The 57671-nt window shown below is 51.9% G+C and carries 43 protein-coding genes (2 of these 43 running past the window's edge); 30 read left to right on the top strand and 13 right to left on the bottom strand.

The window, feature by feature from the left end; genetic code table 11:
- From ftsK to OGX67_RS19685, 7 genes are all read left to right on the top strand, one after another.
- Positions 1–2535: the 3' portion of a DNA translocase FtsK gene (ftsK, locus tag OGX67_RS19715; RefSeq protein WP_257651861.1), read on the top strand. The gene continues 1479 nt to the left of window position 1, outside the view; the window shows 2535 of its 4014 coding nt (coding positions 1480–4014); its start codon lies off the left edge, out of view; it ends in the stop codon at positions 2533–2535.
- 111 nt (positions 2536–2646) lie between these two features.
- Positions 2647–3258, top strand: a complete 612-nt coding sequence (gene lolA / locus OGX67_RS19710) for an outer membrane lipoprotein periplasmic chaperone LolA (protein WP_003831898.1) — start codon at positions 2647–2649, stop codon at positions 3256–3258.
- Between the two features lie 10 nt (positions 3259–3268).
- Positions 3269–4612, top strand: coding sequence for a replication-associated recombination protein RarA (gene rarA, locus OGX67_RS19705; RefSeq protein ID WP_003836910.1), 1344 nt, complete (start codon positions 3269–3271; stop codon positions 4610–4612).
- Positions 4613–4704: 92 nt separating this feature from the next.
- Entirely contained in the window at positions 4705–5997 is a 1293-nt protein-coding gene (serS, locus tag OGX67_RS19700; protein WP_003836908.1) for a serine--tRNA ligase, read from the top strand.
- 236 nt (positions 5998–6233) lie between these two features.
- Positions 6234–8678, top strand: coding sequence for a dimethylsulfoxide reductase subunit A (gene dmsA, locus OGX67_RS19695; RefSeq protein ID WP_003836906.1), 2445 nt, complete (start codon positions 6234–6236; stop codon positions 8676–8678).
- Between the two features lie 10 nt (positions 8679–8688).
- Entirely contained in the window at positions 8689–9306 is a 618-nt protein-coding gene (locus OGX67_RS19690) for a DMSO/selenate family reductase complex B subunit (RefSeq protein WP_003035741.1), read from the top strand.
- A 1-nt stretch (position 9307) separates the two neighbouring features.
- On the top strand, positions 9308–10171 hold the full coding sequence (locus OGX67_RS19685) for a dimethyl sulfoxide reductase anchor subunit family protein (protein ID WP_003035744.1): 864 nt from the start codon (positions 9308–9310) through the stop codon (positions 10169–10171).
- Positions 10172–10280: 109 nt separating this feature from the next.
- Here OGX67_RS19685 and ycaC read toward each other — a convergent pair whose 3' ends face one another.
- Entirely contained in the window at positions 10281–10907 is a 627-nt protein-coding gene (ycaC, locus tag OGX67_RS19680; protein WP_003035746.1) for an isochorismate family cysteine hydrolase YcaC, read from the bottom strand.
- Positions 10908–11292: 385 nt separating this feature from the next.
- Here ycaC and OGX67_RS19675 point away from each other — a divergent pair, with 385 nt between their 5' ends.
- Positions 11293–12441, top strand: a complete 1149-nt coding sequence (locus OGX67_RS19675) for an MFS transporter (protein WP_003836902.1) — start codon at positions 11293–11295, stop codon at positions 12439–12441.
- A gap of 213 nt (positions 12442–12654) precedes the next feature.
- On the top strand, positions 12655–14076 hold the full coding sequence (locus OGX67_RS19670) for an amino acid permease (protein WP_071697300.1): 1422 nt from the start codon (positions 12655–12657) through the stop codon (positions 14074–14076).
- Positions 14077–14119: 43 nt separating this feature from the next.
- Here OGX67_RS19670 and pflA read toward each other — a convergent pair whose 3' ends face one another.
- The 4 genes from pflA to ycaO form a co-directional block, all read right to left on the bottom strand.
- Positions 14120–14860 (bottom strand): pyruvate formate lyase 1-activating protein, encoded by a 741-nt coding sequence (pflA, locus tag OGX67_RS19665; RefSeq protein WP_003035751.1) that lies wholly within the window; start codon positions 14858–14860, stop codon positions 14120–14122.
- 185 nt (positions 14861–15045) lie between these two features.
- Positions 15046–17328: a formate C-acetyltransferase gene (gene pflB / locus OGX67_RS19660; RefSeq protein ID WP_003035753.1), complete on the bottom strand. Its 2283-nt coding sequence runs from the start codon at positions 17326–17328 to the stop codon at positions 15046–15048.
- Positions 17329–17387: 59 nt separating this feature from the next.
- Positions 17388–18245: a formate transporter FocA gene (gene focA / locus OGX67_RS19655; protein WP_003035756.1), complete on the bottom strand. Its 858-nt coding sequence runs from the start codon at positions 18243–18245 to the stop codon at positions 17388–17390.
- Positions 18246–18649: 404 nt separating this feature from the next.
- Positions 18650–20410 (bottom strand): 30S ribosomal protein S12 methylthiotransferase accessory factor YcaO, encoded by a 1761-nt coding sequence (gene ycaO / locus OGX67_RS19650; RefSeq protein ID WP_003035758.1) that lies wholly within the window; start codon positions 20408–20410, stop codon positions 18650–18652.
- Positions 20411–20546: 136 nt separating this feature from the next.
- On the opposite strand from ycaO, the gene OGX67_RS19645 reads away from it, so the two are divergent.
- The 13 genes from OGX67_RS19645 to OGX67_RS19585 all read left to right on the top strand — a co-directional run bounded on the left by OGX67_RS19645 (position 20547) and on the right by OGX67_RS19585 (position 35518).
- Entirely contained in the window at positions 20547–21239 is a 693-nt protein-coding gene (locus OGX67_RS19645; protein ID WP_003847009.1) for a DUF421 domain-containing protein, read from the top strand.
- A gap of 212 nt (positions 21240–21451) precedes the next feature.
- Positions 21452–22540: a 3-phosphoserine/phosphohydroxythreonine transaminase gene (serC, locus tag OGX67_RS19640; protein WP_003847007.1), complete on the top strand. Its 1089-nt coding sequence runs from the start codon at positions 21452–21454 to the stop codon at positions 22538–22540.
- Between the two features lie 69 nt (positions 22541–22609).
- On the top strand, positions 22610–23893 hold the full coding sequence (aroA, locus tag OGX67_RS19635; protein ID WP_003035768.1) for a 3-phosphoshikimate 1-carboxyvinyltransferase: 1284 nt from the start codon (positions 22610–22612) through the stop codon (positions 23891–23893).
- A gap of 171 nt (positions 23894–24064) precedes the next feature.
- Positions 24065–24748, top strand: coding sequence for a (d)CMP kinase (gene cmk / locus OGX67_RS19630; RefSeq protein WP_003035772.1), 684 nt, complete (start codon positions 24065–24067; stop codon positions 24746–24748).
- Positions 24749–24861: 113 nt separating this feature from the next.
- On the top strand, positions 24862–26535 hold the full coding sequence (gene rpsA, locus OGX67_RS19625) for a 30S ribosomal protein S1 (protein ID WP_003035776.1): 1674 nt from the start codon (positions 24862–24864) through the stop codon (positions 26533–26535).
- Between the two features lie 159 nt (positions 26536–26694).
- On the top strand, positions 26695–26979 hold the full coding sequence (gene ihfB / locus OGX67_RS19620) for an integration host factor subunit beta (RefSeq protein WP_003035780.1): 285 nt from the start codon (positions 26695–26697) through the stop codon (positions 26977–26979).
- A 206-nt stretch (positions 26980–27185) separates the two neighbouring features.
- Entirely contained in the window at positions 27186–29450 is a 2265-nt protein-coding gene (locus OGX67_RS19615; RefSeq protein WP_286527028.1) for a ComEC family protein, read from the top strand.
- 36 nt (positions 29451–29486) lie between these two features.
- Positions 29487–31235, top strand: a complete 1749-nt coding sequence (gene msbA, locus OGX67_RS19610; RefSeq protein ID WP_003035784.1) for a lipid A ABC transporter ATP-binding protein/permease MsbA — start codon at positions 29487–29489, stop codon at positions 31233–31235.
- On the top strand, positions 31232–32209 hold the full coding sequence (gene lpxK, locus OGX67_RS19605; protein WP_003035787.1) for a tetraacyldisaccharide 4'-kinase: 978 nt from the start codon (positions 31232–31234) through the stop codon (positions 32207–32209). Before msbA ends, lpxK begins: the two co-directional genes overlap by 4 nt.
- Positions 32210–32250: 41 nt before the next feature.
- Complete coding sequence (locus tag OGX67_RS19600) at positions 32251–33483, top strand: winged helix-turn-helix domain-containing protein (RefSeq protein WP_032936338.1); 1233 nt, start codon at positions 32251–32253, stop codon at positions 33481–33483.
- A 51-nt stretch (positions 33484–33534) separates the two neighbouring features.
- Complete coding sequence (ycaR, locus tag OGX67_RS19595) at positions 33535–33717, top strand: protein YcaR (RefSeq protein ID WP_003035793.1); 183 nt, start codon at positions 33535–33537, stop codon at positions 33715–33717.
- Positions 33714–34460 (top strand): 3-deoxy-manno-octulosonate cytidylyltransferase, encoded by a 747-nt coding sequence (gene kdsB / locus OGX67_RS19590; protein ID WP_003035796.1) that lies wholly within the window; start codon positions 33714–33716, stop codon positions 34458–34460. The genes ycaR and kdsB overlap by 4 nt, the downstream gene beginning before the upstream one ends.
- Before the next feature lie 164 nt (positions 34461–34624).
- Positions 34625–35518: a YcbJ family phosphotransferase gene (locus tag OGX67_RS19585; protein ID WP_003035798.1), complete on the top strand. Its 894-nt coding sequence runs from the start codon at positions 34625–34627 to the stop codon at positions 35516–35518.
- On the opposite strand, the gene elyC is transcribed toward OGX67_RS19585, so the two are convergent.
- Positions 35495–36271: an envelope biogenesis factor ElyC gene (gene elyC / locus OGX67_RS19580; RefSeq protein WP_257651865.1), complete on the bottom strand. Its 777-nt coding sequence runs from the start codon at positions 36269–36271 to the stop codon at positions 35495–35497. The genes OGX67_RS19585 and elyC overlap by 24 nt on opposite strands.
- A 135-nt stretch (positions 36272–36406) precedes the next feature.
- Here elyC and cmoM point away from each other — a divergent pair, with 135 nt between their 5' ends.
- The 7 genes from cmoM to OGX67_RS19545 all read left to right on the top strand — a co-directional run bounded on the left by cmoM (position 36407) and on the right by OGX67_RS19545 (position 47083).
- Positions 36407–37210 (top strand): tRNA uridine 5-oxyacetic acid(34) methyltransferase CmoM, encoded by an 804-nt coding sequence (cmoM, locus tag OGX67_RS19575; protein ID WP_003035803.1) that lies wholly within the window; start codon positions 36407–36409, stop codon positions 37208–37210.
- Positions 37203–38525 carry a chromosome partition protein MukF gene (gene mukF, locus OGX67_RS19570; RefSeq protein ID WP_003836877.1) on the top strand — a complete coding sequence of 441 codons (1323 nt, stop codon included), beginning with the start codon at positions 37203–37205 and terminating at the stop codon, positions 38523–38525. Before cmoM ends, mukF begins: the two co-directional genes overlap by 8 nt.
- Entirely contained in the window at positions 38506–39210 is a 705-nt protein-coding gene (gene mukE, locus OGX67_RS19565) for a chromosome partition protein MukE (protein ID WP_003035809.1), read from the top strand. Before mukF ends, mukE begins: the two co-directional genes overlap by 20 nt.
- The gene (mukB, locus tag OGX67_RS19560) at positions 39210–43670 is read left to right on the top strand and encodes a chromosome partition protein MukB (RefSeq protein ID WP_003035811.1); all 4461 of its coding nucleotides are present in this window, start codon (positions 39210–39212) and stop codon (positions 43668–43670) included. The genes mukE and mukB overlap by 1 nt, the downstream gene beginning before the upstream one ends.
- Before the next feature lie 259 nt (positions 43671–43929).
- Entirely contained in the window at positions 43930–45681 is a 1752-nt protein-coding gene (gene ldtD, locus OGX67_RS19555) for a L,D-transpeptidase (protein WP_257651867.1), read from the top strand.
- A gap of 177 nt (positions 45682–45858) precedes the next feature.
- Positions 45859–46407: a peptidoglycan L,D-endopeptidase MepK gene (gene mepK, locus OGX67_RS19550; RefSeq protein ID WP_003035820.1), complete on the top strand. Its 549-nt coding sequence runs from the start codon at positions 45859–45861 to the stop codon at positions 46405–46407.
- A gap of 28 nt (positions 46408–46435) precedes the next feature.
- On the top strand, positions 46436–47083 hold the full coding sequence (locus OGX67_RS19545; RefSeq protein WP_003035823.1) for an MBL fold metallo-hydrolase: 648 nt from the start codon (positions 46436–46438) through the stop codon (positions 47081–47083).
- Between the two features lie 53 nt (positions 47084–47136).
- Here the strand turns inward: OGX67_RS19545 and aspC are convergent, their stop codons facing one another.
- The 4 genes from aspC to pncB form a co-directional block, all read right to left on the bottom strand.
- Positions 47137–48327, bottom strand: coding sequence for an aspartate transaminase (gene aspC / locus OGX67_RS19540; RefSeq protein WP_003035825.1), 1191 nt, complete (start codon positions 48325–48327; stop codon positions 47137–47139).
- A 183-nt stretch (positions 48328–48510) separates the two neighbouring features.
- Positions 48511–49599, bottom strand: a complete 1089-nt coding sequence (gene ompF / locus OGX67_RS19535; RefSeq protein ID WP_003035828.1) for a porin OmpF — start codon at positions 49597–49599, stop codon at positions 48511–48513.
- 600 nt (positions 49600–50199) lie between these two features.
- Positions 50200–51600 carry an asparagine--tRNA ligase gene (gene asnS, locus OGX67_RS19530; RefSeq protein WP_003035832.1) on the bottom strand — a complete coding sequence of 467 codons (1401 nt, stop codon included), beginning with the start codon at positions 51598–51600 and terminating at the stop codon, positions 50200–50202.
- Positions 51601–51767: 167 nt separating this feature from the next.
- Complete coding sequence (pncB, locus tag OGX67_RS19525; RefSeq protein WP_003836860.1) at positions 51768–52970, bottom strand: nicotinate phosphoribosyltransferase; 1203 nt, start codon at positions 52968–52970, stop codon at positions 51768–51770.
- A 266-nt stretch (positions 52971–53236) separates the two neighbouring features.
- Between pncB and pepN the strand changes: the two genes are divergently transcribed.
- The gene (gene pepN / locus OGX67_RS19520; RefSeq protein WP_003035838.1) at positions 53237–55849 is read left to right on the top strand and encodes an aminopeptidase N; all 2613 of its coding nucleotides are present in this window, start codon (positions 53237–53239) and stop codon (positions 55847–55849) included.
- A 71-nt stretch (positions 55850–55920) separates the two neighbouring features.
- Here the strand turns inward: pepN and ssuB are convergent, their stop codons facing one another.
- The 3 genes in view from ssuB to ssuD are tightly spaced (at most 10 nt apart) and all read right to left on the bottom strand, a layout consistent with a single transcriptional unit that may run on beyond the window.
- Positions 55921–56688, bottom strand: a complete 768-nt coding sequence (gene ssuB / locus OGX67_RS19515; RefSeq protein ID WP_286527024.1) for an aliphatic sulfonates ABC transporter ATP-binding protein — start codon at positions 56686–56688, stop codon at positions 55921–55923.
- Positions 56685–57476, bottom strand: a complete 792-nt coding sequence (gene ssuC, locus OGX67_RS19510) for an aliphatic sulfonate ABC transporter permease SsuC (RefSeq protein WP_003035843.1) — start codon at positions 57474–57476, stop codon at positions 56685–56687. Before ssuC ends, ssuB begins: the two co-directional genes overlap by 4 nt.
- A 10-nt stretch (positions 57477–57486) precedes the next feature.
- Positions 57487–57671, bottom strand: the end of a protein-coding gene (ssuD, locus tag OGX67_RS19505) for an FMNH2-dependent alkanesulfonate monooxygenase (protein ID WP_257651868.1). Its footprint extends 961 nt past the window's final position; 185 of the gene's 1146 nt are visible here — the last part of the coding sequence; the start codon falls outside the window, past its right edge — the gene reads right to left on this strand; the stop codon is at positions 57487–57489.

Raw genomic sequence — 57671 nt, 5'->3', positions numbered from 1 at the left:
CCTGAGCCCGTGGTTGAAGAAGTTAAACCGACTCGTCCGCCGCTCTATTACTTTGAAGAAGTCGAAGAGAAACGTGCGCGTGAGCGTGAGCAACTGGCCGCATGGTATCAGCCGATTCCAGAACCTGCTCAGGAGCCTGAGCGTATTAAACCGTCTACGCCATCTATGCCGACGACTGCATCCATACCGCCCGTTGAGTCTGTTGCTGCTGTTGCACCGCTGGCTGCCGGTGTAAAAAGCGCCGCTTTAGGGGCGGGTGCAGCAGCTGCACCTGTCTTTAGCCTTGCGGGCAGCGGTGCGCCGCGTCCGCAGGTGAAAGAGGGGATTGGCCCGCAGTTACCGCGCCCAAATCGTGTGCGCGTGCCTACTCGCCGGGAATTGGCGTCGTATGGCATCAAACTGCCGTCACAGCGTATGGCTGAAGAGAAAGCGCGCGAAGAGCAGCTTGATACAGATGCGTACAATGACGATGAAATGGATGCAATGCAGCAGGACGAGCTGGCACGCCAGTTCGCTCAGTCGCAGCAGCATCGTTATGGCGAAGAGTATCAGGACGATACCCACCAGACTGATGACGAAGATTCAGCCGCAGAAGCGGAACTGGCTCGCCAGTTTGCTTCTTCTCAGCAGCAGCGTTATTCCGGTGAACAGCCTGCCGGAGCGAATCCGTTCTCGCTCGATGACTTTGAATTTTCGCCAATGAAAACGCTGGTAGATGAGGGGCCGCATGAGCCGCTGTTTACGCCTGGCGTGATGCCGGAGCCTGCGCAGCAGTACCAGGAACCTGTTGCACCGCAGCAGCATTATCAGCAACCGGCGCAACCTGTTGCACCGCAGCAGCATTATCAGCAGCCGGCGCAGCCTGTCGCACCGCAGCAGCATTATCAGCAGCCAGCGCAGCCTGTCGCACCGCAGCAGCATTATCAGCAGCCAGCGCAGCCTGTCGCACCGCAGCAACATTATCAGCAGCCAGCGCAGCCTGTTCCGCCGCAGGATAGTCTGATCCATCCGCTGCTGATGCGTAATGGCGACAGCCGTCCGGTGCACCGTCCAAGCACGCCGCTGCCATCGTTAGATCTACTCACACCGCCGCCGAGCGAGGTTGAGCCGATAGATACGTTCGCGCTGGAGCAAATGGCACGTCTGGTGGAAGCGCGTCTGGCGGATTTCCGCATTAAAGCCGATGTAGTGAACTACTCTCCAGGCCCAGTGATTACCCGCTTTGAGCTTAATCTGGCTCCTGGGGTTAAAGCGGCGCGTATTTCCAACCTGTCGCGCGATCTGGCGCGTTCATTGTCGACCGCAGCGGTACGTGTGGTCGAGGTTATTCCAGGCAAACCGTATGTCGGACTGGAGTTACCGAATAAAAAACGTCAAACCGTTTATCTGCGTGAAGTGCTGGATAACGCTAAATTCCGTGATAATTCATCTCCGCTGACTGTGGTGCTGGGTAAAGATATTGCGGGCGAACCGGTGGTGGCCGATCTGGCAAAAATGCCGCACCTGCTGGTAGCAGGGACAACCGGATCCGGTAAGTCTGTTGGGGTGAATGCCATGATCCTCAGCATGCTGTACAAGGCGCAGCCGGAAGACGTTCGCTTTATCATGATTGACCCGAAAATGCTGGAACTGTCGGTTTATGAAGGCATTCCGCATCTGCTGACCGAAGTCGTGACCGACATGAAAGATGCTGCTAACGCCTTGCGCTGGAGCGTCAATGAAATGGAACGTCGCTACAAGCTGATGTCGGCGCTTGGCGTGCGTAACCTTGCCGGTTATAACGAGAAAATCGCCGAAGCCGCCCGCATGGGGCGTCCGATTCCGGACCCTTACTGGAAGCCGGGTGACAGTATGGATGTTCAGCATCCGGTGCTGGAAAAACTGCCGTATATTGTTGTGCTGGTGGATGAATTCGCCGACCTGATGATGACGGTTGGCAAAAAGGTGGAAGAACTGATTGCTCGTCTGGCGCAAAAAGCGCGTGCGGCAGGGATCCACCTGGTGCTGGCAACCCAGCGACCGTCGGTTGACGTTATCACCGGACTGATTAAAGCGAACATTCCAACGCGTATCGCCTTTACCGTGTCCAGTAAAATTGACTCGCGTACCATCCTTGACCAGGGCGGAGCGGAATCGCTGTTAGGTATGGGTGACATGCTCTATTCCGCACCGAACTCGACGATCCCTGTGCGTGTTCACGGCGCCTTTGTCCGCGACGAAGAAGTTCACGCAGTGGTTCAGGACTGGAAAGCGCGCGGTCGTCCACAATACGTCGACGGCATTACTTCTGACAGCGAAAGCGAAGGAGGCGGTGGCGGCTTTGATGGTGGCGAAGAGTTGGATCCGCTGTTCGATCAGGCGGTAAACTTTGTGACCCAGAAACGCAAAGCCTCAATCTCCGGCGTCCAGCGTCAGTTCCGCATCGGCTACAACCGAGCGGCGCGCATCATCGAGCAGATGGAAGCGCAGGGTATTGTCAGCGAACAAGGGCATAATGGTAATCGTGAAGTGCTGGCTCCGCCGCCCTTCGAATGATTGCAAAGTTAAGTAATTCAGTATTTTCTACTTTCCTCATGCTGATTTTTGGCCTGAAATGGATAGCAGAGGGATCTCCCCGTTGGGAGTGACGTATTTTGAGGAATAACGATGAAAAGAATCGCAATCACCTGTGCATTACTGTCGAGCTTTGTGGTGAGCAGTGTCTGGGCTGACGCTGCCAGCGACCTGAAAAGCCGTCTGGATAAAGTCAGTAGCTTCCATGCCAGCTTTACTCAGAAGGTCACGGACGGCAGCGGCGCAGCGGTGCAGGAAGGTCAGGGTGATTTATGGGTTAAACGTCCTAATCTGTTTAACTGGCATATGACCCAGCCTGATGAGAGCATCCTGGTTTCCGATGGGAAAACGCTGTGGTTCTTTAATCCGTTTGTTGAACAGGCGACCGCGACCTGGCTGAAAGACGCCACGGGCAATACGCCGTTCATGCTGATCGCGCGTAACCAGGCCAGTGACTGGCAGCAGTACAACATTAAGCAAAACGGCGATGATTTCGTGCTGACGCCAAAAACCAGCAGCGGTAACCTGAAGCAGTTTACGATCAATGTTGGGCGTGACGGAACGATCCATCAGTTTAGCGCCGTTGAGCAAGACGATCAGCGCAGCAGCTATCAGCTGAAATCTCAGCAGAATGGTGCGATTGAACCTTCCAAATTCACCTTTACCCCGCCGCAAGGTGTAACGGTTGACGATCAACGTAAGTAGAGGCGTGTGAGTGAGCAATCTGTCGCTCGACTTTTCTGATAATACCTTTCAGCCACTGGCCGCGCGTATGCGGCCAGAAAATTTAGCGCAGTATATCGGCCAGCAGCATTTGCTGGCTGCGGGTAAACCCTTGCCGCGCGCTATCGAGGCGGGACACCTGCACTCCATGATTTTATGGGGACCTCCGGGGACGGGAAAAACTACGCTTGCCGAAGTCATTGCCCGTTACGCCAACGCCGATGTCGAACGCATTTCGGCGGTTACGTCTGGTGTAAAAGAGATTCGTGAAGCGATTGAGCGTGCACGTCAGAACCGTAACGCTGGTCGGCGTACGATCCTGTTTGTCGACGAAGTTCACCGTTTTAATAAAAGCCAGCAGGATGCGTTTTTACCGCATATTGAAGACGGTACCATCACGTTTATTGGCGCCACCACCGAAAACCCCTCGTTTGAACTGAACTCGGCGCTGCTGTCACGCGCACGCGTTTACTTACTGAAATCGTTAACCACCGACGATATTGAACAGGTGCTGGACCAGGCGATGTCAGATAAAGCGCGGGGTTACGGCGGCCAGGATATCGTACTGCCGCCAGAGACGCGTCGGGCTATTGCCGAACTGGTTAATGGTGACGCGCGCCGGGCGCTGAATACGCTGGAAATGATGGCCGATATGGCCGAAGTTGATGATTCTGGCAAGCGCGTATTGAAACCAGAATTGCTCACTGAAATTGCCGGTGAGCGCAGCGCACGCTTCGATAATAAAGGCGATCGCTTTTATGATCTCATCTCCGCATTACATAAATCGGTTCGCGGCAGTGCACCGGATGCCGCGCTTTATTGGTATGCGCGCATCATTAGTGCAGGCGGTGACCCGCTGTATGTTGCTCGTCGCTGCCTGGCAATTGCCTCTGAAGATGTGGGCAATGCTGATCCTCGTGCCATGCAGGTGGCAATTTCCGCATGGGACTGCTTTACCCGCGTGGGACCAGCGGAAGGCGAACGTGCGATTGCTCAGGCGATTGTTTATCTGGCCTGCGCGCCGAAAAGTAATGCAGTTTACACCGCCTTCAAAGCCGCGCTGGCTGATGCACGTGAACGTCCGGATTACGACGTGCCGGTTCACCTGCGCAATGCGCCGACGAAGCTGATGAAGGAGATGGGCTACGGTCAGGAATATCGTTACGCCCATGATGAGCCAAATGCCTATGCCGCCGGAGAAGAGTACTTCCCGCAGGAAATGGCACAAACGCGCTATTATCACCCCACAAACAGAGGTCTTGAAGGCAAGATTGGCGAAAAGCTCGCCTGGCTCGCCGGACAGGATCAAAATAGCCCTATAAAACGCTACCGTTAGTGTTATCGTTGCGGTAATGTTGTCTCTGTATCCCTGTGACCGCAGGCTGTGGTCACTTTCTCCTATTTTAATTCGATAAGCACAGGATAAGCATGCTCGATCCCAATCTGCTGCGTAATGAGCCAGACGCAGTCGCAGAAAAACTGGCAAGCCGGGGCTTTAAGCTGGATGTAGATAAGCTGCGCGCTCTTGAAGAGCGTCGTAAAGTTCTGCAGGTACAAACTGAAAACCTGCAGGCAGAGCGTAACTCTCGATCGAAATCCATCGGCCAGGCAAAAGCGCGCGGGGAAGATATCGAGTCTTTACGTCTGGAAGTGAACAAACTGGGCGAAGAGCTGGATGCCGCGAAAGCTGAACTTGATACCTTACAGGCCGAGATCCGCGATATTGCGCTGACCATTCCTAACCTTCCAGCGGACGAAGTTCCGGTGGGTAAAGATGAAAATGACAACGTCGAAGTCAGCCGCTGGGGTACACCACGTGAGTTTGATTTCGAAGTGCGCGATCACGTTACTCTGGGTGAAATGCACACGGGTCTTGATTTCGCCGCAGCGGTTAAGCTGACTGGCTCTCGTTTCGTTGTTATGAAAGGCCAGATCGCGCGCATGCACCGTGCGCTGTCTCAGTTCATGCTGGATCTGCATACCGAACAGCATGGTTACAGCGAAAACTACGTTCCGTATCTGGTTAACCATGACACGCTGTACGGAACAGGCCAACTGCCGAAATTTGCTGGCGATCTGTTCCACACCCGTCCGCTGGATGAAGAAGCTGACAGCAGCAACTATGCGCTGATCCCAACTGCAGAAGTGCCGCTGACCAACCTGGTGCGTGACGAAATCATTGACGAAGATGCGCTGCCGATCAAAATGACTGCGCATACGCCGTGCTTCCGTTCTGAAGCAGGTTCTTACGGTCGTGATACCCGTGGTCTGATCCGTATGCACCAGTTCGATAAAGTTGAGATGGTGCAGATCGTTCGCCCGGAAGATTCGATGGATGCGCTGGAAGAGATGACCGGTCATGCTGAGAAGGTCCTGCAACTGTTGGGTCTGCCGTATCGCAAGATCATCCTGTGCACAGGCGACATGGGCTTCGGCGCATGCAAAACCTACGATCTGGAAGTGTGGATCCCGGCGCAGAACACCTATCGCGAAATCTCCTCTTGCTCCAACGTGTGGGATTTCCAGGCTCGTCGTATGCAGGCGCGTTGCCGCAGTAAATCCGATAAAAAGACCCGTTTAGTACATACGCTGAATGGTTCTGGTCTGGCGGTAGGACGTACGCTGGTTGCGGTAATGGAAAACTATCAGCAGGCTGATGGTCGCATTCAGGTTCCGGAAGTGTTGCGTCCGTACATGAATGGCCTGGAATTCATCGGCTAAGCTACCTTTCCCTGCTAAAAAAGCGCCTCCGGGCGCTTTTTTTATGCCCGTTTGACGTCGGACAATAACGACTACCTCCATAGGAGTAATACTGCCTTCAAATGAAAGTCAGTATTTATCTCTGTCTTTTCGCAAATTCAGTATCTACCAGTCTGTATATCGATAGTAACGTTATATAAAAATCTATACAACGAATATTTGCCTTTTGTTTATTGTGAGCAGCAGAGTGAGCCACTATGAAAACTAAGATCCCCGATGCCATGCTGGCAGCTGAGGTTAGTCGCCGAGGTTTGGTGAAAACGACGGCGATAGGCGGACTGGCAGTGGCCAGTAGCGCGTTTACCCTGCCATTTACCCGTATTGCAAATGCTGCAGAAGCCCTTAATCCAACACAGGCCAGTGAGAAAGTCATCTGGAGCGCGTGTACGGTGAACTGTGGTAGCCGTTGCCCGCTGCGTATGCATGTGGTAGATGGTGAAATAAAGTATGTCGAAACCGACAACACCGGTGATGACAACTATGACGGCCTGCACCAGGTACGCGCCTGTCTGCGAGGTCGCTCCATGCGTCGTCGCGTCTATAATCCCGATCGTCTGAAATACCCGATGAAACGCGTCGGCAAACGTGGCGAAGGTAAATTTGAACGTATCAGCTGGGATGAAGCCTACGACATCATTGCCAGCAATATGCAGCGTCTTATCAAAGACTACGGCAACGAGTCTATCTACCTGAACTACGGCACAGGTACGCTGGGCGGCACCCTGACACGCTCCTGGCCACCGGGCAAAACGCTGGTAGCACGATTGATGAACTGCTGTGGTGGCTACCTGAATCACTACGGTGACTACTCTTCAGCGCAAATCGCTGCGGGGTTGAACTACACCTACGGCGGCTGGGCAGACGGTAACAGCCCGTCAGACATTGAAAACAGCAAGCTGGTGGTTCTGTTCGGGAATAACCCAGGTGAAACCCGTATGAGCGGGGGTGGGGTAACCTATTACCTTGAACAGGCGCGACAGAAATCCAATGCCCGCATGATCATTATCGATCCTCGCTACACGGATACTGGCGCGGGTCGTGAAGATGAGTGGATCCCCATCCGTCCGGGTACGGATGCCGCGCTGGTAAATGGGCTGGCGTATGTTCTGATCACCGAAAACATGGTTGATCAACCGTTCCTTGACAAATATTGCGTAGGTTACGACGAGAAAACCTTACCGGCCGATGCACCGAAAAACGGTCACTATAAGGCGTATATTCTTGGGCAGGGCAAAGACGGTATTGCCAAGACCCCGGAATGGGCTGCGCAAATTACCGGGATTCCTGCTGAACGAATCGTCAAACTGGCACGTGAAATCGGTAGCGCTAAACCGGCATACATCAGCCAGGGGTGGGGACCGCAGCGTCATGCTAATGGTGAAATAGCGACCCGCGCCATTTCTATGCTGGCTATTCTGACCGGTAACGTTGGGATTAACGGCGGCAACAGCGGGGCGCGTGAGGGCTCATACAGTTTGCCGTTTGAACGTATGCCTACGCTGGAAAACCCTGTAGAAACCAGTATCTCGATGTTTATGTGGACGGACGCCATTGAGCGAGGTCCGGAGATGACGGCGCTGCGTGACGGTGTTCGTGGTAAAGATAAGCTCGATGTTCCGATTAAGATGATCTGGAACTATGCGGGTAACTGCCTGATTAACCAGCACTCCGACATCAACCGCACACACGAAATCCTACAGGATGATAAGAAGTGCGAGATGATCGTTGTCATCGACTGCCATATGACCTCCTCGGCGAAATACGCGGATATTTTGCTGCCGGACTGTACCGCTTCGGAGCAGATGGACTTCGCACTGGATGCCTCCTGCGGGAATATGTCGTATGTGATTTTCACCGATCAGGCGATCAAACCACGTTTCGAATGCAAGACTATCTATCAGATGACCAGCGAGCTTGCGAAACGCCTGGGCGTTGAGCAGCAGTTTACAGAAGGTCGCACTCAGGAAGAGTGGATGCGTCATCTGTACGAGCAGTCGCGCAAAGCGATTCCTGAACTGCCAACGTTTGAAGAATTCCGCAAGCAGGGGATCTTTAAACAGCGTGACCCACAGGGGCATCACGTGGCGTACAAGGCGTTCCGTGAGGATCCTGACGCCAATCCGCTGACTACTCCGTCAGGTAAGATCGAAATTTATTCGCAGCAACTTGCCGAGATCGCGGCGACCTGGGAACTGCCGGAAGGTGATGTGATTGATCCACTGCCGATTTATACCCCAGGATTTGAAAGCATAAACGATCCGCTGGTGGAGAAATTCCCTCTGCAACTGACCGGTTTCCATTACAAGTCTCGTGTGCACTCGACCTATGGCAACGTGGATGTTCTGAAAGCATCCTGCCGTCAGGAAATGTGGATCAACCCGATGGATGCGCAGAGACGCGGCATTAACAACGGCGACAAGGTGCGCATCTTTAACGATCGTGGTGAAGTGCACATCGAGGCTAAAGTAACGCCGCGTATGATGCCTGGCGTGGTGGCACTAGGCGAAGGGGCGTGGTATGACCCGGACGCAAAACGCGTGGACCAGGGCGGTTGTATTAACGTCCTGACGACCCAGCGTCCGTCTCCTCTCGCGAAGGGGAACCCATCACACACGAACCTTGTTCAGGTTGAAAAGGTGTAAGGAGTAACCGATGACAACCCAGTATGGATTTTTTATTGATTCCAGCCGTTGCACCGGTTGCAAAACCTGCGAACTGGCCTGCAAAGATTTTAAAAATTTAACCCCGGAGGTCAGCTTCCGCCGCATTTATGAGTATGCAGGCGGTGACTGGCAGGAGGACAACGGCGTCTGGCATCAGAATGTCTTTGCCTATTACCTCTCCATTGCCTGTAACCACTGTGAAGATCCGGCCTGTACCAAGGTTTGTCCGAGCGGCGCGATGCACAAACGTGAAGATGGCTTTGTCGTTGTCGATGAGGATGTGTGCATTGGCTGTCGGTATTGCCACATGGCCTGTCCTTACGGCGCGCCGCAGTACAATGCTGAAAAAGGGCATATGACTAAATGCGATGGCTGCCATGAGCGCGTCGCTGAAGGTAAAAAACCTATCTGCGTCGAATCCTGCCCACTGCGTGCGCTGGATTTTGGTCCGATTGAAGAGCTGCGCAAAAAGCATGGCACCCTGGCTGCGGTTGCGCCACTGCCGGGTGCGCACTTTACCAAACCGAGTATTGTCATCAAACCTAACGCCAATAGCCGCCCGACCGGGGATACCACAGGTTATCTGGCCAATCCGAAGGAGGTGTAAGATGGGAAGTGGATGGCATGAATGGCCGCTGATGATCTTCACGGTCTTCGGACAGTGTGTGGTTGGTGGCTTTATCGTTCTTGCGCTGGCGTTGATGAAAGGTGACTTGCGTCCAGAATCGCAGCAGCGCGTGATTGCCTGCATGTTTGGACTGTGGGTATTAATGGGCATTGGCTTCATTGCTTCTATGCTCCACCTGGGCTCGCCGATGCGCGCCTTTAACTCGCTCAATCGCGTTGGGTCTTCGGCGTTGAGTAACGAAATTGCCAGCGGTTCAATCTTCTTTGCCGTTGGTGGTATCGGCTGGCTGCTGGCCACGTTGAAAAAAATGTCGCCCGCATTACGCAATCTGTGGTTAGTTGTCACCATGGTGCTGGGTGTGGTTTTTGTCTGGATGATGGTACGCGTTTATAACACCATTGATACTGTGCCGACCTGGTACAGCGTCTGGACTCCGCTGGGCTTCTTCCTGACGATGTTTATGGGCGGTCCGCTGCTGGGGTATCTGTTACTGAGAATTGCTGGCGTGGATGGTTGGGCTATGCGCCTGCTGCCGGCAATTTCAGTGCTTGCTCTGGTCGTAAGCGCCATCATGTCTGTCATGCAAGGGGCTGAACTGGCGACGATCCACAGTTCGATTCAACAGGCTTCTGCGCTGGTTCCGGATTACGGCTCGCTGATGGCGTGGCGGATTGTGGCGCTGGCATTAGCGTTGTGCTGCTGGATTGTACCGCAAGTGAAGGGTTACCAGCCTGCCGTTCCGCTGCTTTCCGTGGCGTTTATTTTGCTGTTAGTCGGCGAGCTGATTGGTCGTGGCGTGTTCTACGGGCTGCATATGACAGTCGGTATGGCGGTGGCGAGTTAATCCAAACTATGCCGGATGGTAGCTTGCGTCTTATCAGGCCTACAGATCCGTAGGCCTTAAAGCTGCGCGTCATCAGGCAATATGTCAGGCCAGGGTTTTCGCCCTGGTTTTACTTCTGCTTAGTTAACGTGTCGTAGCTGGTCATCAGATTGCGGTAGTCCGGAATGTGATTCGAGAACAGCGTTGCCAGACCTTCGATATCGTTGCGCCAGTCGCGGTGCAGCTCGCACGCTACTCCGAACCATGTCATCAACTGAGCGCCTGCTTGAGACATCCGATCCCAAGCTGAATGACGGGTAATTTCATTAAATGTGCCTGAAGCATCGGTTACCACAAAGACGTCAAAGCCTTCTTCAATAGCTGAGAGCGCAGGGAAGGCGACGCAAACTTCCGTCACGACACCAGCGATAATCAGCTGCTTTTTGCCGGTCGCTTTCACTGCCTTCACGAAATCTTCGTTATCCCATGCGTTAATGTTTCCTGGGCGAGCAATATAGGGCGCATCGGGAAATTGCGCTTTCAGTTCCGGTACCAGCGGCCCGTTTGGTCCTGTCTCAAAACTGGTTGTCAGAATGGTTGGGAGGTTGAAGTATTTTGCTAAGTCACCCAGGGCTAGCACGTTGTTTTTAAATTTATCGGGATCGATATCCCGAACCAGAGAGAGCAGGCCAGCCTGATGGTCGACCAGCAGTACTGCCGCATTATCTTTATCAAGTCTTACGTAAGGTTTAGTCATGATATTTCTCCTGTTCAGCATCAGTGGGGGAAATTTGATGAATTTAAGTCTACGAAAAGAACGATATCTGGAGTAGATGCCTAAATAAGAACTCACGGTTCTATTTTGAAGACAATGCAGCTCAGCATCCCGCATTGAGTTTAGTAAGAAATAAAAGTAAGGGTAATCCATGAAATTTTTCGACTGAACGTAACGCGAGATTTTTGTTTTAGATCAATAAAAACAAGCAGATGTGATTTTGTATTTTTTATCTATTCACATTAAGAATCAGTAACGCAAATCGATCGACCAGAAAGCGCCTCAGCCCTTTGATTACGCCGATTGACAATGTTTTTAGCAGTGGCATGATGCGCATGAAATTTGAACTTCCTCACGGTTTTTATTCATGTCCACCTATACCCGTCCCGTCATGCTATTGCTGTGCGGGCTACTTCTGTTGACCCTGGCGATCGCCGTGTTAAACACGCTCGTCCCGCTTTGGCTCGCCCATGAAAATCTGCCCACCTGGCAGGTAGGCGTGGTGAGCTCGTCTTACTTTACCGGTAATCTGGTAGGGACGTTGTTGACAGGGTATTTAATAAAACATCTGGGTTTTAACCGCAGCTATTACATCGCCTCGCTTATTTTTGCTGCGGGCTGTGTCGGGCTGGGGATTATGGTGGGATTCTGGAGCTGGATGACCTGGCGTTTTATCGCCGGTGTTGGCTGCGCCATGATTTGGGTGGTGGTGGAAAGCGCGCTGATGTGCAGCGGGACTTCGCGTAATCGCGGACGTTTGCTTGCCGCCTATATGATGATCTATTACGTGGGGACGTTTTTAGGCCAACTGCTGGTGAGTAAAGTATCCACGGAATTGATGAACGTCCTGCCGTGGGTGACGGGTACTATCCTGGCGGGTGTTTTGCCACTGCTGTTTACGCGCATTGCCAATCAGCAGGGTGATGAGCAGCAGTCTACGCCTATTGTCTCCATGCTGAAACTCCGCCAGGCGCGTCTGGGCGTGAATGGCTGTATTATTTCCGGGATTGTGCTGGGGTCTTTGTATGGCCTGATGCCGCTGTATCTCAATCATCAGGGGGTGAGTAACGCCAGCATTGGTTTCTGGATGGCGGTCCTGGTAAGTGCAGGTATTCTGGGGCAATGGCCGATTGGCCGTCTGGCGGACAAGCTGGGACGTCTGTTGGTTTTACGCGTCCAGGTCTTCGTGGTGATCGTCGGGAGTATCGCCATGCTGAATCAGGCGGCGATGGCGCCCGCGTTGTTTATGTTGGGTGCGGCAGGCTTTACCCTCTACCCGGTCGCGATGGCCTGGGCCTGTGAAAAGGTGGAACATCATCAGCTGGTCGCCATGAATCAGGCATTGTTATTGAGCTATACCGTGGGCAGTCTGCTGGGTCCTTCATTTACTGCAATGCTGATGCAGAATTATTCAGATAGCTTGCTGTTTATCATGATCGCCAGCGTATCGTTTATTTATTTACTGATGTTGTTGCGTAAAACGGGCCATACACCCAATTCTATTGCGCACATTTGACCTGATTTAACAGAATATGAACAGGTTCCCATACATACTGTTTATGTATGCTTTATGGGAACCTGCATTATTTAATCACACACTTCTTTCCTAAAAATAAAGTGTGCAGAAGGTTATAGTTTTACATCCTGCCGTTTCCGCTCGCTCATTTTACCGCGCATAATCCCACGCCTCATTTATTGATAATCATAAAGCTTCCACGAAGGATTGCGTATGGCTGGTGTGCAGGAAAAACAATTGCGATGGTACAACATTGCATTGATGTCTTTTATTACCGTTTGGGGTTTTGGCAACGTCGTTAACAACTATGCTAATCAGGGATTAGTTGTTGTCTCCTCTTGGATATTTATTTTCGCGCTCTATTTTGTTCCTTATGCGTTGATCGTCGGTCAGCTTGGCTCGACTTTTAAAGAGGGCAAAGGCGGCGTCAGTACCTGGATTAAACATACCATGGGGCCAGGGCTGGCTTATCTTGCTGCATGGACCTATTGGGTTGTGCATATTCCTTATCTGGCGCAAAAACCGCAGGCTATTCTGATTGCGGTGGGATGGGCGCTGAAGGGCGATGGTTCGTTGATTAAAGAGTACACCGTCGTGGCGTTGCAGGGGCTGACGCTGGCGCTGTTTGTCTTTTTCATGTGGGTTGCGTCCCGTGGCATGAAGTCGCTGAAAATTGTTGGGTCAGTTGCAGGCATCGCGATGTTTGTGATGTCCATTTTGTATGTCGTGATGGCGGTAACTGCGCCTGCAATTACGGATGTGCAGATAGCGACAACTAATATCACCTGGGAATCGTTTATCCCGCACATTGATTTTACCTACATTACCACGATCTCCATGCTGGTCTTTGCCGTGGGCGGCGCGGAGAAAATTTCGCCATACGTTAATCAGACACGTAATCCGGGCAAAGAATTTCCGAAAGGGATGCTCGTTCTGGCTGTTATGGTGGCGGTATGTGCGATTCTCGGGTCGCTGGCTATGGGAATGATGTTTGACTCCCGGCATATTCCAGATGACCTGATGACGAATGGTCAATATTACGCCTTCCAGAAACTGGGCGAGTATTATGGTATGGGTAATTCGCTGATGGTTATTTACGCGATTGCCAATACGCTGGGACAGATTGCGGCATTGGTATTTTCTATTGATGCACCGCTTAAAGTTCTGCTGGGTGATGCTGATCGTAAATATATTCCCGAGAGCCTGTGTAAAACCAACGCTTCCGGTACGCCGGTAAATGGTTATATTCTGACGCTGGTGCTGGTGGCGATTCTGATTATGTTGCCAACACTGGGAATTGGCGACATGAATAATCTGTATAAATGGCTATTGAATCTTAACTCTGTCGTGATGCCATTGCGTTATTTATGGGTGTTTGTGGCGTTCATTGCCGTTATTCGTCTGGCGCAAAAATATAAATCGGAATATGTCTTTATTCGCAACCGATCGCTTGCGATGACCGTGGGGATCTGGTGCTTTGCCTTTACCGCATTTGCCTGTCTGACCGGGATTTTCCCGAAAATGGAAGCCTTCACCCCAGAGTGGACATTCCAGCTCACGCTGAATATTGTGACGCCATTTGTGCTGGTTGGACTGGGATTGATTTTCCCGTTACTGGCGAGAAGAGGGCGTTAAGGCAGAGTCAGGTGGGTAACGTATCTGTTACCCACCATAAAAATCAATACATCACTTTATGTCCATATTGCTCGAGAATACCCTTCACGCGCTCCATGGTCTCTTTCTTCGGCGGTTTGACGCCATCCAGTTTGTACTCTTCGCCCATTGCCACCCATTTGTGTTTGCCCAGCTCGTGGTAAGGCAGCAGCTCGATTTTTTCAACGTTGCCCATATCGCGGGTAAATTCGCCAAGGCGGTGTGCGGAGTCGTCATCGTCAGACCAGCCAGGTACGACAACATAGCGGATCCACACTTTGATGTCTTTGTTGGACAGGTAACGCGCGAACTCGAGTGTACGATGGTTAGATACACCCACCAGATTCTGATGGATTTCATCGTTCATTTGTTTGAGATCGAGCATGACCAGGTCGGTGACTTCCAGCAGCTCATCGATCACCGGATCGTAGCGGCGAACAAAACCATTAGTATCCAGACAAGTATGAATACCTTCTTTTTTACAGGCCCGGAACCAGTCACGTACGAATTCAGCTTGCAAGATAGCTTCGCCGCCAGACGCTGTCACGCCGCCGCCGGAGGCGTTCATAAAGTGGCGGTAGGTCACCACCTCTTTCATTAATTCGTCAACGGTAACTTCTTTACCGCCGTGCGTATCCCACGTGTCGCGGTTATGGCAATACAGGCAGCGCATCAGGCAGCCCTGAAAGAAGGTAATAAAACGGATGCCCGGGCCATCAACAGTGCCACAGGATTCAAAGGAGTGAATGCGACCAATAACTGACATTGCGGTGTTTCTCCAGGTGTGGCCCATCCGGGGCCAGTGTTAGTGCACAGTTATTAACTGTGTCGAGTCTGTTTTGGCTGCTATCCATAAGTATAGATGGCTGACAAAGCAGGCTATTAAAAAGGCCCCACTTACGTGGAGCCTTTATTGTACGCTTTTTAAAGTACGATTTCAGTCAAAACCAATTACATAGTCTGAGTGAAGGTACGAGTAATAACGTCCTGCTGCTGTTCTTTAGTCAGGGAGTTAAAACGTACTGCGTAGCCAGAAACGCGGATGGTCAGCTGCGGATATTTTTCCGGATGTTCCATCGCATCCAACAGCATTTCACGGTTCATGACGTTCACGTTCAGGTGCTGACCACCTTCGATGGACGCTTCGTGGTGGAAGTAACCATCCATCAGACCTGCCAGGTTGGTCTTACGAACTTCGTCGTCTTTACCCAGAGCGTTCGGAACGATAGAGAAGGTGTAAGAGATACCATCTTTAGCGTAAGCAAACGGCAGTTTAGCAACGGAGGTCAGAGAGGCAACAGCACCTTTCTGGTCACGGCCGTGCATCGGGTTAGCACCCGGTCCGAACGGCGCGCCAGCACGACGACCATCTGGGGTGTTACCAGTTTTCTTACCATAAACCACGTTAGAGGTGATGGTCAGAACAGACTGAGTCGGGATAGCGTTACGATAAGTAGTCAGTTTCTGAATTTTCTTCATGAAACGTTCTACCAGGTCAACCGCCATGTCATCAACGCGAGAGTCGTTGTTACCAAACTGCGGGTATTCGCCTTCGATTTCGAAGTCGATAGCCAGACCGTCTTCGTCACGAATCGGTTTAACTTTCGCATATTTGATTGCAGACAGGGAGTCAGCAGCAACGGACAGACCAGCGATACCACACGCCATGGTGCGGATAACGTCACGGTCGTGCAGCGCCATCAGAGAGGCTTCGTAGCTGTACTTGTCGTGCATGTAGTGGATAACGTTCAGTGCAGTGACGTACTGTTTAGCCAGCCAATCCATGAAGTGATCCATGCGGTCCATAACTTCGTCGAAGTTCAGAACGTCGCCTTTGATCGGTTCAGATTTAGGACCAACCTGCATTTTCAGTTTTTCATCAACGCCACCGTTGATTGCGTACAGCATGGTTTTCGCCAGGTTTGCACGCGCACCGAAGAACTGCATTTGTTTACCAACAACCATCGGGCTTACGCAGCAAGCGATAGCGTAGTCGTCGTTGTTGAAGTCCGGACGCATCAGGTCATCGTTCTCGTACTGCAGAGAAGAGGTGTCGATGGACACTTTAGCGGCGAATTTCTTGAAGTTCAGAGGCAGTTTTTCAGACCACAGAACAGTGATGTTCGGCTCCGGAGAAGGACCCATAGTGTACAGGGTGTTCAGGAAGCGGAAGCTGTTTTTGGTAACCAGAGTACGGCCATCAACGCCCATACCACCGATTGATTCAGTTGCCCAAATCGGGTCACCGGAGAACAGTTCATCATATTCAGGAGTACGCAGGAAGCGAACCATACGCAGTTTCATGACCAGGTGGTCGATCATTTCCTGTGCGTCTTGCTCGGTGATTTTGCCTGCTTTCAGGTCACGTTCGATGTAAGCATCCAGGAAGGTGGATACGCGACCGAAGGACATTGCTGCACCGTTCTGAGATTTAACTGCGGCCAGGTAGCCGAAGTAAGTCCACTGGATAGCTTCCTGAGCGTTGGTAGCCGGACCAGAGATATCGCAGCCATATTTAGCAGCCATTTCTTTGATCTGACCCAGAGCGCGGTGCTGTTCAGCGATTTCTTCACGCAGACGGATAGTTGCTTCCAGGTTTACGCCGTTTTCCAGATCGGACTGCAGAGAGACGAACTGAGCGTATTTGTCTTTCATCAGGTAGTCGATACCGTACAGCGCAACGCGACGGTAGTCACCGATGATACGGCCACGGCCATAGGCATCTGGCAGACCAGTCAGAACACCGGATTTACGGCAGTTCAGAATGTCTTTGGTGTAAACATCGAATACGCCCTGGTTGTGGGTTTTGCGGTATTCGGTGAAGATTTTTTTCAGCATCGGGTCCAGTTCACGATTGTACGCTTTGCAGGAACCTTCAACCATTTTGATGCCGCCAAACGGAATGATCGCACGTTTCAGCGGAGCTTCAGTCTGCAGACCAACAATCTTCTCGAGCGCTTTGTTGATGTAGCCAGCGTCGTGAGAAGTGATGGTAGAAGCAACGGAGGTGTCAAAGTCAACAGGCGCGTGAGTGCGGTTTTCCTGTTTAACGCCTTCCATCACGCTGTCCCACAGTGCAGTGGTCGCATCAGTTGCGCCAGCCAGGAAGGACTCGTCACCCTCATATGGAGTGTAGTTTTTCTGAATGAAGTCACGTACGTTTACTTCATTCTGCCAGTCACCTTTGGTAAAACCTTCCCAGGCTGTGGCTAACTTTTCATTAAGCTCGGACATGTAACACCTACCTTCTTAAGTGGATTTTTTATTTACTGCGTGTAATGGGCATCATCAGATTAATGATGATCGTTACCACGCAGATAAATGACCCAGTATGTCAACCCGACCAACAAACCGCCGCCGATAATGTTACCGATCGTAACCGGAATCAGGTTATCGGTGATGAAATTCATCACGGTCAGGTGAGAAAAATTCTCCGGAGAAGACCCAACAGCGGTCCAGAATTCCGGGGTGGCGAAATCGCGTATTACAATACCCATAGGGATCATAAACATGTTTGCGATACTGTGCTCAAAACCGCTGGCAACAAACATTGCGACCGGTAATACCATGATAAACGCTTTGTCCATCAGGCTGCGGCCCGAGTAGCTCATCCATACCGCCAGGCATACCATCAGGTTAGCCAGGATGCCAAGGCTTACTGCCTCAACAAAAGTATGGTGCACTTTGTGGTCGGCTGTTTGTAGGACGTTGAGCCCCCACGCGCCGTTGGCGGTCATGTATTCGCCGGAAAGCCACATCAATAGCACGAAGAGCAAGCAACCCACCAAGTTACCGACATAAACGTTAAGCCAGTTTTTCGCTAACTGACCCCAGGTAATACGACCACTGGCTTTAGCAACGACGATCAGTACGGTTGAAGTGAAGAGGTCTGCACCGCAGACAACACAAAGAATCAGCCCCAGGGAAAAGCAGATACCACCTACTAATTTCGCCATGCCGAAAGGCATAGTACCAGTGCCGGTTGTGGCGGTAATATAGAAAACAAAGGCAATTGAAATGAATACACCGGCAGTAATTGCCAGATAGAACGTCTTAAGCGGATGTTTCGTTGCTTTATAGACGCCTGCTTCTTCGGCAACTTTGGCCATTGCAGCAGGTAGAATAAGATCAAAAGGGTTGTCAGCTTTCACACTAACTCTCTCTTTATTAAGTCGGCGACGAGATACTAACAAAGCATTATAGATGAGAATTTGATATAGATCATATCTCGCCTGGCTTATAGGCCCGTAAGACGCATGGTTTTTATGCGATTACGGTGTAACATGTTGATTATCCATATAAAAATAAATTTTAAAAATTATAAAGTGAGTTGAATTTTTTCTTTCAGCCTCCTATGGGACGGTTAATTAAAATGGAGTAATTGAGATAAAAAACCACATTAATAAGCTAATTTTTTTAATATCAACCACTAATATTTAACCTTGTTTTTACATTTATTTTTTGGTTTGACCAAAATAAAAAACGGGGCGCTTTAAGCGCCCCGTAATATAGCTCAGACAATACATTTAGCCTACTCGAGGCAAGTTGTTTGTCACTATTTTGACCAGTGTGCCGCTTTCGCGCGTTGCAATTTCTCATAGGCTTTCAGCAGAGACTGATGTGCCGGGAATGCCTGCAGATCGCTGTCTACTGGCTGAAGTCCATAAAACGGAGCTTCACCACTCAGTGCCGCACTTGCCGCTTCAACCGCCTCAGCGCCGTACATGCGGACAAATGCGTTCAGATATTGCAGCGGCTGACGGTCCTCTTCCTGAGACAGCAGCAACAATGTTTGCAGGCAGCGATAGTAGTTTGCACGTTCCGCGCTAAAGACGGAGGCGTTAAATTCCATCGTCCATTCTGTCCACACCAGCGCCTGCTCCAGATCGCCACCGGCCAGCGCCAGCATCACTTTAAGCTCGCCAATACGCAGGGTGTACCAACCGTTATCCGCACCGGTCGCCAGACCGAGTAGCTCGCGCACGCGGGTGAAGTCGTCAAAACCTTCTTCATCCAGTTGTTCGATCAGATTGAGGTAGTCTTCTTTATCCCATTCGCTGCCCGGCAGAGAGAGAATGGTGTCACGCAGATGGGCGCCCATAGCGTTGTTGGCTAACCACAGATCTTCTGCCGGATAGATGTCAGACATTCCCGGCACAATAATGCGGCACGCGTAAACGCTCAGGTGCTCATAGTCAGCGATATACACTTCTTTATCTTCAGCATTGAAGATGGCCATCAGAGTGGCGAACTCTTCTTCCGTGGTGCCAGAGAAATTCCAGTCAACGAACGGATAGTCGGCATCCTGCTTGAACAGATCCCATGAGATCAAACCGCTGGAATCGATGAAGTGAGTTTCAAGGTTGGTATGTTCTGCCACTTCTTCATCGTCGAAGGTCGGTGGGGTGAAGACATCAAGATCCTTCAGACCACGACCCTGCAGCAGTTCAGTGACGGTACGCTCCAGCGCCACGCCGAAATCCGGGTGTGCGCCGAAGGAAGCGAAGCAGGTACCGTTGGTCGGGTTGAACAGGACAACACAAATCACCGGATACTTACCGCCCAGCGAGCCATCATAGGCAAAAATTGGGAAACCTTCAGCTTCCAGTGTGGCGATGGACTCCACCACTGCCGGATAGCGCGCCATCACCTCGGCCGGGATTTCCGGCAGGCTGATGCTTTCGGCGATAATACGGTTCTTCACATGACGCTCAAAGACTTCAGACAGGCCCTGAACGCGCGCTTCGTTAGGCGTGTTACCCGCGGACATGCCGTTAGAAACATACAGGTTGCCGATAATATTCATCGGAATATAGACAATCTGGTTATCCGACTGACGGGTAAACGGCAGGCCGCAGACGCCACGTTCTTCATTACCAGACTGCAGATCGATAAGCATGCTGCCAGTCAGTTCGTTATCTGGATCGTAAAATGCTCGCAGACGTGCATCCAGTAAACCTTCTGGTACATCGTCTTCTTCTGTCAGCGGGAACCATTTTTCGTTCGGATAATGCACGAACGGGCCATTGGCGATAGTTTCGCCCAACCAGAAATCCGCAAAGAAATAGTTAGTCGACAGACGCTCAAAGTATTCGCCCAGCGCGGAAGCCAACGCCGCTTTTTTCGTCGCGCCTTTACCGTTGGTGAAGCACAGCGCGCATTCTTTGTCGCGAATATGTACAGACCAGACGTTAGGGACGGGATTCAACCACGAGGCTTCTTCAATTTGAAAACCGAGGTCGAGCAATTTTTGCTGGAAGCGAGCGATGGAGTCTTCCAGAGCGGCATCTTTGCCGGGGATAAATGTTTGCGTCATGAAAATCACTTTTGTCGTACGGAAAGCGCGCAATGATACGGGTTTTCAATGAACGGCGCTATCGCCGCCGGAGCTCAGGCGTAAATAAAAGCATTGGCTATGCTTTCTTACAACCAACCACGTTTAGAGCATATTAATGAAAGCTTTCGATTTGCACCGTATGGCGCTTGATAAGGTGCCCATGGATTTTCTGGGGGAAGTTGCGTTACGCAGTCTCTACACCTTCATATTGGTTTTTCTGTTTTTAAAAATCACCGGACGTCGCGGCGTACGCCAGATGTCGCTTTTTGAAGTGCTGATCATCCTTACGCTGGGTTCTGCAGCGGGAGACGTGGCATTCTATGACGATGTCCCGATGCTGCCGGTGCTGGTGGTTTTTATTACTCTTGCTGTGCTGTATCGGTTGGTAATGTGGCTGATGGCGCATAGTGAAAAAATGGAGGACTTGCTGGAGGGCAAACCCGTCGTGATCATTGAAGATGGCGAGCTGGCATGGTCAAAGCTCAATAGTGCCAATATGACGGAATTTGAATTCTTTATGGAACTGCGTTTGAACGGCGTGGAGCAATTGGGACAGGTGAAACTGGCTATTCTGGAGACGAATGGACAAATCAGTGTCTACTTCTTTGCCGATGAAGACGTAAAGCCGGGGCTCAGTATTTTACCTAAGCACTGTACGCAACGATTTAAAGTAATGCCTGAAGCAGGGGACTATGCCTGTATACGTTGTAGCGAAGTGGTGCAAATGAACGCAGGAGATCATCAATTATGTCCACGCTGTGCAAATCCAGAATGGTCGAAGGCCAGTCGGGCAAAACGGGTTACCTGACAGCAAAAATCTCGGTTTTTACCCGTCAATCCGATAGATTCTGTTGTGTGACCAATGACACATTTTTACCCTGGTCAGTTTTACCCATTGCGGCGCGTGTCACTGAATGATAAAACCGATATCCACAGGAATAACTTATACCAATGTCTGTCACCGGATTATCGTCAATGACAGGATGTTGATTGGACAACAACACAACGTGGTGAGGGGAAATGGCTCAGGTCTTTAATTTTAGTTCAGGTCCGGCAATGCTACCGGCAGAAGTACTTAAACTGGCTCAACAGGATCTTCGCGACTGGAACGGTCTTGGCACGTCGGTGATGGAAATTAGCCACCGTGGCAAAGAATTCATCCAGGTCGCCGAGGAAGCGGAGCAAGATTTTCGTGATCTTCTTAGCATCCCCTCCAATTATAAAGTGTTGTTCTGCCATGGCGGTGGTCGTGGGCAGTTCGCGGGTATCCCGTTAAATATTCTGGGTGATAAAACCACCGCGGATTACGTCGATGCCGGTTATTGGGCCGCCAGTGCAATTAAAGAAGCGAAAAAATACTGCACGCCAAACGTTATTGATGCCAAAGTCACCGTGGACGGCCTGCGTGCTGTTAAGCCGATGAGTGAATGGCAGCTTTCTGATAACGCGGCGTACCTGCACTATTGTCCGAACGAAACTATCGATGGCATTGCGATCGATGAAACACCGAATTTTGCCAGCAACGTTGTGGTCACGGCTGATCTGTCCTCTACCATTCTTTCCGCACCGCTTGACGTTAGCCGTTACGGCGTAATTTATGCCGGGGCACAGAAAAACATCGGCCCGGCCGGCCTGACGATTGTCATCGTCCGTGAAGATTTGCTGGGTAAAGCTCATGTATCATGCCCGTCAATCCTCGACTATACCGTGCTGAATGACAACGACTCCATGTTCAATACACCGCCAACCTTTGCCTGGTATCTGTCTGGCCTGGTCTTTAAATGGCTGAAAAAGCAGGGCGGTGTTAATGCAATGGATAAAATTAACCAGCAAAAAGCGGAACTGCTGTACGGCGTAATTGATAACAGCGATTTCTACCGTAACGATGTGGCGAAATCCAACCGTTCGCGCATGAACGTACCGTTCCAGCTGGCTGACAGCGCACTGGATAAACTGTTCCTGGAAGAGTCTTTTGCTGCGGGCCTGCACGCGCTGAAAGGGCATCGTGTGGTCGGCGGTATGCGTGCGTCCATCTACAATGCAATGCCGCTTGAAGGTGTAAAAGCACTGACCGATTTCATGGTCGATTTTGAACGCCGTCGCGGCTAATCTGCTGTACTTTTCATCCCCACAGCCTGTCTGTGGGGTTTTTATGTCTGTTTTTGAGAGTCGAGTTTCATGGAATCCCTGACGTTACAACCCATTGCGCGGGTGGATGGCACAATCAATCTGCCTGGATCCAAAAGTGTTTCTAACCGCGCTTTGCTGCTGGCCGCATTAGCCAATGGCACCACTGTCCTGACCAACCTGCTGGACAGCGATGATGTTCGCCATATGCTCAATGCTCTGAATGTGTTAGGGATTAGCTATACCCTTTCTGCTGATCGTACCCGCTGCGAGATTATTGGCAATGGTGGTGCATTACATGCGCAAGGCTCAGTGGAACTGTTCCTTGGTAATGCCGGAACCGCAATGCGCCCGCTGGCCGCAGCGCTATGTCTGGGCAGCAATGACATCGTGCTGACGGGCGAACCGCGCATGAAAGAGCGCCCGATAGGCCATCTGGTTGATGCGCTGCGCCAGGGCGGAGCCAAAATTGACTATCTGGAGCAGGAAAACTATCCACCTTTACGTCTGCGCGGTGGCTTTACCGGAGGCCAGGTTGAGGTAGACGGTAGCGTTTCCAGCCAGTTCCTCACTGCGCTGCTGATGACTGCGCCGCTTGCGCCGCAGGATACGACGATTGCAATTAAAGGTGACCTGGTATCCAAACCTTACATTGATATCACACTGAACCTGATGAAAACGTTTGGTGTTGAAATTGAAAATCAAAACTACCAGCGCTTTGTCGTGAAGGGGCAGCAGCAGTACCAGTCACCGGGTGCATACCTGGTTGAAGGTGATGCTTCTTCCGCTTCCTATTTCCTCGCGGCGGGTGCCATTAAAGGCGGTACGGTAAAAGTTACCGGGATTGGTCGTAACAGCATGCAGGGTGATATTCGTTTTGCCGATGTACTGGAAAAAATGGGTGCTACCATTACATGGGGCAACGATTTTATTGCCTGTACTCGCGGCGAGTTGAACGCAGTGGATATGGATATGAACCATATTCCTGATGCGGCGATGACCATTGCAACGGCGGCGCTGTTTGCGAAAGGCACCACGACATTACGTAATATCTACAACTGGCGCGTCAAAGAGACCGATCGTCTGTTCGCGATGGCGACGGAGTTACGCAAAGTGGGCGCGGAAGTGGAAGAGGGGCATGACTTTATCCGCATCACCCCGCCTGCAACATTGCAATTTGCGGACATCGCGACCTACAACGATCACCGCATGGCGATGTGTTTCTCGCTGGTGGCGCTATCTGACACGCCTGTGACCATTCTTGATCCAAAATGTACCGCCAAAACTTTCCCTGATTATTTCGAACAGCTGGCGCGTATTAGTACATCTGCCTGATTTCATTGCCGCACTTTCGGGTGCGGCACATTCTGACATCTCCGATTGCCTATTTATTCTACACTCAGCTTCAATGATTCTGCATTTTTCACACAAAGATAACGATCGTTGGCGTTGGCGCGTATAATGCGCGGCGTTCACGTTAATGTACGCCCGTTTAAGGAGAAAAAGATGACGGCAATTGCCCCGGTTATTACCATTGATGGCCCAAGCGGTGCAGGAAAAGGCACCTTGTGCAAGGCAATGGCGGAAGCATTGCAGTGGCATCTGTTAGATTCAGGCGCGATCTACCGCGTACTGGCGCTCGCAGCGTTACATCACCATGTTGATGTAACATCTGAAGATGCTCTGGTACCGCTTGCCTCACACCTTGATGTGCGTTTTATCTCAACAGACGGCAACCTTGAAGTCATTCTTGAAGGTGAGGATGTCAGCGGTGAAATACGCACTCAGGAAGTGGCGAATGCCGCCTCTCAGGTCGCGGCGTTTCCTCGCGTGCGTGAAGCGCTTTTACGTCGTCAACGCGCATTTCGCGAAACCCCAGGTCTGATTGCTGATGGACGTGATATGGGGACCGTGGTGTTCCCGGATGCGCCGGTGAAAATTTTTCTGGACGCCTCCTCGCAAGAACGTGCGCATAGACGTATGCTACAGTTGCAGGAGAAGGGCTTTAGTGTTAACTTTGAACGCCTTTTGGCCGAGATCGAAGAACGCGATTATCGCGATCGTAACCGTGCTGTAGCGCCGCTGGTTCCTGCTGCTGATGCTTTAGTTTTGGATTCAACCCGATTAAGCATTGAGCAAGTGATTGAAAAAGCGTTACAATACGCGCGCCAAAAACTGGCTCTCGCTTAAGTGCGACCGAATTTGCAGTACCCCCGTTGCAATGGATTGACAGCGGGTATGTTAAACAACCCCATCCGGCATGGAGCCAGGTGGACGTTAAATATGAAACCTGAAGATTAAACATGACTGAATCTTTTGCTCAACTGTTTGAAGAATCCTTAAAAGAAATCGAAACCCGTCCGGGTTCCATCGTTCGTGGTGTTGTTGTTGCTATCGACAAAGACGTAGTACTGGTTGACGCTGGTCTGAAATCTGAGTCCGCCATTCCGGCAGAGCAGTTCAAAAACGCCCAGGGCGAGCTGGAAATCCAGGTTGGTGACGAAGTTGACGTTGCTCTGGATGCAGTAGAAGACGGCTTCGGTGAAACCCTGCTGTCCCGTGAAAAAGCTAAACGTCACGAAGCTTGGATCACGCTGGAAAAAGCTTACGAAGAAGCTGCAACCGTTACTGGTGTTATCAATGGCAAAGTCAAGGGTGGCTTCACTGTTGAGCTGAATGGTATTCGCGCGTTCCTGCCGGGTTCCCTGGTAGACGTTCGTCCGGTCCGCGACACGCTGCACCTGGAAGGCAAAGAGCTTGAATTCAAAGTAATCAAGCTGGATCAGAAGCGTAACAACGTTGTTGTTTCCCGTCGTGCCGTTATCGAATCCGAAAACAGCGCAGAACGCGATCAGCTGCTGGAAAACCTGCAGGAAGGCATGGAAGTTAAAGGTATCGTTAAGAACCTCACTGACTACGGTGCATTCGTTGATCTGGGTGGCGTTGACGGCCTGCTGCACATCACCGACATGGCATGGAAACGCGTTAAGCATCCGAGCGAAATCGTAAACGTTGGCGACGAAATCACTGTTAAAGTGCTGAAGTTCGACCGCGAGCGTACTCGTGTATCTCTGGGCCTGAAACAGCTGGGCGAAGATCCATGGGTAGCTATCGCTAAGCGTTATCCAGAAGGTACCAAACTGACTGGTCGCGTGACCAACCTGACCGACTACGGCTGCTTCGTTGAAATCGAAGAAGGCGTTGAAGGCCTGGTTCACGTTTCCGAAATGGATTGGACCAACAAAAACATCCACCCGTCCAAAGTTGTTAACGTTGGCGACGTAGTGGAAGTTATGGTTCTGGATATCGACGAAGAACGTCGTCGTATCTCCCTGGGTCTGAAGCAGTGCAAAAACAACCCATGGCAGCAGTTCGCGGAAACCCACAACAAGGGCGACCGTGTTGAAGGTAAAATCAAGTCTATCACTGACTTCGGTATCTTCATCGGCCTGGACGGCGGCATCGACGGCCTGGTTCACCTGTCTGACATCTCCTGGAACGTTGCAGGCGAAGAAGCAGTTCGTGAATACAAAAAAGGCGACGAAATCGCAGCAGTTGTTCTGCAGGTTGACGCAGAGCGTGAGCGTATCTCTCTGGGCGTTAAACAGCTCGCAGAAGATCCGTTCAACAACTGGGTTGCACTGAACAAGAAAGGCGCAATCGTAAACGGTAAAGTCACTGCAGTTGACGCTAAAGGCGCAACCGTAGAACTGGCTGACGGCGTTGAAGGTTACCTGCGCGCTTCTGAAGCTTCACGTGACCGCGTTGAAGATGCAACTCTGGTTCTGAGCGTAGGCGACGACGTTGAAGCTAAATTCACCGGCGTTGATCGTAAGAACCGTGCAATCAGCCTGTCTGTTCGTGCTAAAGACGAAGCTGATGAGAAAGATGCAATCGCAACTGTTAACAAACAGGAAGATGCTAACTTCTCTAACAACGCAATGGCTGAAGCTTTCAAAGCAGCTAAAGGCGAGTAATATCGAGTGCTCTAAATCCTTTGTGCTGTTAACGGCACAAAGGATGACGAGTAGCTTGACAGATTACAGGATTCGTCCTGTAATCAATGACAAAGGGCGGCTACGGCCGCCCTTAATCAATGCAGCAGCTAATTATGCCTTTAAGGAACCGGAGGAATCATGACCAAGTCAGAATTGATTGAAAGACTTGCAACCCAGCAACCTCATATTCCCGCGAAAGCGGTTGAAGATGCAGTTAAAGAGATGCTGGAACATATGGCCTCGACTCTTGCGCAGGGCGAGCGTATTGAAATCCGCGGTTTCGGCAGCTTCTCTTTGCATTACCGCGCACCACGCACCGGACGTAATCCGAAGACCGGCGATAAAGTGGATCTGGAAGGGAAATACGTTCCGCACTTTAAACCAGGTAAAGAACTGCGCGATCGCGCCAATATTTACGGTTAAGTTTTTAGCGAGACTTAACGCCGAGAAAAGCACCCGCATGGGTGCTTTTTTCATTTCTGTGCGCCTATCCTGGAATCCTCATCCCAGTTAATTTGTACGTTACAACCCCCACTAAATGTCTGCGGAACTCAGGTCGTATAACGATAAATTGATGCCAGACAACCGTCGAAGAGTACTGCACACTCCCTGTAACAGGGAGATTATTGATGAAAATAACAACGGTGAGTACGTGTGCATTATTCGGCATTCTCCCACTCATGCTATTACCTACGCTGCCAGGCATGTTGTGTATCGGCATTGTATTTTGTCTGGCATGTCTGCTCTGTTTTCTCCCCCACAAATACATACGTTCCGCCGGACTAACCCTGCTGTTTTTTCTTTGGGGAATCCTGGCTGCGAAAGAGGCTCTGTGGGCCGGTAATACGCTGCCTGCGAAAACCCAGCAAGCCATTGTGCGGATAACCGGAACTGACAATATGACAACGCACTACGGCCAAATCACTCACCTTCAGGGGAAACGAATCTTTCCTGCACAAGGAATCGTCTTGTACGGACAGTATTTACCCGGTGATGTTTGTGCGGGTCAGACATGGGCGATGACGTTGAAAGTCCGCGCCGTACACGGTCAATTAAACGAAGGCGGATTTGATAGCCAGCGTTTCGCATTGGCGCAGCATCAACCGTTGACGGGGCGATTCTTACAGGCTTCGGTTATCACACCACAATGCAGTTTGCGTTCGCGATTTCTCGACTCGTTGAAAACGGTACTCGCCGACTATCCCTGGCAGCAGGTTATACTGGGTCTGGGAATGGGTGAGCGCTTGTCCGTGTCACCAGAGGTGAAAACGATTATGCGTGATACCGGCACGGCTCATTTGATGGCTATCTCCGGGCTGCATATTGCGTTTGCTGCACTTCTGGCTGCCGGAATAATTCGCGCGGGACAATTTTTTATGCCCGCCAGATGGATTTGCTGGCAGGTTCCATTAGTGGGTGGGATTGTCTGCGCAACATTATATGCCTGGCTGACGGGGCTGCAACCCCCGGCATTACGAACGGTTGTTGCGCTGCTAGTCTGGGGGGCGCTAAGACTTAGCAGCAGGCAGTGGAGCGGATGGTCGGTATGGATCTGCTGTCTGGCAGCCATTCTGGTGGTGGATCCTGTTGCCGTTCTTTCGCAAAGTCTATGGTTGTCTGCATCCGCCGTTGCGGCACTGCTGTTCTGGTACCAATGGGTACCGCTCCCGGACTGGCCGCTGTCGCGTGCTGGTCGTCAATTTCTGGCGCTGGCTCATCTGCAATTGGGTATTACGCTTCTGCTTCTTCCCGTACAAATCGCAATGTTTCACGGTTTTAGTCTGACCTCGTTTCCGGCTAATTTGTTTGCCGTCCCTTTGGTCACGTTTGTTTCCGTACCCTTGATATTAGCAGGCATGATCGTGCATTTAGCCGGACTGGTGATGATTGAATCGAATCTGTGGTATTTAGCGGATCGCTCTCTGGCGCTACTATTTTGGGGGCTCAGGAGCCTGCCTGAAGGGTGGATCAATATTGATGCACGCTGGCAATGGCTCGCATTTTTACCCGGAATGATGATTATCGCATGGCGACTAAATATCTTGCGTACGCTACCGGTGGTCTGTTTCTCTGCGCTACTTTTGCTGAGTGGGCCGCTTTGGCGTGCACCGCGTACAGATGCGTGGCAAGTGCATATGCTGGATGTCGGGCAGGGGCTGGCGATGGTGATTGTGCGTAATGGAAAAGCGCTGCTTTACGATACCGGTCTGGCATGGCCTGAAGGCGATAGCGCGCAACAGCTGATTATTCCCTGGTTGCGTTGGCATAATCTGGAGCCGGAAGGGGTCATTTTAAGCCATGAACATATGGATCACTGGGGAGGGTTGCACTCCTTACAACAAGCCTGGCCATCACTATGGATAAGAAGTCCGCTAGGCTGGAAAGGACACCTCCCGTGTTTTCGCGGAGAACGTTGGCAATGGCAAGGGTTAACCTTCAGTGCGCACTGGCCTGTGCGTGGAAATACAGGGCAGGGGAATAACCACTCCTGCGTGGTTAAAGTTGATGATGGGTATCAGAGTGTTCTGCTGACCGGCGATATTGAGTCTCCCGCTGAACAAAAAATGCTAAGTCACTACTGGCAGCATCTGCAGTCTACGGTGGTACAGGTTCCGCATCATGGCAGCAATACTTCATCATCACTGGCACTCATTCAGCGAGTTGACGGGCAGGCCGCACTAGCCTCTGCATCTCGTTACAACGCCTGGCGTCTGCCATCCTGGAAAGTGAAGCAACGTTATCGGAAACAAAATTATCAATGGCTGGATACACCACATCAGGGGCAGATTACGCTGGATTTTTACCAAAAAAACTGGCGAATACACAGCTTGCGGGATCAGATTTTACCTCGTTGGTATCATCAGTGGTTTGGCGTGTCGGAGGATAACGGGTAGAATATGCGGCTATTCTAACAAATGCTGGTTTTTTGAATGCATAACGATAAAGATCTCTCTACGTGGCAGACGTTTCGCCGACTATGGCCAACCATAGCGCCTTTTAAATCGGGTCTGATCGTGGCGGGTATAGCGTTAGTCCTTAACGCGGCCAGCGATACCTTCATGTTATCGCTCCTTAAACCATTACTGGATGATGGTTTTGGTAAAACGGATCGTTCGGTGCTGCTGTGGATGCCGCTGGTGGTCATTGGGCTGATGATAGTTCGTGGCTTAACCAGTTATGTCTCCAGCTACTGTATCTCATGGGTGTCAGGCAAAGTGGTCATGACCATGCGTCGCCGCCTGTTTGGTCATATGATGGGCATGCCAGTCTCCTTTTTTGATAAACAGTCTACAGGTACGCTGTTGTCACGTATTACCTATGATTCAGAGCAGGTCGCGTCATCGTCTTCCGGCGCGCTGATCACCGTGGTACGTGAAGGGGCCTCAATCATTGGCCTGTTTATCATGATGTTCTATTACAGCTGGCAGCTGTCACTGATCCTGATTGTACTGGCGCCAATTGTGTCAGTGGCGATCCGTGTGGTTTCCAAGCGCTTTCGTAGCATCAGTAAAAACATGCAAAACACCATGGGGCAGGTTACGACCAGTGCGGAGCAGATGCTGAAAGGCCACAAAGAAGTTCTGATTTTTGGTGGTCAGGAAGTCGAAACCAAGCGCTTTGATAAGGTCAGCAACAAGATGCGTTTGCAGGGTATGAAGATGGTCTCCGCTTCTTCTATCTCCGACCCTATCATCCAGTTGATTGCGTCTCTGGCTTTGGCCTTCGTGTTATATGCGGCCAGCTTCCCAAGCGTAATGGAAAACCTGACGGCAGGGACAATTACGGTTGTCTTCTCCTCAATGATCGCATTAATGCGTCCGTTGAAATCGCTGACCAACGTCAACGCGCAGTTCCAGCGCGGTATGGCGGCATGCCAGACCTTATTTACGATTCTGGATAGCGAACAGGAGAAAGATGAAGGTAAACGTGTTATCGAGCGTGCTACCGGCGATCTCGAGTTCCGCAACGTGACTTTCACCTATCCGGGACGTGAAGTACCGGCTCTGCGCAACATCAACCTGAATATTCCCGCGGGTAAAACCGTTGCTCTGGTTGGCCGTTCGGGCTCAGGAAAATCCACCATCGCCAGCCTGATTACGCGCTTCTACGATATTGATGAAGGGCAGATTCTGATGGACGGACACGATCTGCGCGAATATACCCTGGCATCCCTGCGCGATCAGGTTGCGTTGGTTTCGCAGAATGTGCACCTGTTTAACGATACGGTTGCCAACAACATCGCCTACGCGCGTACCGATATGTACAGTCGTGAGCAGATCGAAAAAGCGGCACAGATGGCCTACGCCATGGATTTCATCAACAAGATGGATAATGGTCTGGATACGGTGATTGGTGAAAACGGCGTCCTGCTTTCCGGCGGACAACGTCAGCGTATCGCTATCGCCCGTGCCTTGTTGCGTGACAGTCCAATTCTGATCCTTGATGAAGCAACATCAGCTCTTGATACCGAATCTGAACGTGCGATTCAGTCTGCGCTGGATGAGCTACAGAAAAACCGTACTTCTCTGGTCATTGCTCACCGTCTTTCAACCATTGAACAAGCCGACGAAATCATCGTGGTGGAGGATGGTCTGATTGTCGAACGCGGAACCCATAGCGACCTGATTGAGCAGCGTGGGGTCTATGCGCAATTACACAAAATGCAATTCGGTCAATGATCGCACGTATCTGGTCTGGTGAATCGCCGCTGTGGCGATTGTTACTTCCACTCTCCTGGCTTTATGGCCTGGTGAGTGGTGGGATCCGTCTATGCTACAAGCTTGGGCTGAAACGCGCTTGGCGCGCGCCAGTACCGGTTGTGGTGGTCGGAAACCTTACAGCCGGCGGCAATGGCAAAACACCGGTGGTGATTTGGCTGGTTGAACAACTGCAGCAACGCGGGATTCGCGTGGGCGTGGTGTCGCGTGGTTACGGCGGGAAAGCGGCTGCTTACCCGTTGTTATTGACCGCAGAGACCACTACCGCAGAAGCGGGTGATGAACCTGTGCTGATCGCCCAACGTACCGGCGTGCCGGTAGCGGTATCCCCGGTAAGATCTGATGCGGTAAAAGCCATTTTGGCCCAACATGACGTGCAGATTATTGTGACCGACGATGGGCTACAGCACTATCGTCTGGCGCGAGATGTTGAAATCGTGGTTATTGACGGCGAACGTCGGTTTGGCAACGGCTGGTGGCTTCCCGCTGGTCCAATGCGGGAACGCGCAGGTCGTCTAAAATCGGTGGATGCGACTATTGTTAACGGTGGCGTTGCGCAACCAGGGGAAATCCCTATGCGACTTGAACCGGGGCTGGCCGTTAATTTACGTACAGGTGAACGCCGTGATGTATCGCAATTGCCCAATATTGTCGCCATGGCGGGCATTGGCCACCCACCGCGTTTTTTTGCCACGCTGAAAGCATGCGGTGCCAGCGTGCAAAAAAGCATTGCGCTGGCAGACCATCAGTCTCTGACCTACAGTGACGTCAGTGCGTTTGTAAACGCCGGGCAAACGCTGATGATGACGGAAAAAGATGCGGTTAAGTGCCGGGCATTTGCCGATGAAAACTGGTGGTATTTACCTGTTGACGCTCATTTGTCAGGCGATCGGCCTGACGTGTTGCTGGATAGCTTAATCTCGCTGACTCGCTAACTGATTCACGCTGCGGCAGCGAATCATTTATGAGGCCATAGATGTCGTTGCCGCACCTTTCTCTGACGGATGCCCGTCATCTTCACCTTGCCGCTCAAGGTCTGCTGAAAAAAACACGCCGTCGGGCAACCCCGGCAGATATTCTCGCGACTATTTCGCGCATGTCGTTACTGCAAATCGATACCATCAATATTGTGGCGCGAAGTCCTTACCTGGTGCTGTTTAGTCGTTTAGGAGATTATTCACCCCAATGGCTGGACGACTCGTTACAGCAGGGCGAACTGATGGAATACTGGGCGCACGAGGCCTGCTTTTTGCCGCGCAGCGATTTTATGCTGATACGTCACCGCATGCTGGCCCCGGAGAATATGGGCTGGAAGTATAAAGCGGCGTGGATGAAAGAACATGCTCATGAAATTGAGCAACTGCTCCAGCACATCCAGCATAACGGACCGGTACGATCTGCTGATTTTGAGCATCCACGCAAGGGGACCAGCGGCTGGTGGGAATGGAAACCGCAGAAGCGTCATCTTGAAGGGCTGTTCACTGCCGGGAAAGTGATGGTGGTGGAACGGCGTAATTTCCAGCGCGTGTATGATTTAACCCATCGCGTCATGCCACACTGGGACGATGAACGCGACCCACTTTCGCAGGAAGATGCTGAAAGCGTTATGCTGGATAACAGCGCCCGCAGTCTGGGGATTTTCCGCGAACAATGGCTGGCAGACTACTACCGCCTGAAGCGCCCGGCGCTAAAAAACTGGTGCAACGAACGGGCGGAACAGCAACAGATTATTCCTGTCGACGTTGAAGGGCTGGGAACGCTATGGCTGCATAGCCACCTTCAGCCGCTACTCGAACAGGCGCTGGCGGGCAAATTAACGGCGACCCACAGCGCAGTGTTATCGCCTTTTGATCCGGTGGTTTGGGATCGTAAACGGGCAGAGCAGCTATTCGATTTTAGCTACCGGCTGGAGTGTTACACGCCAGCACCAAAACGTCAGTACGGTTATTTCGTCTTGCCGTTGCTGCACCGCGGGCAGTTGGTTGGGCGAATGGATGCCAAAATGCACCGTAAAACGGGCGTGCTGGACGTGATTTCGCTGTGGTTACAGGATGGGGTTAAGCCTGGGGTGACTTTGCAAAAAGGATTGTTTCAGGCGATTGACGATTTTGCCCGCTGGCAGCAGGCAACACGCGTTACGCTGGGACGTTATCCTGAAGGTTTATTTGCTGATGCACGCCATGGTTGGGAAATAGACCCAGCCCTTTAAGCGATTATGTTAATATTTACGGATTCACAATCCGGTCCATCTGGAGGAACTATGGATCATCGTCTGCTTGAAATCATTGCCTGCCCGGTATGCAATGGCAAACTCTGGTTTAACCAGGAAAAACAGGAACTGATTTGTAAACTGGATAACCTTGCTTTCCCACTGCGTGATGGCATTCCTGTGTTACTGGAAACCGAAGCCCGCGTTCTGACTGCTGATGAGAGTAAATCATGAGTTTTGTGGTCATTATTCCTGCGCGTTATGCGTCCACTCGTCTGCCGGGCAAGCCGCTACTGGATATCAACGGCAAGCCAATGATCGTGCATGTCCTGGAGCGTGCGCGTGAATCTGGTGCTGAACGTATCATCGTGGCCACCGATCACGAGGATGTCGCTCGCGCGGTAGAAGCGGTGGGGGGGGAAGTATGCATGACCCGCGCCGATCACCAGTCTGGTACGGAGCGCCTGGCGGAAGTCGTCGAGAAATGTGGTTTTAGCGATGATACCGTTATTGTGAACGTACAGGGTGATGAGCCGATGATTCCGGCGGTTATTATTCGCCAGGTGGCTGAGAATCTGGCGCAACGTCAGGTCGGCATGGCGACTCTTGCGGCTCCGATTCACAGTGCGGAAGAGGCATTTAATCCGAATGCGGTAAAAGTCGTTTTGGACGCTGAAGGATATGCGCTCTATTTTTCACGCGCGACCATCCCATGGGATCGCGATCGTTTCGCCAAAAGTCTGGAAACGGTGGGGGACACCTTCCTGCGCCATCTGGGCATTTACGGCTATCGCGCCGGTTTTATTCGCCGCTATGTTAACTGGCAGCCTAGCCCGCTTGAGCATATCGAAATGCTGGAGCAGCTGCGAGTGCTGTGGTACGGTGAAAAAATTCACGTTGCCGTCGCAAAAGAAGTCCCGGGTACCGGCGTAGACACTACCGAAGATCTCGAGCGCGTTCGCGCCGAAATGCCTTAGTTTTTCTCACGGCACTCCCCCATATTGATGCGTATTTTTGGGAGGAGTGTCGTATCGTTGCGCTTTCCCTCCACTTTTCTTTTCATCAATTGATCTCATCCGGGTGACATCTGTCTGCCCGACGCTCATTATGAAAGCAGTAGCATTTATGAGGGCAATCTGAAATGGAACAGTTGCGTGCCGAACTCAGCCACCTGCTGGGCGAAAAACTCAGTCGTATAGAATGCGTGAATGAAAAAGTGGATACGGCCCTGTGGTCACTGTACGACAGCCAGGGAAATCCGATGCCGCTGATGGCGAGAAGTTTCACCACGCCAGGTATGGCGCAGCAACTGGCATGGAAAACCTCCATGTTAGCGCGCAGCGGTACGGTGCGTATGCCCGTCATTTACGGGGTCTTGACCCACGAAGAGCATCCCGGCCCCGATGTGTTACTGCTTGAGCGTTTACGGGGTGTGCCGGTGGAAGCGCCAGCCCGAACGCCCGAACGCTGGGAACATTTAAAAGATCAGATCGTAGAAGGTCTGCTGTCATGGCATCGGCAGGATAGCCGTGGCTGCGTGGGAATGGTGGATAACACGCAAGAGAATATCTGGCCATCCTGGTATCGCCAGCGTGTTGAGGTACTGTGGACCACGTTAAATCAGTTCAACAATACTGGCTTGACGATGCAGGATAAGCGGATCCTGTTTCGTACCCGTGAGTGTTTACCCGCTTTATTTGAAGGATTCAATGATAACTGCGTACTGATCCACGGTAATTTCAGTTTACGTAGCATGCTCAAAGACGCCCGTAGCGATCAGCTACTGGCCATGGTGGGACCGGGGTTGATGCTGTGGGCACCCAGAGAGTATGAATTGTTCCGTTTAATGGATAACGCGCTGGCGGAAAGCCTGCTTTGGCAATACCTGCAACGCGCGCCCGTGGCGGAGTCCTTCATCTGGCGGCGCTGGCTGTATGTGTTATGGGATGAGGTGGCGCAACTAGTCAACACCGGACGTTTTAATCGCACCAACTTTGATCTGGCAACGAAATCACTGCTGCCGTGGCTCGCCTGAACCTTTTAACCACTGCCAGATGCGACCCAATGTTTCGTAACCAGCGCGACCGCTGTGCATCAACCAGACGGGAGAGGGGATCGCGCGTTCCCACGGATTTAGCGGTGAATCAATTGCTAACTGATTAGCCGGCGCGGGCAACGGGTGTAGTCCAGCCTGTTGGAAGAAAATCATTGCTCGTGGTAAGTGCGATGCGGAGGTCACCAGCAGGAACGGCGCGCTGCCGATGGCCTGCTTAACTGCTGCGGCTTCTTCTTCAGTATCTTTAGGTTTATCCAGCGTGATGATATCACCGGGTGGCACACCCAGTGACTGCGCTACGCGGGCTCCCGCTTCTGCAGTACTGACGCTATTGCTCTTTGCCGCAGCACCGGTAAAGATAAGCTTCGATCCCGGATTAGCACGCCAGAGGCGAATACCTTCATTCAGACGCGGAAGACTGTTGCTGATTAGGTTTGAACTTGGTGCCCACTGAGGATTCCAGGTATACCCTCCGCCCAACACCACAATGTATTCCACTTTTTGTGTATCCTGCCAGGTTGGATAGCTGTCCTCAATCGGTTTCAGTAGTCTATCAGCGACGGGTTGCAAGCTAAGAAGTAACAGCGCCAGCCAACTCAGGCTAATGCACACTTTCCCTGTTTTTTGAAAGCGGCTAAACCAGAGCAGCGCCAGGCCTATACCCATGATAATGAGCATTAGCGGAAGTGGCAGCATCATACCGCCAATCACTTTCTTCAGCGTAAAAAGCATCCTTTTTGGTTCCTTTTTTAACCATACAGCAGGGGATCTGCAGCGATATTACACCAGGAAGGTTCATTCTCGGCGTGGGTGTGACAAAATAGCGGTTTTACTTAGTCACCCTAAAGCCAGCATGTGGAGAGCCCGATGCGGGATCGCAATTTTGATGACATTGCAGAGAAGTTTTCCCGTAACATTTACGGCACCACTAAAGGTCAGCTTCGCCAGACGATCCTCTGGCAGGATCTGGACAAACTTCTTGCCGACTACGCGGGCCAGACATTGCGTGTGCTTGATGCGGGTGGCGGAGAAGGGCAGACAGCCATTCTGATGGCGCAGCGGGGCCATCACGTTACCTTGTGCGATCTTTCTGCTGAGATGGTGGCGCGAGCGCAACGGGCGGCAGAAGAGCAAGGTGTGAGCGACAACATGCATTTTATACATTGTGCCGCTCAGGACATCCCACAGCATTTGGATTCTCAGGTTGATCTGATATTGTTTCATGCTGTGCTGGAATGGGTGGCCGATCCACAAGCCGTCTTAAAAACATTGTGGTCGATGTTACGCCCGGGCGGTGCTTTATCGCTGATGTTCTACAATGCAAATGGCCTGTTGATGCGTAATGTGTTGGTCGGTAATTTCGGCTATGTACAGCAGGGAATGTATAAAAAGAAACGGCGCACGTTGTCTCCCGATTTCCCGCGCGACCCTCAGCAGGTCTATGGCTGGCTGGAGGAGATTGGCTGGGAGATAACCGGTAAAACGGGCGTGAGGGTGTTTCATGATTATCTGCGTGATAAACAAAAACAGCATGACTGTTTTGATGCTTTAACAGAAATAGAAACGCGCTATTGCCGCCAGGAACCGTATATCAGCCTTGGGCGCTATATTCATGTCACCGCGATTAAACGTCCGGCCCGAGCCGCAGATGCAAGGATAACCTATGAGTGAATTTTCCCAGACAGTCCCCGAACTGGTTGCCTGGGCCAGAAAAAATGACTTCTCCATCTCTCTGCCGGTAGACAGACTTTCGTTCCTGCTGGCGGTCGCCACATTGAACGGTGAGCGACTTGACGGTGAGATGAGTGAAGGTGAACTGGTGGATGCGTTCCGCCATGTGAGTGATGCGTTTGAGCAAACCAGCGAAACCATCGGCGTCCGCGCCAACAACGCGATCAACGACATGGTGCGTCAACGTCTGCTGAACCGCTTTACCAGCGAGCAGGCTGAAGGCAACGCCATTTACCGTTTAACGCCGCTCGGGATTGGCATCACAGATTACTATATTCGTCAGCGCGAGTTCTCTACGCTGCGTCTTTCCATGCAACTGTCGATTGTTGCAGGCGAACTGAAGCGCGCGGCGGATGCGGCAGCGGAAGGTGGCGATGAGTTCCACTGGCACCGCAACGTCTATGCGCCATTGAAATACTCGGTGGCGGAGATTTTCGACAGTATCGATCTGACCCAGCGCATCATGGATGAACAGCAGCAGCAGGTAAAAGACGACATCGCACAGTTGCTAAACAAAGACTGGAGGGCGGCGATTTCCAGCTGTGAACTGCTGCTTTCTGAAACGTCTGGTACGCTGCGTGAACTGCAGGATACGCTGGAAGCGGCGGGGGATAAGCTGCAGGCTAACCTGTTACGCATCCAGGACGCCACAATGACGCATGATGATTTGCATTTTGTTGATCGGCTGGTGTTTGATTTACAAAGCAAGCTCGACCGCATTATTAGCTGGGGTCAGCAGTCCATTGACTTGTGGATCGGCTACGATCGTCATGTGCATAAATTTATCCGTACCGCGATCGATATGGATAAAAATCGCGTCTTCGCCCAGCGTCTGCGTCAGTCTGTCCAGACCTACTTTGACGACCCATGGGCGCTGACCTATGCCAACGCCGATCGTCTGCTGGATATGCGTGACGAGGAGATGGTGCTACGCGACGAAGAGGTCACCGGTGAACTTCCGGAAGATCTGGAATATGAAGAATTTAACGAGATCCGTGAACAACTGGCGGCGATCATCGAAGAACAGCTGGCTATCTACAAATCCAGACAAACACCACTGGATCTCGGTTTGGTAGTGCGCGAGTATCTGGCGCAATACCCACGTGCGCGTCATTTCGACGTCGCGCGTATTGTTATCGATCAGGCGGTACGCCTTGGCGTAGCGCAAGCAGACTTCACCGGACTGCCAGCCAAATGGCAGCCGATTAATGATTACGGAGCCAAGGTACAGGCGCATGTCATTGACAAATATTGAACAAGTGATGCCGGTAAAGCTGGCGCAGGCGCTGGCGAATCCGTTATTTCCGGCGCTGGATAGCGCCTTACGTTCGGGCCGCCATATCGGTCTGGATGAACTGGATAATCATGCCTTCCTGATGGATTTTCAGGAATATTTTGAAGAGTTTTACAGCCGCTATAACGTGGAATTGATCCGTGCGCCGGAAGGGTTCTTTTACCTTCGTCCGCGTTCAACGACGCTCATTCCGCGTTCGGTCCTGTCTGAACTGGACATGATGGTGGGTAAAATTCTTTGCTATCTCTATCTCAGCCCGGAACGCCTGGCGAACGAAGGGATTTTTACCCAGCAAGAGCTGTATGACGAGCTGTTAACGCTGGCGGATGAAGCCAAACTGCTGAAGCTGGTGAACAACCGTTCAACCGGTTCTGACGTTGACCGCCAGAAGCTACAGGAAAAAGTGCGTTCTTCGCTCAACCGCTTGCGCCGCTTAGGCATGGTGTGGTTTCTGGGCCACGACAGCAGCAAATTCCGTATTACAGAATCTGTCTTCCGCTTTGGCGCGGATGTGCGTAGCGGTGACGATCCGCGTGAAGCACAGCGTCGCTTAATTCGTGATGGTGAAGCGATGGCGGTAGAGAACCGTCTGCAGCTCAACGATGAGCCCGAAGAGAATCAGCCGGACAGTGGAGAAGAAGAATAATGATTGAACGCGGTAAATTTCGCTCACTTACGCTGATTAACTGGAATGGTTTTTTTGCCCGTACGTTTGATCTCGATGAGCTGGTCACCACGCTGTCCGGTGGTAACGGTGCGGGTAAATCCACCACCATGGCGGCATTTGTTACGGCGCTCATTCCGGACTTAACCCTGCTGCATTTCCGTAACACCACCGAAGCTGGTGCAACCAGCGGTTCACGTGATAAAGGTCTGCACGGTAAGCTGAAAGCAGGGGTCTGTTACTCAATGCTCGACGTCCTCAACTCGCGTCATCAGCGCGTGGTCGTGGGTGTGCGTCTGCAACAGGTTGCGGGTCGTGATCGCAAAGTGGATATCAAACCGTTTGCCATTCAGGGGCTGCCGATGTCGGTACAGCCAACCCAACTGGTGACGGAAACGCTGAACGAACGCCAGGCGCGCGTACTGTCTCTACCTGAGCTGAAAGAGAAGCTTGATGAGATGGAAGGTGTGCAGTTTAAGCAGTTCAACTCAATAACCGATTATCATTCGCTGATGTTCGATCTGGGCATCATTGCCCGTCGTCTGCGCTCCGCGTCTGATCGTAGTAAATTCTACCGTCTGATTGAAGCCTCGCTGTACGGCGGGATCTCCAGCGCCATTACCCGTTCACTGCGTGACTACCTGCTGCCGGAAAACGGCGGCGTCCGTAAAGCGTTCCAGGATATGGAAGCCGCGCTGCGTGAAAACCGCATGACGCTGGAAGCGATTCGCGTAACCCAGTCTGACCGCGACCTGTTTAAGCATTTGATCAGCGAAGCGACCAACTATGTGGCTGCGGATTATATGCGCCACGCCAACGAACGTCGTATCCATCTGGATAAAGCACTGGAATATCGTCGTGAACTGTATACCTCACGTAAGCAGCTGGCGGCAGAGCAGTACAAGCACGTGGATATGGCGCGTGAACTGGGCGAGCATAACGGCGCCGAAGGCGATCTGGAAGCCGATTATCAGGCCGCGAGCGATCACCTGAATCTGGTGCAAACCGCGCTGCGTCAGCAGGAAAAAATTGAACGCTACGAAGCGGATCTCGAAGAACTGCAGATCCGTCTTGAAGAACAAAATGAGGTGGTTGCGGAAGCCGTTGACCGCCAGGATGAAAACGAAGCCCGCGCGGAAGCCGCCGAACTGGAAGTGGATGAGCTGAAAAGCCAGCTTGCCGATTACCAGCAGGCGCTGGACGTCCAGCAGACGCGAGCCATCCAGTATACCCAGGCGATCCAGGCCCTAAATCGGGCGAAAGAGCTCTGCCACCTACCGGATCTGACAGCCGACAGCGCCGCCGAATGGCTGGAGACTTTCCAGGCCAAAGAGCAGGAAGCCACTGAAAAACTGCTAACGCTTGAACAAAAAATGAGCGTGGCGCAAACCGCGCATAGCCAGTTCGAACAGGCTTATCAGCTGGTGGCGGCTATCAACGGCCCGCTGGCACGTAGTGAAGCCTGGAGCGTGGCGCGTGAACTGCTGCGCGAAGGCGTTGAACAGCGCCACCTGGCGGAACAGGTTCAGCCATTGCGTATGCGACTGAGCGAACTGGAGCAGCGTCTGCGCGAACAGCAGGATGCCGAGCGTCTGCTGGCCGAATTCTGCAAGCGTCAGGGTAAACAGTTTGATATCGATGAGCTGGAAGCGCTGCACCAGGAACTGGAAGCGCGCATCGCCGCCTTGTCGGACAGCGTCTCGTCTGCCAGCGAACAGCGTATGACGCTGCGTCAGGAACAGGAACAGCTACAATCCCGTATTCAGCATTTGATGAAGCGGGCACCTGTCTGGCTGGCTGCGCAAAATAGCTTGAATCAGCTTAGCGAGCAGTGTGGCGAAGAGTTTACCTCCAGCCAGGATGTGACCGAGTATCTGCAACAATTGCTGGAGCGCGAGCGTGAGGCCATTGTTGAGCGTGATGAAGTCGGTGCACGTAAAAATGCGGTTGATGAAGAGATTGAACGTTTAAGTCAGCCGGGCGGGGCGGAAGATCAGCGTCTGAACGCGCTGGCGGAACGCTTTGGCGGCGTGCTGCTGTCAGAAATTTATGATGACGTTAGCCTTGAAGATGCCCCGTACTTCTCTGCGCTGTATGGTCCTTCGCGCCATGCCATCGTGGTACCGGATCTATCACTAATTACCGAACAGCTTGAAGGGCTGACGGATTGCCCGGAAGATCTCTATTTCATCGAAGGGGATCCGCAGTCGTTTGATGATAGCGTCTTCAGCGTTGATGAACTGGAAAATGCGGTGGTGGTGAAAACCGCCGAGCGTCAATGGCGTTATTCCCGCTTCCCGAAGGTGCCTATTTTTGGTCGTGCAGCCCGTGAAAGCCGTATCGAAACCCTGCATGCCGAGCGTGAAGGGCTGTCTGAACGTTTCGCCACGCTCTCCTTTGATGTCCAGAAAACCCAGCGTCTGCATCAGGCGTTCAGCCGCTTTATCGGCAGCCATCTGTCGGTGGCGTTTGAAGCCGATCCAGAAGCGGAAATTCGCCAACTGAATGGCCGTCGCGTTGAACTGGAACGTGCGCTGACTAATCATGAAAATGATAACCAGCAAAGCCGTATGCAGTTTGAACAGGCGAAAGAGGGTGTCTCCGCGCTGAACCGCCTGCTGCCGCGCTTGAATCTGCTGGCCGATGACACGCTGGCCGATCGTGTGGACGAAATTCGCGAGCGTCTGGATGAAGCTCAGGAAGCCGCGCGTTTTGTACAGCAACATGGCAATCAGTTGGCGAAACTGGAACCTATCGTTTCAGTTCTGCAAAATGACCCTGAGCAGTTTGAACAGCTGAAGGAAGACTATACGTATTCCCAGCAGATGCAGCGCGACGCACGTCAGCAGGCTTTTGCGCTGACTGAAGTCGTACAGCGTCGGGCTCACTTTAGTTATTCCGACTCAGCCGAAATGCTGAGCGGTAATAGCGATCTAAACGAAAAATTGCGTGAACGCCTGGAACAGGCGGAAGCCGAACGTACCCGCGCTCGTGAGGCGCTGCGCAGTCATGCTGCACAGTTAAGCCAGTATAACCAGGTCATGGCATCGCTAAAAAGCTCTTATGACACCAAAAAAGAGCTGCTTAACGATTTACAACGTGAACTGCAGGATATTGGTGTTCGTGCGGACAGCGGTGCCGAAGAGCGCGCGCGTATCCGTCGTGACGAACTGCATGCGCAGCTCAGCAACAACCGTGCACGCCGCAACCAACTTGAGAAAGCACTGACCTTCTGCGAAGCGGAGATGGAAAACCTGACCCGCAGACTGCGCAAGCTGGAACGTGATTATCATGAAATGCGTGAGCAGGTAGTCACCGCCAAAGCCGGCTGGTGTGCAGTCATGCGGATGGTGAAAGATAACGGTGTGGAACGTCGTCTGCACCGTCGCGAGTTGGCCTATCTTTCCGGTGACGAACTGCGTTCGATGTCGGATAAGGCGCTCGGTGCGCTACGTCTGGCGGTTGCGGATAACGAACACCTGCGCGATGTGTTGCGTATGTCTGAAGATCCAAAACGCCCAGAGCGCAAAATCCAGTTCTTCGTCGCGGTTTACCAGCATCTGCGTGAACGTATTCGCCAGGATATTATCCGTACCGACGATCCGGTTGAAGCCATCGAACAGATGGAGATTGAGCTGAGCCGTCTGACGGAAGAATTAACCTCTCGTGAACAGAAACTGGCGATCAGCTCACGCAGCGTGGCGAACATTATTCGTAAGACCATTCAGCGTGAACAGAACCGTATTCGCATGCTGAACCAGGGGCTGCAAAGTGTGTCGTTTGGCCAGGTTAACAGCGTTCGCCTGAACGTCAATGTGCGTGAAACGCATGCTACCTTGCTGGACGTACTTTCAGAGCAACATGAACAGCATCAGGATCTGTTTAACAGCAATCGCCTGACCTTCTCAGAAGCGCTGGCGAAGCTGTATCAGCGCCTGAATCCGCAGATCGACATGGGGCAACGCACGCCGCAAACCATTGGTGAAGAGCTGCTGGACTATCGTAACTATCTGGAAATGGAAGTTGAGGTTAACCGTGGTTCTGACGGCTGGCTGCGTGCTGAATCTGGCGCGCTGTCAACGGGTGAAGCGATCGGGACCGGGATGTCTATTCTGGTGATGGTGGTGCAAAGCTGGGAAGATGAAGGTCGCAGATTGCGCGGGAAAGACATCTCTCCTTGCCGCCTGCTGTTCCTTGATGAAGCAGCACGACTCGATGCGCGTTCTATTGCGACTCTGTTTGAGCTGTGTGAGCGTTTGCAGATGCAGCTGATTATCGCTGCGCCGGAAAACATCAGCCCAGAGAAAGGCACCACCTACAAACTGGTGCGTAAAGTCTTCCAAAACACCGAGCACGTTCATGTGGTGGGGCTGCGCGGATTTGCGCCTCAGTTACCGGAACCACTGCCGGGGACTGAAGATGCCTCCTCGCAGGCAAGCTAAGCAAAAAGGCGGCTACAAGGCCGCCTTATTTTTTTCCGCAAAGACGTTATGCCTGGTGTAATTTCTTTAGACTTCTTTACATTAGGTTAGGCAAAAACTTTTTGATGTTTATATACTAAAGGTAAGCCCAACGCGTCACGGGCTTGCTCGTCATACTTCAGTTTGTATTGGCGTTTTACAGGTCCGCCCCCGTCAAAATAAAGGGGAATACAGGCGGCCTGGCTATTCAGAGTATGATAAAGAAAACAGGGGGCAAGGGATGTTGCTTAATAAAATGTGTGGTCGTCGGCTGTCGGCAATCAGTTTATGCCTGGCCGTAACATTCGCTCCACTGTTCAATGCGCAGGCCGATGAGCCTGAAATGATCCCTGGCGATAGCTCTGCGACCGTCAGTGAACAGCCAACAGCGTTATCGCAGCCGCAGGTTCAATCTTCTGCGACGGCTATCATGGCGGGTATTCAACCGCTGCCAGAAGGCGTGTCTGTCGATAAAGCCCGCGCCGAAATACACTCTCAACTGCCAGCAGGCTATACGCCGGTCTACATGAGCCAGCTGGAACTGCTGTATGCCGCACGTGAAATGAAGCCGATGTGGGAAAATCGTGATGCGGTAAAGGCCTTTCAACAACAGTTGGCCGAGGTCGCGATTGCTGGCTTTCAGCCGCAGTTTACTACCTGGGTTGCACTTCTGACTGATCCGGCAGTAACCGGTCAGGCGAGAGACATTGTGCTCTCGGATGCGATGATGGGGTATCTGCACTTTATCGCTAATATACCTGTCAAAGGTAATCGCTGGCTTTACAGCGATAAGCCCTATGCGCTAACGACGCCGCCGATTTCTGTCATCAACCAGTGGCAGGTCGCACTGGATAACGGTCAACTAACTTCGTTTGTTGCCAGCCTGGCGCCTCAGCATCCGCAGTATGCAGCCATGCATGAATCGCTGCTCAAGCTGGTAGGTGATACACATCCCTGGCCGCAGCTCACCAGTACAGCAACGCTACGTCCGGGGGAGTGGAGTAATGACATCCCTGCGCTGCGTGAAATTTTGCGACGAACCGGGATGCTGGAGCCTGCCGTCAGTACGTCTGGCAAAGAAGGTCGTGGCACCTACGATCGTGAACTGGTTGATGCGGTAAAGCGTTTTCAGACGTGGCAGGGACTTGGCGCCGATGGCGCGATTGGCCCTGCCACGCGTGACTGGCTGAACGTGACGCCCGCTCAGCGTGCGGGCGTGCTGGCGTTAAATATTCAGCGCTTGCGACTGCTACCGAGTGGGCTGTCTACCGGTATCATGGTGAACATTCCTGCCTATTCGCTGGTTTATTATCAGAATGGCAATCAGGTGCTGGCCTCGCGCGTTATTGTCGGGCGTCCAGATCGCAAAACGCCGATGATGAGTAGTGCGCTGAATAATGTGGTCGTTAACCCACCGTGGAACGTTCCACCGACGCTGGCCCGAAAAGATATTCTGCCTAAGTTATGGAATGATCCGGGATATCTTGAACGTCACGGCTATACCGTAATGCGCGGCTGGAACAGTAAAGAGACGATAGATCCGTGGCAGGTTGACTGGGCCACCATCACTGCGTCCAATCTGCCGTTCCGCTTTCAGCAGGCTCCGGGCGCACGTAACTCGCTCGGACGCTATAAATTCAATATGCCGAGTTCGGACGCTATTTATCTGCACGATACGCCGAACCACAATCTGTTCCAGAAAGATACGCGGGCGTTAAGTTCCGGCTGTGTGCGTGTGAATAAGGCATCTGAGCTGGCGAATATGCTGCTACAGGACGCGGGTTGGAATGATACCCGCATCTCGGATGCCCTGAAGCAAGGGGATACGCGGTACGTGAATATTCGCCAGAATATTCCGGTCAACCTCTACTATCTGACCGCATTTGTTGGCCCGGATGGTCGCACGCAGTATCGTACAGATATTTACAATTACGATCTGACAGCGCGATCCAGCGCACAAATTGTGTCAAAAGCCGAGCAATTAATCAGATAAATGAAGCAGTTCGAGGAAAATGATTGTCGTAAGTTATGCTGGAAACGGGGCAAAATGGCTGTGAGCCCCGTATTTCCTGGGGTTGGGAGCCTTGACGTGGACTACTTAGCCAGATAAGGTTTCCCGCGTGCGCTAGAGCATACATACGATAACATTGACCTTGTAGACCTTAATACCATGGACAAATTTGACGCTAATCGCCGCAAACTGCTGGCGCTTGGTGGTATTGCCCTCGGCGCTGCCATCCTGCCTACGCCTGCGTTTGCAACACTCTCTACCCCACGTCCGCGTATATTGACTCTGAATAACCTGCATACCGGTGAGTCAATAAAAGCAGAGTTTTTTGATGGCAGGGGCTATATTCAGGACGAATTAGCAAAACTTAACCACTTTTTCCGTGATTTTCGGGCCAATAAAGTGAAATCCATTGACCCCGGACTGTTTGATCAACTCTTCCGTCTGCAGGGCCTGCTGGGTACGCGTAAACCCGTACAGCTGATCTCCGGTTATCGTTCCGTCGATACCAATAATGAACTACGTGCGCGCAGTCGCGGTGTGGCCAAGAAAAGCTACCACACCAAAGGCCAGGCCATGGATTTCCATATTGAAGGCATCGCATTAAGTAATATTCGCAAAGCTGCGTTATCTATGCGCGCAGGTGGTGTAGGATACTACCCCAGCAGTAACTTTGTGCATATCGACACCGGCCCTGCACGGCACTGGTGATCCATAAGCTTAATGAAACAGGAGCTGTATGAACTATCGTATTATTCCGGTCACTGCATTCGCCCAGAACTGCTCGCTAATCTGGTGTGAGCAGACTCGTCTGGCCGCGTTGGTCGATCCCGGCGGCGATGCCGAGAAAATCAAACAGGAAGTGGATGCCAGCGGTCTGACGCTAATGCAGATCCTGCTTACTCACGGTCATCTTGATCATGTTGGGGCGGCAGCTGAACTGGCACAGCATTATGGTGTACCGGTTATTGGTCCGGAAAAAGAAGATGAGTTCTGGCTACAGGGGCTCCCTGCGCAGAGCCGCATGTTTGGCCTGGGCGATTGTGAGCCGCTGACGCCCGATCGCTGGCTGAACGAAGGTGATCGGGTCAGCGTTGGCAACGTGACGTTGCAGGTGTTGCATTGTCCGGGTCATACACCGGGACATGTGGTCTTCTTTGATGAGCAATCAAAGTTACTGATTTCGGGTGACGTGATTTTCAAAGGTGGCGTAGGGCGCAGCGATTTTCCGCGCGGAGATCACAGCCAACTGATCGATTCGATTAAACGTAAACTGTTGCCGCTGGGCGATGACGTGACGTTTATTCCGGGTCACGGCCCACTTTCTACGCTGGGTAACGAACGGCTTCATAACCCGTTCCTGCAGGACGAAATGCCTGTCTGGTAATACCGCAGATAAATAAAAAGGCCGCTATTGCGGCCTTTTTTGTACGCGATAGATTACAGTACTGCGACAATCGCTTCGCACAGCGGCGCCATGTTATCTGGCGTCATTCCTGCAACGTTTACACGTCCGGAAGCGACAGCGTAGACACCAAACTCTTCACGCAGACGCAGAACCTGCTCTTTTGTCAGACCGCTGAATGAGAACATGCCGTTCTGTTTGATGATAAAGCTGAAGTCGCGGTTCGCACCTTTCTCCTGCAGCGTATTCACGAACAGTAAACGCATGCGCTGAATGCGTTGGCGCATATCGGTCAGTTCCTGTTCCCAGATGGCACGCAGCGCGTCATTGCTCAGAATCGTGGCAACTACGGATGCGCCGTGCGCTGGCGGGTTGGAATAGTTAGCGCGAATGGCTGATTTCATCTGACTAAACGCACGGTCGACGGTTTCAGCATCAGCCGCAACCAGCGTACAGGCACCTACGCGCTCATTGTACAGACCAAAGTTCTTGGAGTAGGAACTGGCAACGATCAGCTCTTTGTGCAGCGCGGCGAATGCGCGCAGACCTTCTGCATCTTCTTCCAGACCGCGGGCAAAGCCCTGGTATGCGAAGTCAAACAGCGGCAACCACCCTTTCTCGACAGAAAGCTGAGCCAGCGTTTGCCACTGCTCAAGCGTAGGATCGATACCGGTTGGGTTATGGCAGCAGCCGTGGAACAGTACCACATCGCCAGCCTGAGCTTCGCTGAGGCTGGCCAGCAGCGCATCAAAGTCTAATGAGTGGTTCGCTGCATCGTAATAGTTGTATTCACGAACTTCCAGACCGGCAGAGTTAAAGACGCTCTTATGGTTCGGCCAGCTTGGGTTGCTCACCCATACGCGTTTAGCCGACGTATTTCTTGCGAGAAAATCAGCTGCCACGCGCAGTGCGCCAGTGCCGCCAGGGGTCTGTGCTGTACGTGCGCGTTTATCGTTGATAAGCGAACTCGTTTTACCAAACAGTAATTCCTGAGTGCAACGACCAAACTCTGGAATACCGTCAATGCCAAGGTAGTTTTTGGTGGTTTCATTTTCCAGTATATATTGCTCGGCTTTTTTAACGCTGGTCAGTACCGGCGTTTTGCCTGTCTCATCTTTATATACACCGATCCCGAGGTTTATTTTTCCAGGGCGGTCATCGGCACGAAACAAATCAGCCAGACCCAAAATGGGGTCGGCAGGAGCGGCGGTAATGTTCTCAAACATGACGAGGTTCCATAGTGATTACAGAAGGGAAGTCCGCTATCAGGTTAACGGTAGATTTACAAAATGCCAACCGTTACTGACGAAAAGCTGAGGTGTTTTTTTAAGACGCAAGAATTTGCTAGCAGATATAAAAAAACAGGACCGAAGTCCTGTTTTTAAGGCATTTAACAAAGAGGTCTGCTATTAGAACTGGTAAACGATACCGAGTGCTACGGTGTCGTCAGAGTTCACACCCAGTTTGTTGTCAGAATCGATCTGGTTGATCTGGTAGTCAACATAGGTGGACATGTTTTTGTTGAAGTAGTAGGTTGCGCCTACTTCAATGTAGTTCACCAGATCTTCGTTACCTACACCTTCTACGTCTTTCGCTTTAGATTTGTTGTAGGAGATGGACGGGCGCAGACCGAAATCGAATTGGTACTGAGCGACAACAAAGAAATCTTGCGTTTTGTTGGCGAAGCCGCTGGTGGTCACGCCATTCTGGGTAGTGGAGAGGCGGGTTGCGTTACGGGTTTCACCGTAGTTCGCTGCCAGGTAGATGTTGTTAGCATCGTACTTCAGGCCGGTTGCCCACTGTTCAGCTTTTTTGCCACCGTTAGCGTAGAAAGAGTTTTCCTGCGCGTTGGTACGGTCAGCTGCACCGTAAGCACCAACGATACCGAAGCCATCCATTTCGTAGCTTACAGAACCGCCAACGCCGTCGCCGTTAGAACGACCGGTATTGCCATCACGCTCGTTTTTACCCAGATACTGGATACCGAAGTTCAGGCCGTCAACCAGACCGAAGAAGTTAGAGTTACGGTAGGTCGCAACACCACCTACACGGCCAACGAAGAAGTTGTCGCTGTACGCGGTATCACCACCAAATTCTGGCAGCATATCGGTGTAACCCAGGGCATCGTAAACGATACCGTAGTTACGACCGTAGTCGAAAGAGCCCAGATCGGCATATTTCAGACCAGCAAATGCCAGACGGGTTTTGTTACCATTCTGAGCGTCGCTGCCGCCTTCGGAGTTGTTACCGGCAAAGTTGTATTCCCACTGACCGTAACCGGACAGATCGGAATTAATCTGAGTTTCCCCTTTGAAACCAAGACGGGCATAAGTCTGATCGCCATCGTTGCCAGCGTTATCAGAAAAATAGTGCAGACCTACGGTTTTACCGTATACATCCAGCTTGTTGCCATCTTTGTTATAAACTTCTGCAGCGTTAGCTGCCCCGGCTACCAGCAGAGCAGGGATAACCACTGCCAGAATATTGCGCTTCATCATTATTTATTACCCTCATCGGTTTTTATATGACACCTGCCACTGCCGCCAATAAATTCCGTCAATGAAAATTTACGGAACTATTGATGAGAGTTTGGTGTCTTTATGTGTCTGACAGGCATCTTTCCATTCAAACTACCGTTTCGCTACCGTCAAAGTGCTACAAATATAAAGATTTGGTTTCAAAAAGAAAAAATGTGTAACAAGATGTTATTTTTGTGCAACTTTGTGAACAGCGTCAAACTTCGGATACCCTTGCCCCCAAAATTCTCGTTTTTATTTCTATTTATATGATTTTCTTATATTTAATTTTGCTAAGGTTATTTTTTCTCCGTAATACCGGAAAGTTTGGATTTTACAGGTAACGATTTTTGGACGTCTGGAGTGCCGTGCGAAAGGCTAAAAAATGTACTATTTAATCAGAAAATGCTAATCCACAATAAAATTACTGGTTATTTTTTGTGCAAATGTATTGCGATGAAATATTACGTAACAGGTGGAGGGGATTGAAAGGTTGCGTTTAACGTGAGATGGGTATCCAGATAACATGAAAAGGGTATAAAAAAGGCCAGCAATGCTGGCCTTTGAAACAATAACGCACGTTTAGAAGGTGGCGTTACGCGGAGTACGCGGGAACGGAATAACATCACGGACGTTTTGCACGCCGGTGACGTAAGCGATCAGACGCTCGAAGCCCAATCCGAAGCCGGAATGCGGAACGGTACCGTAGCGACGCAGGTCGCGATACCACCAGTAATCCTCTTTGTTCAGACCCATTTCCAGCATACGGGCATCCAGCACGTCCAGACGCTCTTCACGCTGAGAACCACCGATGATTTCGCCGATTCCAGGAGCCAGAACGTCCATTGCAGCAACGGTTTTACCGTCTTCGTTAAGGCGCATATAAAACGCTTTGATATCTTTCGGGTAGTTTTTCACCACCACCGGCGCTTTAAAGTGCTCTTCAGCAAGATAACGTTCATGCTCGGAAGACAGATCCACACCCCAGTAAACCGGGTTTTCAAACTGTTTGCCGCATTTTTCCAGAATGCTTACCGCGTCGGTGTAATCCACCTGCGCGAAGTCAGCGTCAATGAAACGTTCCAGGCGTGAAATCGCGTCCTTGTCGACACGTTCAGCGAAGAATTTCATATCATCTGCACGCTCTGCCAGTACGGCTTTGAACGCGTATTTCAGCATCGCTTCAGCCAGGCCTGCAACATCGTTCAGGTCAGCGAACGCCACTTCTGGTTCCAGCATCCAGAATTCTGCCAGGTGACGACTGGTGTTAGAGTTTTCTGCACGGAACGTCGGACCAAAAGTATAAATTTTGGACAGAGCGCAGGCGTAGGTTTCACCGTTCAACTGACCGGAAACGGTCAGGAAGGCTTCCTTACCAAAGAAGTCTTTATCGAAATCGACTTTACCCTGATCGTTACGCGGCAGGTTTTCCAGATCCAGCGTAGAAACACGGAACATTTCACCGGCACCTTCCGTATCGGAAGCGGTGATCAGCGGAGTCGATACCCAAAAGAAACCCTGCTCGTGGAAGAAGCGATGCAGCGCTTGCGCCAGCGTATGACGTACGCGCGCTACCGCACCAATCATATTGGTGCGCGGACGCATATGCGCCACTTCACGCAGATACTCGATGCTGTGACGCTTAGCCGCCATTGGGTAGGTATCAGGATCTTCAACCCAGCCCGCGACTTCAACTTCAGTGGCCTGAATTTCAAAGCTCTGTCCTTGTCCAGGTGATGCAACGACTTTACCCGTTACGATAACTGAACAACCCGTCGTCAGGCGCAGTACGTCCTGATTGTAATTGGGCAGAGAATTATTGATGACGGCCTGTACAGGATCAAAGCAGGAACCGTCATAAACGGCGAGGAAGGAGATGCCAGCTTTTGAATCTCGGCGGGTACGCACCCATCCGCGCACGGTGACTTCGCTGTCAACGGCTACGCGGCCCTGGAGTACGTCGGCTACAGGCACAACGCTCATAATATTCTCTCTGTTAATAGTCGGATATATAAACACATGTCCACCCATAATGGGGGGGATACCTATGTTACCTGGCATCTGCAATCAGACAAGCAGAATTCGTAGCTGGAGTGAAAGATTTCGGAAATAAACGCGAATAAGGGAGCCAAAATGGCTCCCTGGAAGGATTAACTGGCTTTTTTAATATGCGGGAGATCGAAGGCTTTGCGCAGTGCACGAACAAATGCTTTATCGTGGCAGATGGTTTTACCCGGGCTGTCAGATAACTTCGCCACTGGTTTGCCGTTACATTCCACCAGCTTAATTACGATATTAAGCGGCTTAACCTGTGGAATGTCGCATGTTAGCCGTGTCCCAATACCAAAACTCAACTGTACGCGGGAAGAGAAGTGGCGGTAGAGTTCAATCGCTTTTTTCAGATCGAGGTTATCTGAAAAGACCAGCGTTTTGCTCAGCGGATCAATACCCAGTTTTTCATAATGGGCGATGGCTTTTTCACCCCATTCCACCGGATCGCCTGAGTCATGGCGTAATCCCTGGTAGCGGGTCGCAAACTCAACGCCAAAGTCGCGTAAAAATGCGTCCATGGTGATGCAATCGGTCAATGCAATGCCGAGTTGATCAGGATACTCATTTAACCAGGCGGCCAGGGCTACACGTTGGCTGGTGGCAAGTTCAGGACTGATTTGCTGATGAGCCTGGAACCACTCATGCGCCTGCGTACCCATTGGGGTTAATGACAGGCGGCGGGCCAGATCGTAGTTACTGGTACCGACAAACCAGGGCTCTTGCTGCAGGCGTTTAACGATAGCCTGCTGTACTTCGCGCGAAAAACGACGACGCGTACCGAAATCCATCAAATGGAAGCGGGACATATCGACATCTTTTGTTAAAGCAGAGAATTCTACTAGTTTGCTTTCCAGCTCATCGAGTGCCTGCGGGACGCCTGATTCAGGTGAGCGGTAACGGTGTACCAGTTCGCTAATCACCGCTAACAGCGGGACTTCCCACATGATCACTTCACGCCACGGACCGGTTAAGCGGATGTTTAGCTTACCGTTATCATTGGTGACGCAAACCTGTTCCGGGTTATAGCGGAAATCACGTAACCAGGTGAGGTAATCAGCTTTAAAGAAAGGCAGGCCGGAGAGCCACTGGTACTCATCCTCCTGCAGTCGCAGGTGCTGCATAGCATTCACCTGCTCACGAATAGAATCGGCATAAATACCGAGCAGGTCATCGCCACGGCAACGAAATTCAGCCGCTACTTGTACGTCATAGTAGTGGTGAAAAACGGCTTGCTGCATATGCAACTTATAAGCGTCTGTATCCAGCAGCGAGTGCAGAACAGGAGAAGCGAATTGTGTCATAGGTGCGCAGTAGCATCCTCTCACGGGAGCGTTTAGTACAATAAACAACTAAGAAAACCGCTGGAGTATACCCTGTTTAGCGATTTATTGAACCCCGATCACACCATAAGCTCTCTTTCTGGTCGAGGGCAATTCGTGCCACGTGTTATAAAAATGTAGCAAAAAGGGTGTTTGTGCCTGAAAAGATGAACATTCTGCGTAGCGCGATTTACGCAACAGGAATAGACTGAAGCCGAGACTCTATTAAAGATGCTAAAGGTTTTTTTATGACACAACAGCCACAAGCCAAATACCGTCACGACTATCGTGCGCCGGATTACCAGATTACTGATATTGATTTGACCTTTGACCTGGATGCTGAAAAAACCGTGGTCACCGCAGTGAGCCAGGTTGTCCGTCATGGCGCGTCCGACGCGCCCCTGCGCCTGAATGGCGAAGATCTGACCCTGGTGTCGATCCACGTAAACGACGAGCTGTGGACAGAGTATAGAGAAGAAGAGGGCGCTCTGGTCATCAATCAACTGCCGGAACGTTTTACGCTGCGTATCGTGAATGAAATTAGCCCAGCTGCGAATACCGCGCTGGAAGGGCTGTACAAGTCAGGCGATGCGCTGTGTACCCAGTGCGAAGCAGAAGGTTTCCGCCATATTACCTGGTATCTTGATCGCCCGGACGTGCTGGCGCGTTTTACTACCAAAATAATCGCCGATAAAACGCAATATCCGTTCCTGCTCTCCAACGGTAACCGCGTGGCGCAGGGTGAACTGGAAAATGGTCGCCACTGGGTTCAGTGGCAGGATCCATTCCCGAAACCGTGCTATTTATTTGCGCTGGTGGCCGGTGATTTTGACGTCCTGCGCGATACTTTTACTACCCGCTCAGGGCGTGAAGTAGCACTGGAACTGTACGTCGATCGCGGTAACCTGGACCGCGCGCCATGGGCGATGACCTCGCTGAAAAACTCCATGAAATGGGATGAAGAGCGCTTTGGCCTCGAGTATGACCTCGACATCTATATGATTGTCGCTGTGGATTTCTTCAACATGGGCGCGATGGAGAATAAAGGTCTGAACATCTTTAACTCCAAATACGTGCTGGCGCGTACCGATACTGCCACCGACAAAGATTACCTTGATATTGAGCGCGTTATCGGTCACGAATATTTCCATAACTGGACCGGCAACCGCGTGACCTGTCGCGACTGGTTCCAGTTGAGCCTGAAAGAGGGTTTAACTGTGTTCCGCGATCAGGAGTTCAGTTCCGATCTCGGCTCACGTGCGGTAAACCGCATCAGCAATGTGCGTACCATGCGCGGTCTGCAGTTTGCTGAGGACGCCAGCCCGATGGCGCATCCTATCCGCCCGGATATGGTCATCGAAATGAACAACTTCTATACCCTGACCGTGTACGAGAAGGGTGCGGAAGTGATTCGTATGATCCACACCCTGTTGGGTGAGGCTAACTTCCAGAAAGGGATGCAGCTGTACTTTGAGCGTCACGACGGTAGCGCTGCAACCTGTGATGATTTTGTGCAGGCGATGGAAGATGCGTCTAACGTTGATCTCTCCCATTTCCGCCGCTGGTACAGTCAGTCCGGTACGCCGATTCTGACCGTGCGTGATGACTATAACCCATCAACTGAACAGTACACGCTGACCATTAGCCAGCGCACGCCGGCCACGCCGGATCAGGCTGAAAAACAACCGCTGCATATTCCATTCGCTCTCGAGTTGTATGACAACGAAGGGAAAGTGATCCCGCTACAAAAAGGCGGGCACCCGGTGAATTCCGTACTCAACGTCACCCAGGCAGAGCAGACGTTTGTCTTTGATAACGTCTACTTCCAGCCGGTTCCGGCGCTGCTGTGCGAATTCTCCGCGCCGGTAAAACTGGAATATAAATGGAGCGATCAGCAACTGACCTTCCTGATGCGTCACGCGCGTAATGATTTCTCTCGTTGGGACGCGGCGCAAAGCCTGCTGGCGACCTACATTAAGCTCAACGTTGCCCGCCATCAGCAGGGACAACCGCTGTCGCTGCCGGTACACGTGGCCGATGCATTCCGCGCAGTTTTGCTGGATGAGAAAATCGATCCGGCGCTGGCGGCAGAGATCCTGACGCTGCCTTCAGTAAATGAAATTGCCGAACTGTTCGACATCATTGATCCGGTGGCGATAACCGAAGTACGCGAAGCGTTAACCCGCACGCTGGCCGCCGAGCTGGCGGATGAATTCCTCGCCATCTATAACGCTAATCATCTTGATGAGTACCGCGTTGAGCATGCCGATATTGGCAAGCGTACGCTGCGTAACGCCTGCCTGCGATTCCTGGCTTTTGGCGAAACCCATCTGGCTGACACGCTGGTAAGCAAGCAGTACCGTGAAGCGAACAATATGACCGATGCGCTGGCGGCGCTATCCGCGGCAGTCGCTGCGCAGCTTCCTTGTCGTGACGCGTTGATGCAGGAGTATGACAATAAGTGGCACCATGACGGTCTGGTGATGGATAAATGGTTTATCCTGCAATCCACCAGCCCGGCTAGAAACGTACTGGAAACGGTACGCGGCCTGTTGAAGCATCGCTCTTTTAGCATGAGTAACCCAAACCGCATCCGTTCTCTGATCGGTGCCTTCGCGGGCAGCAACCCGGCAGCATTCCATGCGGAAGATGGTAGCGGTTATCAGTTCCTGGTTGACATGCTGACTGAGCTCAACAGCCGTAACCCGCAGGTGGCGTCACGCCTGATTGAGCCGCTGATTCGCTTAAAACGTTATGATGCAAAACGTCAGGCGAAGATGCGTGCGGCGCTGGAACAGCTGAAAGGTCTGGAGAATCTGTCAGGCGATCTGTTCGAAAAGATCTCTAAAGCGTTAGCCTGATAATATTGCCGGATGGGTCCGGCCTACCATTCACGCGTAGGCCGGATAAGCGGTAGCGCCATCCGGCATTTTTAACCTTGCTTGCGTAGCTGAACTTCATTGTCGCCACGCTGCATCACCCGGTTCAACACCTCTGCTTCCAGTTCTGTCAAACGCACGGAACCAATCCGGCGAGGTCGTGCAATATCCACCGTTAAATCCAGCCCGATTTTTCCGTCCTCAATCAGCAAAACGCGATCGGCCATTGCTACCGCTTCGCTGACGTCATGGGTGACCAACAGTACGGTAAAGCCGTGCTCTTGCCATAAAGAGACGATCAGCTCCTGCATTTCAAGGCGGGTTAAGGCATCCAGTGCGCCGAGGGGTTCATCCAGCAGCAGCAGACCAGGACGATGAATTAATGCCCGGGCCAGGGCCACGCGCTGTTTTTGTCCGCCAGAAAGCGCTGCGGGCCACTCCTGAGCACGATTCTCCAGTCCAACGGCGGCCAGCGCATCTCGGGCTGCATTGTGCCAGTGACCTTTCAGACCCAGACCGACGTTATCGATAACCGTCTTCCATGGCAGCAGACGCGCATCCTGAAACATCATACGCGTATCATCCTGAATTTCCGCCAGTGGGGTGGTTCCGGCAAGTAATGCGCCTGAGGTGGGCGACTCCAACCCTGCCAGCAGACGCAGCAACGTGCTTTTACCACCACCGCTGCGGCCAACTACGGCAACGAATTGCCCGGCCTGTATATGCAAATCTAACTGATTGAGCACCATATTGGCGGCGTATTGTTTTGTCACGGCGCTCAGCAACAGCGGCGTACCTTGGTTCAAGCGAGCGGTATTCATACGGTAGCCTCCTTTATATGGTAAGCCGGGTGCCAGCGCAGCCAGACTCGCTCCAGCAATTGGGCGCTGACGTCGGCAAGTTTGCCGAGTAAGGCGTAGAGAATAATGGCCACCACGACCACATCGGTTTGCAGAAATTCGCGGGCGTTCATCGCCAGGTAGCCAATACCGGCATTGGCTGAAATGGTTTCTGCGACGATAAGCGTCAGCCACATCAGCCCGAGAGCGAAACGCACGCCGACCATAATTGAGGGCAGAGCGCCAGGGAGGATGACATGAACAAACAGTGAAAAGCCGGACAACCCATAGCTACGCGCCATTTCTACCAGCCCACGATCGATATTACGGATCCCATGCCAGGTGTTGATGTAAATCGGAAACAGCGTGCCCAACGCAACGAGAAAGATCTTGGCGGATTCATCAATGCCGAACCACAAAATCACCAGCGGGATCAGCGCCAGATGCGGTACGTTACGCAGCATCTGCACCGAGGTATCCAGCAGGCGTTCTCCCCAACGCGAAAGACCGCTGATCAGTCCCAGCGTCAGGCCAATCGATCCACCGATGGAGAATCCGATCAGCGCGCGCCAGGAACTGATGGCCAGATGCTGCCAAAGCTCGCCGCTGGCGGAAAGCGTCCAGAAGGCTTCGATAACACCCTCCGGAGAGGGCAGTATGCGGTTGGACAGCCAGCCCATTGATGATGCGAGCTGCCAGAGCGCCACCAGACCTACCGGTAAAAACCAGGGCGCGAGGCGCAATAACCATCTGTTTTTCGTCGTTGCCATTAGCCGCTCCTTAGCTTTGTGCGACTTTGCGCGGGATGAATTCGTTTGCAACCGCTTCGCCTTGCTGTTGCAGGCGCTGCGGTTGCGGAATTTCTGGTATCGCGACATCCAGATGCGGGAACAGCAGCTCACCAACCCTGTATGCCTCTTCCAGATGCGGATAGCCGGACAGCACAAAGCTGTCGATTCCCAGCG

This window comes from Citrobacter sp. Cf118 (assembly GCF_030334095.1).
In the GTDB taxonomy this organism is placed as follows: Bacteria; Pseudomonadota; Gammaproteobacteria; order Enterobacterales; family Enterobacteriaceae; genus Citrobacter; species Citrobacter freundii.
The sequence above is the reverse complement of the archived record's forward strand: the minus strand, read 5'-3'. Positions and strand labels throughout refer to the sequence as shown.

Excerpts from the sequence above, each read along its gene's own strand:
- msbA (WP_003035784.1), top strand. The coding sequence starts at position 29,487 with ATGCATAACGATAAAGATCTCTCTACGTGGCAGACGTTTCGCCGACTA.
- mukE (WP_003035809.1), top strand. The coding sequence starts at position 38,506 with ATGTCATTGACAAATATTGAACAAGTGATGCCGGTAAAGCTGGCGCAG.
- ssuB (WP_286527024.1), bottom strand. The coding sequence starts at position 56,688 with ATGAATACCGCTCGCTTGAACCAAGGTACGCCGCTGTTGCTGAGCGCC.
- aroA (WP_003035768.1), top strand. The coding sequence starts at position 22,610 with ATGGAATCCCTGACGTTACAACCCATTGCGCGGGTGGATGGCACAATC.
- asnS (WP_003035832.1), bottom strand. The coding sequence starts at position 51,600 with ATGAGCGTTGTGCCTGTAGCCGACGTACTCCAGGGCCGCGTAGCCGTT.
- ompF (WP_003035828.1), bottom strand. The coding sequence starts at position 49,599 with ATGATGAAGCGCAATATTCTGGCAGTGGTTATCCCTGCTCTGCTGGTA.
- serS (WP_003836908.1), top strand. The coding sequence starts at position 4,705 with ATGCTCGATCCCAATCTGCTGCGTAATGAGCCAGACGCAGTCGCAGAA.
- pflB (WP_003035753.1), bottom strand. The coding sequence starts at position 17,328 with ATGTCCGAGCTTAATGAAAAGTTAGCCACAGCCTGGGAAGGTTTTACC.
- serC (WP_003847007.1), top strand. The coding sequence starts at position 21,452 with ATGGCTCAGGTCTTTAATTTTAGTTCAGGTCCGGCAATGCTACCGGCA.
- OGX67_RS19645 (WP_003847009.1), top strand. The coding sequence starts at position 20,547 with ATGAAAGCTTTCGATTTGCACCGTATGGCGCTTGATAAGGTGCCCATG.
- OGX67_RS19600 (WP_032936338.1), top strand. The coding sequence starts at position 32,251 with ATGTCGTTGCCGCACCTTTCTCTGACGGATGCCCGTCATCTTCACCTT.
- lpxK (WP_003035787.1), top strand. The coding sequence starts at position 31,232 with ATGATCGCACGTATCTGGTCTGGTGAATCGCCGCTGTGGCGATTGTTA.
- cmk (WP_003035772.1), top strand. The coding sequence starts at position 24,065 with ATGACGGCAATTGCCCCGGTTATTACCATTGATGGCCCAAGCGGTGCA.
- OGX67_RS19585 (WP_003035798.1), top strand. The coding sequence starts at position 34,625 with ATGGAACAGTTGCGTGCCGAACTCAGCCACCTGCTGGGCGAAAAACTC.
- rpsA (WP_003035776.1), top strand. The coding sequence starts at position 24,862 with ATGACTGAATCTTTTGCTCAACTGTTTGAAGAATCCTTAAAAGAAATC.
- kdsB (WP_003035796.1), top strand. The coding sequence starts at position 33,714 with ATGAGTTTTGTGGTCATTATTCCTGCGCGTTATGCGTCCACTCGTCTG.
- mukF (WP_003836877.1), top strand. The coding sequence starts at position 37,203 with ATGAGTGAATTTTCCCAGACAGTCCCCGAACTGGTTGCCTGGGCCAGA.
- elyC (WP_257651865.1), bottom strand. The coding sequence starts at position 36,271 with ATGCTTTTTACGCTGAAGAAAGTGATTGGCGGTATGATGCTGCCACTT.
- ssuC (WP_003035843.1), bottom strand. The coding sequence starts at position 57,476 with ATGGCAACGACGAAAAACAGATGGTTATTGCGCCTCGCGCCCTGGTTT.
- OGX67_RS19690 (WP_003035741.1), top strand. The coding sequence starts at position 8,689 with ATGACAACCCAGTATGGATTTTTTATTGATTCCAGCCGTTGCACCGGT.
- aspC (WP_003035825.1), bottom strand. The coding sequence starts at position 48,327 with ATGTTTGAGAACATTACCGCCGCTCCTGCCGACCCCATTTTGGGTCTG.
- pncB (WP_003836860.1), bottom strand. The coding sequence starts at position 52,970 with ATGACACAATTCGCTTCTCCTGTTCTGCACTCGCTGCTGGATACAGAC.
- OGX67_RS19685 (WP_003035744.1), top strand. The coding sequence starts at position 9,308 with ATGGGAAGTGGATGGCATGAATGGCCGCTGATGATCTTCACGGTCTTC.
- ycaR (WP_003035793.1), top strand. The coding sequence starts at position 33,535 with ATGGATCATCGTCTGCTTGAAATCATTGCCTGCCCGGTATGCAATGGC.
- pepN (WP_003035838.1), top strand. The coding sequence starts at position 53,237 with ATGACACAACAGCCACAAGCCAAATACCGTCACGACTATCGTGCGCCG.
- OGX67_RS19670 (WP_071697300.1), top strand. The coding sequence starts at position 12,655 with ATGGCTGGTGTGCAGGAAAAACAATTGCGATGGTACAACATTGCATTG.
- pflA (WP_003035751.1), bottom strand. The coding sequence starts at position 14,860 with ATGTCAGTTATTGGTCGCATTCACTCCTTTGAATCCTGTGGCACTGTT.
- ycaO (WP_003035758.1), bottom strand. The coding sequence starts at position 20,410 with ATGACGCAAACATTTATCCCCGGCAAAGATGCCGCTCTGGAAGACTCC.
- cmoM (WP_003035803.1), top strand. The coding sequence starts at position 36,407 with ATGCGGGATCGCAATTTTGATGACATTGCAGAGAAGTTTTCCCGTAAC.
- lolA (WP_003831898.1), top strand. The coding sequence starts at position 2,647 with ATGAAAAGAATCGCAATCACCTGTGCATTACTGTCGAGCTTTGTGGTG.
- mukB (WP_003035811.1), top strand. The coding sequence starts at position 39,210 with ATGATTGAACGCGGTAAATTTCGCTCACTTACGCTGATTAACTGGAAT.
- OGX67_RS19675 (WP_003836902.1), top strand. The coding sequence starts at position 11,293 with ATGTCCACCTATACCCGTCCCGTCATGCTATTGCTGTGCGGGCTACTT.
- OGX67_RS19615 (WP_286527028.1), top strand. The coding sequence starts at position 27,186 with ATGAAAATAACAACGGTGAGTACGTGTGCATTATTCGGCATTCTCCCA.
- ycaC (WP_003035746.1), bottom strand. The coding sequence starts at position 10,907 with ATGACTAAACCTTACGTAAGACTTGATAAAGATAATGCGGCAGTACTG.
- ldtD (WP_257651867.1), top strand. The coding sequence starts at position 43,930 with ATGTTGCTTAATAAAATGTGTGGTCGTCGGCTGTCGGCAATCAGTTTA.
- mepK (WP_003035820.1), top strand. The coding sequence starts at position 45,859 with ATGGACAAATTTGACGCTAATCGCCGCAAACTGCTGGCGCTTGGTGGT.
- ihfB (WP_003035780.1), top strand. The coding sequence starts at position 26,695 with ATGACCAAGTCAGAATTGATTGAAAGACTTGCAACCCAGCAACCTCAT.
- OGX67_RS19545 (WP_003035823.1), top strand. The coding sequence starts at position 46,436 with ATGAACTATCGTATTATTCCGGTCACTGCATTCGCCCAGAACTGCTCG.
- dmsA (WP_003836906.1), top strand. The coding sequence starts at position 6,234 with ATGAAAACTAAGATCCCCGATGCCATGCTGGCAGCTGAGGTTAGTCGC.